Genomic DNA, 44,308 nt, shown 5'->3' with positions numbered 1-44,308 from the left:
TCAATCATTAAAAATAATTCTTTGCCATCCATTGGCTTCTCCTTAAAATGACATGCTGCCATTCGGCTTGCGCACGCACGAGGAAATGGGGAAGGAATTGACCCCGGGCCAGGCGGAAAGCGCACCTGCCAATTTTCGCCCCGGCAAGCTTGCCTTGCGCGCAGCAGGGATTGCAGCCGTGCTGACGGCGATCTGGGTGCTCAATTGGGAAATGGGCTGGATCACCCGTGAGAGCTTCGATTTCATGCTGCCACCCAGCCAGAGAGGCTAGGGCGCAGACGCTTCTGTCAACTTGCGCGCAGCCGTTCCAGTGCTTGCGCCATCGCCACATACAGCTTACCGACTTCCGAACCGAGCAGCGTCACCGCCAGCGCATTGCCATCGCGAGTCGAAAGGAGCGTGCGCAGCATTGCTTCGAAATCGTGAATGTAGCGGTTCACATTGTCGCGGAAATCGTCGTCATCGTCGTACAATTCCGCGATCTCGCGGGCTTGGCGGTTGTCGAGCAGCCGCACCGCGCGGCGGGTGAACACGCCCCGGTCCCCGCGCAGATAGCTCGCCCATGCCGTGTCGGTCACTTCGGCGGACAATGACTTGGCGATATCGATCGCGTTCGAATTCAGGCTTTCCGTAATCAGCGCCACACGCCGCGCGAAATCGTGATCGACCTGCTCTTCGGCCCGTTCGCGCGCCACCGAAACGCGCGTTTCGAGGTTGCCAGCCAGTTCGTTCACAAGCGCAAGTTGGTCGCGCAACTGCTTTGCCGCATCGCGCGCGGCAGTGGCGGAGCGATCGGTAGCGCTACGTAGCGCTTCCAGTGCTTCGTCGGCCTGCGCCCGGATCGCAGCGGCAACCGCACCTCCGGCGTTCTCGCCGATCTTCTCGCCCAGATCCTGCCCGTCGCCGGCTGCATAGCGCTCCATTGCGCTGCGTGCCTTCTCGGCCGAGGATTCGAGTTGCTCGATTGCTTCGCGCACCTGGGTGGCGGTCGTTTCGGAGACTACGCCCGCCTCTTCGTCCAGCAGCGCCAGCGCGGTGCGCAGGCCCGCAATATTTTCCGTCATCGCATCGCGTGTCTGCGCCAGTCGATCGTCGATCCGGTCCGCAACACCGAAAATCTCTTCGCCCTTTTCGCGCGTTTCGATGACGTAGGCAGACAGGCGTTCGCTGCGTTCGGCGCCCTCGTCGATGGTCCGCCGCAGCTTTTCGCCGCCCTCGCGCAGGGCTTCCAGCCGTGCCTCTGCCGCTTCCATGGCGGCAGGCAGAACCTCGCGGCTGTGTGCCGCACCTGCCTGGATCAGTTCGAGCAGCCGCACGCCCGCTTCGGTCGCCTCGGAAAGGGTAGAGGAAAGCGCGGCAAGGTCGGTTGCACCACTATCGAGCCGCCCTTCGAGCGTATCGGTCGCCTCCAGCAAGGTATCGCGTGCTCCCGAGGCGCTTTCCGCAATTTCAGTGATACGCGCGCTGGCCACTGCCACCTGCTCTGCTGCCGTGTCGCTGGCCTCGGCAATATCGCGTACGATTGCCGCGTGGCTCGCGCGGCGTTCTTCCAATGCGCTATCGATCGCCTCGATCCGCGCTTCCAGGCTTTCAAGGGCCTGTTTCTCGATCTCTTCGAGGCGCGTACGGCGCGCATCGACCCAGCTGACGAACTCCTTGTCTCGCGCCTTCATCGATTCATCGATCCGCTCGGCCTCGTCGCGCAGCGAGGCGAGGCGCGCCTGCGCCGAACCCATGGCCTGCTCGTCGATAGTCTGGACCTCGGAAATCGCGACGCCCAGCCGCTCGCGCAGCTTCTCGATCCGGCCCTGCGCGGCAGCGAGCGCTTCGACCTCGCGCCCGTTTAGTTCGGCGCGGAAGCTTTCGCTCTGCTCGCGAAGGGCGCTGAAGCGGGCGTCGGCCATTGCTTCGAGTTCGGACACCCGGTCACCCAAGGTGGTAAGGGTTGTGTCCACCTGATGGCGGAAATGCTCCACATGGCGCTCGCCCGCCTCACCATATTCGTTGAGCCGCGACAGGCCATCGCCCAGTTTTTCCAGCGTAGTTTCTGCGCGTTCGCCTGCAGTACCCACTGCATTGGCAGCATCGCGCGAGGCATTGGTGATCACCGGCAAATCGTCGCGCAGGCGAGCCATATTGGCGAGCGCCGTTTCGGAAACACGGGCGATCCTCTCCACCTCTTCGCCGTTTTCGGCCACCAAAGCCTCGATCCGGTCGGCGTTCTGCGACAAGCGCGAGGCAGCGACCCGGCCATGCGACTCCAGCTCGCGCGTCTGGCGGGTGAGGAATTCGCGCGCGAGGCTGAGTTCGCGGTTGATGGCTGTCAGGCGGGTTTCCAGTTCTGCAATGTCACTGGCCGCAGCCTTCGCCGTTGCCCGGAACTGGGCGCTTTGGCGGCCGATACGCTGGCTGACCAGATGCCATGCGAACAGGATGAGCAGGGTCGGCACCGTCCAGGCGATGATCGCCTCGCTCCACCCGGAGAGTCCCATCGCCGTGAAACTCGCCACACCGCGGGCCATCACGAACAGCGTCGTCCAGCCGACCAGTGCCAGCACGGCAATGCCGGTCGCGATGGGGCTGGCGAAAACGGGCATATCCGTGCCGTCTTCGTCTGCATCGTAAAGTTCGTAGGTGGTCGGCTGCTCGTCCTGCGTATCTTCCGCGCGCGCAGGCGTACTGCTGCTTGCCACAGCGCCATCCTGCTCGACTGCCCTGATCGACGAACCCCCGCTCATGCTTCTTGGCCTACCATGTTTCCATCCCGGTTAAACCCCACGTTAACCGCTCCTTGCCTAGATGCTGCCCCATGGCTTTCGAAAATGCCGCCTTTGCCGCCACACTCGCCGCTGCCGCAGGAGACGATCCTGCGCTGATGACCGAGCTGCGCCGTGCGTTTCGCGAAAGCCTTGCCCAGCAGATCGATCTTCTGCGCCGCGCACGCTGCGATGGCAACTGGCTGATTGCAGCCCAGCGGATCAAGGGGCTGGCCGCCAGCTTTCATGCCGACGAGCTGATCCAGCTGGCGCAGGCCACCATCGACACTGCACCGGGCGATCCGGTCGCGCTGCGCGGGCTCGATGCGTTTCTGGCCGATTTCGACAACGCCCTGGCCGAATAGAGGCTGTTTTCGCCGGCTTGCAGGCTTGGCGATCCGCCCGGGCTGCCTAAATCGCACATCGCAAATCGATTCACATGCTTGCCCCGATGGGGCCTGCACTGCGGGACTGCCTGTGCTAGAATGCGCGGGCGTGATGGATCAGGGATAATCGCCCCTTAACGATAGCGGGCTATGCAAGGACGGTGACAGACAGGCCAATGACCAGCGTGCCGGAGGCGATCCCGGATACGATGAACGCCGACCAGCCGGTCGACGCGGCGCTGCGTGCCGAACTGGCGCGCGGCGACATGGCGCTGTCTACCCTCACGCCGGTGCTCACGCACTTCCTCAACACGCAGGACCGATCGCTGTTCAGCGATGCGATTGTCGCGCGGGTGCGCGGCATGCTGCGCAGCGCGGCTTACCGCCTGCTGCGCGTGGAGGCCGAAGAAATCGGCGCGAACGATGTTTTTTCCTATGCCGAAGGGCGCGCCGATGCGCTGGGCGAGGAACTGGCGCGGCACGCTGCGTTTCTGGGCCACTGCCATTCACTTGCCATCGAATGGCAGCTGGCGGAGCGGTTGCGCTCTCGCAACGGGATCGATCCCGTGCTCTCGCCCCTCCTGCAGTCGTTGATCGCGTCGGAGAACCCGGCCTTGTCCGATGCGGCGATGGGAACGCTGGCCGCGCAGGCGCGCTTCATCGAACAGCAGAAGCGGATGGAAATGCCGCTCGCCGAACTGCCCGAGGATCAGTTTGCCAATTTCATCTCGGTCTGGCGCCGCCAGCGCGAGGACCTGGGGGAGGATCTTGCCACGAGGGTGGAGGGGCGCATTCGCGAAATGCGCGCCGAGAACGAGGCGCGATTGTCGCTGCTCGAGCGTACCTTTACCGGACTGGCCGAACGCGCGGATGTGGCTCTTTCGCTGACCCATGCGGGTGCGGCACTCTTCCTTACGACGCTGGCGCACAAGGCGGGGCAGGAGCGCGATATCGTGGTCGTCTCGACCAATGACCGCCAATTGACGCGCTTTGCCCTGTCGCTTCGCGCCTCGGGCCTGAGCCCGGCAGAAGTACGGGCGCAGCTGCGGTGCCTGCATCCCGATGCAACAATGCCTGCGGCCATATCGCAGGTCAGCAAGGCCGATGCGCGCTCGCTGCTGTCATCCTCGCCCTTCGGGCATGCCGAGTAACAGGGGCCATGGAAGAACAATCCTATATTGCGCGTGGGCGCACCGATGCGCAGGATCGCCTTGTCGCGGCCGATGATCCGCTTGCGACACTTCAGCGGCGGTGCGGCGGGGAAATCCCCGGCACCATCGCGATCCCCGAATTGCGCGAACAGGTGCGCAAGGCGCGCCGCACCAACTTGCGGCTCGGGCGGACGATTCATGCTTTCGATGGCAGCGAGCGTATCAAGTCGTGGATGGAAATCGTTCCTGCCGATGAGCAATCCGACACCAATACCGGTTGCTCGATAGGGATCGTCACCTGGCAGGCGAGCGAACCGCCGGCGGAGCGCGACGACGATGCCGCCGCTCGCCGCGATGCGATTGACGACGCGCTCGCTGAACTGCACGCGCGTCTGGGCCCGGATCAAAGGGTCCTGACCGTGCATACCGAAGCCGAAGACCTACAGCCGCTCTACACCCGGATGAGCGAGAACCTGGGCAAGGTGTGGACCGATTTCGTCCATATCGAGGGCAGCCAGCATGCGCAGCCGCTGCATTGGCGGCTGCTCGACCAGGCGCGGGTGATGGTCGATGGCAGCCCCCGCAACTGGACCGCGCGGCTGATCCCGATCGGTGCGCCGACCCCCGGTTCGCAAGGGTTCGAGCTTTATCTCATCGCCAACCGCGCGTGGGTGCAGCGCACGCAGCGGCGCGACCGCCGGGCCGAGGATAGTGCCTCCATCGGGCGCGACCTCACACCGATCCTGCGCCAGCCGATTGCGCGGATCGTGGCCAATGCGGAAACGATCCGCTCTCGCCTCGCAGGGCCATTGGGCGACGAGTACAGCGATTATGCCCGCGATATCGTCAATGCGGGGCAGCACCTGCTCTCGCTAGTGGACGACCTGACCGATCTCGAAGTGGTCGAATCCGACAGCTTCCGCGCCGCGCCCGATCCGATCGACCTTGCCGACGTGGCACAGCGGGCTGCGGGTATCCTTGCGGTTCGCGCGCAGGAGAAGCGCATTACGATTGCCGCGCCGCCGACCGGTACAAGCCAGCCCGCAACGGCTGAATTCCGCCGCGTGCTGCAGGTCCTCCTCAATCTGATCGGCAATGCGATCCGCTATTCGCCCGAGGGGTCCACGATCACGGTTTCACTCGGCAGCGACGGTTCGCGCGCGCATGTATCAGTGCGCGACGAAGGGCCGGGGCTCGACGAGCAGGCGCAGCGGATCGTGTTCAACAAGTTCGAACGGCTTGGCCGCAGCGGCAGTGGTGGCTCCGGACTGGGCCTCTACATCTCGAAGCGACTTGCGCAGGCAATGGGCGGTGACCTGACCATCGACAGCACGCCAGGCGAGGGCGCGACGTTCACATTGAGCGTGCCCGCCGGGCATTGAAAAAAGGCCGCAGGTTTCCCCGCGGCCCCTCTTTTTCAGTCTTCCAGCTACGAACTAGCGCTGGCCAACGGGCACGTAGTCGCGCTCGGTCGGGCCGGTATAGAGCTGGCGCGGACGACCGATGACCTGTGCGGGATCGGAAATCATCTCGTTCCACTGCGCGACCCAGCCCACGGTACGGGCAAGCGCGAAGAGTGCGGTGAACATCGTGGTCGGGAAGCCGATCGCCGACAGGATGATGCCCGAATAGAAATCGACGTTGGGGAACAGCTTCTTCTCGACGAAATAATCGTCGTTCAGCGCCATTTCTTCCAGCTGCAACGCGGTTTCGAACACAGGGTCCTGCACCTTCAGCGCCTTGAACACCTCGCGCACGGTATCCTGCATCACGGTCGCGCGCGGATCGTAGTTCTTGTACACGCGGTGGCCGAAGCCCATCAGGCGGAACGGGTCGTTCTTGTCCTTCGCACGCTCGATATAGTGCGGGATCTTGTCGGGCGTACCGATCTCGCGCAGCATGTTCAGCGCAGCCTCGTTGGCGCCGCCGTGCGCCGGGCCCCACAGGCAGGCGATCCCTGCGGAGATACACGCGAACGGGTTCGCACCCGACGAACCGGCAAGCCGGACCGTGCTGGTGGATGCGTTCTGCTCGTGGTCGGCATGCAGGATGAAGATGCGGTCGAGCGCCTTTTCCACCTCGGGCACGACTTCGTAGGGTTCTGCCGGCACGCCGAAGGTCATGCGCAGGAAATTGCCGGTGTAGCTCAGCGAGTTGTCCGGCTGCATGAACGGCTGCCCGATGGCGTATTTGTAGGCCATCGCCGCAATCGTCGGCATCTTGGCGATGAGCCGGTGGCTGGAAATCTTGCGATGCTCCGGGTCGGCAATGTCGGTGCTGTCGTGGTAGAATGCCGACAGTGCGCCGACCACGCCGCACATGATCGCCATGGGGTGCGCATCGCGCCGGAACCCGCGATAGAAGGTCATCAGCTGCTCGTGCAGCATGGTGTGGCGGGTGATCGTGTAGGTGAAATCGTCGAGCTCGTCCTGCGAGGGCAGCTCGCCGTTCAGCAGGAGGTAGGACACTTCCATGAAGCTGGACTGTTCAGCCAACTGGCCGATGGGATAGCCACGGTGAAGCAGGACGCCCTCTTCACCGTCGATGAAGGTCAGTGCGCTTTCGCAGCTGGCTGTCGACTTGAAGCCGGGATCATAGGTGAACTTGCCGGTCGATCCGTAGAACTTGCGGATATCCATGACCTCGGGCCCGCAGGTCCCTTGCATCACGGGGAAATCGTGCGTGTTTCCGGCAATGTCGAGCTTCGCGGTATCGTCCGCCATGGGGGTCTCCTCAGTCTTGATTTTGCTTCGCCATCGCCGCTTGCGCTTCGATCCGCGCGAGCGACTCCTCTTTGCCGAGGAGGGCGAGAACGTCGAAAATTCCGGGGCTGGTCGTGGACCCCGTCAATGCTGCCCGAAGGGGCTGCGCGAGCTTTCCGAGACCAAGCTCGAGCCGCTCCGCAAGTGCCTTCGTAGTGTCTTCCAGCGCCTCTGTTGTCCAGTTGTTTTCAGCCAGCAGGGCAGCGTGGACAGGGGCAAGGCGTTCGCGGGCTTCGTCGTCGAGCAGTGCAGCCGCCTTGTCGGTCAGGTCGAGTGGACGTTTGGCTAAAAGAAACGCCGCATTTGCAGCGAGTTCGTGCGTAGCCCTCGCACGGGTTTTAAGCACGGGCATCGCCTGCGCAAGCAGGCTACGGTCGATGTCGCCATCGATCTTTGGGGCCAGGGCTTCGGCGACGATATCGGCCAGCCGCGCATCGTCCGCCTCGCGGATGTAGTGGCCGTTGAGGTTCTGCAGCTTCTTGATGTCGAAGCGCGCGGGGCTGCGGCCCACGCCGTCGAGATCGAACAGCTCGATTGCCTCTTTTCGAGTGATTTCCTCGCGGTCGCCATGCCCCCAGCCGAGCCGCAGCAGGTAGTTGAACAGCGCCTCGGGCAGGATGCCCAATTCGTCGCGATAGGCTTCGACGCCGACCGCGCCGTGCCGCTTGGAAAGCTTCGCACCGTCGCTGCCGTGGATCAGCGGGACATGGGCGTAGACCGGATCGGGCCACTTGCCTTCCACGGCGTTCATCGCGCGGTAAATCGGCAATTGGCGGAAGGCGTTGTTGAGATGGTCATCGCCGCGGATCACATGGGTCACACCCATGTCGTGGTCGTCGACTACAACCGCCAGCATGTAGGTCGGCGTGCCATCGGCGCGCAACAGTATGTAGTCGTCGATTTCTTCGTTCTTCACCGTCACGCGGCCCTGCACCGCGTCGTCGATGGCCGTTTCGCCATCCTTGGGCACCTTCAGGCGCACGGTGAAGGGCGCGCCTTCCTGCTCGGAACCCGGCTCCCGGTCGCGCCAGCGCCCGTCATACCGCATCGGCTGCTTGTTCGCGCGCTGCTCGGCACGCATCTGCTCCAGTTCCTCGGACGTGGCATAGCAGCGATAGGCATGCCCGTTTTCGAGCAGCTTCAGCGCAACTTCGGCGTGCCGCTCGGCGCGGTCGGACTGGAACATCGGGGGGGCGTCGAAATCGAGACCCAGCCAGTCGAGCCCCTCGATGATTTTGTCGATGGCGTCCTGCGTAGACCGCTTCTTGTCGGTATCCTCGATCCGCAAAAGGGTCTTGCCGCCGTGGTGGCGCGCATAAAGCCAGTTGAACAGCGCGGTGCGTGCGCCCCCGAGATGCAGGTATCCGGTCGGCGATGGAGCGAAGCGGGTGATGATCGTGCCGGTTTCGCTTGCCATCTAAGCGCGGTTCCTTTCCATTTCAGATCATGGCGATGCAGCCCCTGTCCGATCGAACGACCGGCCGCGACACTCGATCCGACAGTTCGGGCGAGGCGGGCGATGGTGCAGCGCAGCAGCGGCTTTGGCAGGTGCTACGGCACGTGTCCAGCCCGGTTTTCAGCGTGGCGCGCCGCGCCGACCGGGGGTTGGCCCATGCTGGGCTGGAACGCGGCCCGTGGCTGGTGATCGGAGTCATTGCAGGCATCGCGCTGTGGTTCGGGCTTGCCACTCCCGTCGCGTGGATTGGCGCAGTGGGAATCGCGCTGTTACTGGCGACTGCGGGGGCTTTTCTCCTGTGGCGCGAACGCGTGCCGGACCTGACGCTGGCGCTGCTCGGGATCGGCCTGGCCGTGGCATTCGGCATCCTGCTCATCTGGGCGCGCTCTGCCATGGTCGGGGCCCCGGCGATCGAATACCCGCAGATGGAAACGATGAATGCGCGCATCCTCGAACGCGAGGAGCAGCCCGCGCGCGAGCGGGTTCGGCTCGTGGTGGCGACGCGGGTCGGCGACAATGCAGAGGCGGTCAAGATGCGGATCAACGTGCCGCAGGATGCCGCTACGCCGGAGATGCAGCGTGGAGCTGTGGTTCGCGTGACCGCACGGCTGATGCCGCCTGCGCCGCCGCTCGTTCCGGGCGCCTACGATTTTGCACGAACGGCGTGGTTCCAGGGCCTGGCAGCGACCGGATCGGCAGTCGGGCCGGTGGAGGTGGTGGAGCCTGCACCGGCAGGGTGGGGCGGGATCGCGGCGGTGCAGCGCGATCTTTCGGCCCATGTCCGGTCGCACCTGGACGGCTCGGCAGGAAGCATCGCCGCGGCCTTTGCCAGCGGGGATCGCGGCGCGATTGCCGAAGCGGACGAGGATGCGATGCGCGATGCGGGCCTCACCCACCTGCTCTCGATCAGCGGGCTGCACGTGAGTGCGGTGATCGCGGCGGCGTATTTCTTGGCATTGAAGCTGCTCGCATTGTGGTCATGGCTGGCCTTGCGGGTGCGCCTGCCGGTGGTTGCGGCGGCGGTCGGCGCGCTGGCGGGTGTGGGTTACACGCTGCTGACCGGAGCGGAAGTGCCGACCGTGCGCAGCTGTGCGGCTGCCGTGCTGGTGCTGGTCGCGCTGGCACTCGGGCGAGAGCCGCTGACCTTCCGCCTGTTGGCAGTGGCGGCGGGTTTCGTGTTGCTGCTGTGGCCGGAGAGCGTTGCGGGGCCGAGCTTCCAGATGAGCTTTTCCGCCGTGCTGGCCATCGTCGCGCTTCACAACAGCGCGCCGGTGCGCGCCTTTCTCGCACCGCGAGAAGAGGCATGGTGGATGCGCCCGCTGCGCGGTGGGGCGATGCTGCTGGTCACCGGCTTGGTGATCGAGATTGCGCTGATGCCGATAGTGCTGTTCCATTTCCATCGCGCGGGGCTCTATGGCGCGCTTGCCAACATGGTCGGCATTCCGCTGGTGACCTTCATCTCCATGCCACTGATAGCGCTGGCACTGGTGGCAGACCTGGTGGGGCTGGGCGCGCCCGTCTGGTGGTTGGTGGGCAAGTCGCTCGACCTGCTGCTTGCCATTGCGCATTTCACCGCGAGCCGACCCGGTGCGGTCAAGCTGGCGCCGCATATGGGCGGGTTCGCGTTCTTCCTCTTCGTTGCCGGTGGATTGTGGCTGGCCTTGTGGGGCGGACGCGCCCGCTTCGCCGGTTTCGCACCGGTCGCGGTCGCGACCATGCTGACCATCGCAACGCCACGGCCCGATGTGCTGATATCGCGCGACGGGCGCCATGTCGGCATCGTCGAAGATGGCGAGCTGCTGACATTGCGGGAGAGCCGGTCCTCCTATGCGAGCGATACGCTGTCCGAACTGGGCGCGCTGGATGCTCCCCCCGTACCGCTGGCGAGCTGGCCGGGTGCCCAGTGCAGCGGCGAGTTCTGTGTCGCGACGATCCGGCGAGAAGGGCGGGCATATACCCTGCTGCTCGCGAAGGGGCGCGACTATGTGACCGAGCGGGACCTTGCCGCCGCTTGCGCACGGGTCGACATCGTGGTGGCGGACCGCTGGCTACCGCGCAGCTGCCGACCGCGCTGGCTCAAGGCCGACCGACGGATGCTGGAGCAGACCGGCGGGCTCGCGATCCGCCTGCCGGACCGCGAGGTGCAGACCGTCGCGCAGGGGCAGGGCGCGCATGGATGGTGGCACGGTGCCGGTGGTGTGAGGCGCGAACCCGAGCCCGCGCCCAAACCTGAGCCTCGCAAACCCGATCAGTGATAGCGGCGCAGCAGTCCTGCGAGCTTGCCCTGAACCTGCACGCTGCGCGCGTCGTAAACCTGCGGCTCGTAACTCGCATTGGCGGGATCGAGCCGGACCCTGCCGCCGCCATCGCGCCAGAGGTACTTTAGCGTTGCTTCGGCATTTTCGACCAGCGCGACCACGATATCGCCATCGCGGGCGGAATCCGCACGGCGGATCAGCGCATAATCGCCGTCGAAAATTCCCGCCTCGATCATTGAGTCGCCCGAAACTTCCAGCGCGAAGTGCTCGCCCGGGCCGAGCAGGGCTGCAGGCACGGGCAGGCTCTGGTGGTCTTCCAGCGCCTCTATCGGGGCACCGGCGGCGATACGCCCGTGTAGCGGAATATCGATCACGTCGTTCGCCGCTTCGGGCATGCGCGCAGGCACCTTGGCCGTTTGCGCCCCGATGTCGTTGGCAGGCTTCGGAGTAGCCCCCGCTACCGCGCTGTCGGGCATCTTGAGCACTTCCAGCGCCCGCGCCCGGTTGGGTAGGCGACGGATGAAGCCGCGTTCCTCCAGCGCAGAGATCAGCCGGTGCACGCCAGACTTGCTTTTGAGGTCGAGCGCATCCTTCATCTCCTCGAAAGAGGGCGAGATGCCGGTGTCTTCCAGTCGATCATGGATGAACCGGAGCAATTCATGCTGCTTCGCGGTCAACATAGAGCTTCTTCTCCGCACTGCCTGTTCGCACACACATGCGAACGAATGCGGAACAATTAGGCAACCCGATTTTGCAAGTCAAGCGATTGCGCCATTTTCGAGCGGATAACATGGAACAAACGTCCCCGCCGCCACCGCTCCGACATTCGCGGGCCGATCGACCAGCACCTGCGCGCGCGCCAGCGGCACAAGCGCAGAACTGTCCTGCACCTCGGCAGGACATACGCCATCGCTTCCAATTTCAGCACGCAGGAACTCGCGCCTCGTACCGCCAACCGGCAATGGTGCAGCGAGCGGCATCGGCACCGCCTGAGGCAGGCAGTGGATTGCGCCTGCCAGCCTGCGCAACGCCGGCACCATGAAGAAGAAGCCGGTGACGAAGCTCGACACCGGGCTGCCCGGAAGGCCCAGAACAACCGTGTCGCCCCCATTCCGCGAGGGGCGTGTTGCCACCAGCAGCGGCTTGCCCGGCTTGATCGCGATACGCCAGAAATCGAGCGTGAAACCAGCCGCCTCCAACGCCGGTTTCACAAGATCGTGCGGACCGACCGATGCGCCCCCCGAAACCACGATCATCGCATTGCCTTCGCTGGCTTCCTCTATCGCCCCGACGAGCGCCGCCATATTGTCGGATACCGGGCCAAACGGTTTCGCGAGGCCGCCAGCATTCTTCGCCATCGTCGCCAGCATGGCGCCGTTGACAGCCGGTATCTTGTGAGACCCGCAGGCTGCCGGATTCTCCGACAACTCGTCTCCGCACTCGATGATCGCGACGCGTGGCGAATCGTACGCAACCACGCTGTCGCAGCCGCCCGCTCGGGCGAGCGCGATCTGCGCGGGCCCCATTCGGGTACCCCGATCCAGCAAGGCATCGCCGCTCGCAAAGTCCAGCCCGGCCCGCCGGATGTAGTCTGTACGAGGCGGTTCAAGAGCATGCAGCGTGCCGTCCTCGACCCGCGCGTTTTCCTGGATGAGCACGGCGTCGGTGTTGAACGGCATTCTCGCGCCGGTGGAGATGCGGGTCGCCATCCCCTTGCTCAGCGCCTTGGGGAAGGGTGCGCCCGCACGCGATTCTCCTACCAACTCCCAGGGGCCCTCACTGGCAGTTGCATAGCCATCCATCGCGGACAGATCGGCAGGGGGCTGGGTACGCCGCGCTACGACCGGCTGGGCGAGATAGCGGCCTGCGCTGTCGTTCACCGCGATTGGGTTCGATGCACCCGGTTCGAGCATCGCGAGGAGTCGCGCCTGCGCCTCTTCCAGCTCAAGCGGCGCGCTCATGCCACCTCCCTCTCCGCATGCCAGTCGCCGGACTTGCCGCCGGTCTTGGACAGCAGGCGCACTCCACCGATCACCATGCCCTTATCTAGTGCCTTGGCCATGTCGTAGATAGTCAGCAAGGCAGTGCTGCACGCAAGCATGGCCTCCATCTCGACCCCCGTCTTGCCGGTGAGCGAGGCGGTGGCGGTGATACGCACTCCATCGTCCTCTACTGCGCAGTCCACGCTAACCGAATCGAGCGAAAGGGGATGACACAAGGGGATGAGCGTCGCAGTCTGCTTTGCGGCCATGATGCCTGCGATCCGTGCCGTGGCGAGCACGTCTCCCTTGGGCACGGACCCGTCGCGGATCGCGGCCAGCGCCGCCGGGTTCATGGATATGCGTCCCTCGGCGACCGCTATGCGCGTGGTTTCGACCTTGCCGCCGACATCGACCATGTGGGCCGCGCCGTGTTCGTCGAGATGCGTGAGGCCGCTCAAAGCCGGGCTCCAGTCGCTGCCCTGACACACCTGACACAGTGTCTTAAGGCGAAAAAACTGCCCGCCCGGATGCTGCCGGCAGACAGGGCGGACGCACCGGGTCGTGGTAGGGATCGAGCCATGAGGCGATCATGCCACGGAGTTGGCCTGTAGGACAGTCTCAGCGTGCGAGCAGGGTGCGCGTCGCGGCCTCCACGTCGGCCTTCCGCATCAGGCTTTCGCCAACCAGGAAGCCGTGCGCGCCCCCGCTTTCGAGCCGCGCGCAATCGGCAGCGGTGGCGATGCCGCTTTCGGAAATGACGAAGGCGCCTTGCGGGGCAAGCGGGATCAGCGCCTCGGTCGTGCCGATATCGGTTTCGAAACTGCGCAGGTCGCGGTTGTTTATACCGATCAGGCGCGATTTGAGTGTGTGGGCGCGCTCCATCTCGGCGGAGTCGTGGACTTCGACCAGCACGTCCATGCCCAGTTCGATCGCGGCGTCCTCGATCTCGGTCATCTGAGCGTCGGAGAGTGCGGCGACGATAATCAGGATCGCGTCGGCGCCCATTGCGCGGGCTTCGCCGCATTGCCACGGATCGACCATGAAATCCTTGCGCAAGGCGGGCAGGGCGCAGGCTTTGCGTGCATCGCTCAGGTAATCCGCGTGGCCCTGGAAGTACTTTTCGTCGGTAAGAACAGAGAGGCAGCTTGCGCCGGCGGCAGCGTAGGCGCGCGCGTGTTCGGCAGGCTGGAAATCCTCTCGGATCAAGCCTTTAGAGGGCGAAGCTTTCTTGATTTCTGCGATTAGCGCGCGGCGGCGATCGGAATGGGTCTTTCGCAACGCCGCCTCGAACCCGCGCGGCGGTGCCTGCGCCGTGATCCGCGCGATTAACTCGCTGACGGGCGTAGCGGACTGGCGCTCGAGCACCTCGTCGCGCTTCGTGGCGCAGATTTCTTCGAGCTTGTTCATTGGCAACCGCTCGCGAAAACCCATTCGCACTTCGACAAGCTCAGCACGAACGGGTTTGGTGAGGTCTGGCAGGGAGCCGTACGTCCTGAGCCTGTCGAAGGGCGTACGGTGGGGGAGAGACGATGAACCATCACCGCGCCATCTCGATCCACTTATCGAGCAGCCGCTGCGCACCCCCATTGTCGATCGCCTCGGCTGCGGTCGCCACGCCGGCCTTCCAGTCCTCGGTCTCGCCTGCTGCAATGAGCGCAGCGGCTGAATTGAACAGCACCGCATCGCGGTAGGGACCGGGCGTGCCCTGCAACAGCGCGCTCAAGGCCTTGGCGTTGTGCGCAGGGTCTCCGCCCCGGATCGCCTCCACCGGCGCATGCTCCAGCCCCGCCATCCCTGCATCGACGCGTTTCATCGCGAATTCGTGGCCGGTCACATCGGCCATCTCGTTCCCCGCGGCGAGGCTGAGTTCGTCGAGTCCCTCGTCGCCCGAGACGATCAACGTGCGTTCGGTGCCGAGGCGCGCAGCCGCCTCGCCATAGATCGACACATAGCCCGGCCGCGCGATGCCGATCAGCTGGCGCTTGACGCCGACCGGGTTGGACAGCGGGCCCATCAGGTTGAAGATCGTGCGGCGGCCCAGCGCTTTGCGGATGGGCTGGATGCGACGCATCGCGGGGTGGTGGTTGGGTGCGAACAGGAAGCAGATGCCGATCTCTGCCAGCGTCTTTTCCGCGGTGCGCCCGGCGGCTTCCATGTCGAGGCCGAGCACCTCCAGCGTGTCCGCCACGCCCGAGAGAGAGGAGATCGCGCGGTTGCCATGCCGCGCCACGGGCACGCCGCAGGCCGCGACCACCAGTCCTACGGCGGTCGAGACATTCAGCGTGTGGTGCCCGTCGCCGCCGGTGCCGCACACGTCGATCGCGTTGTCTGGGCCACTGACCGGGATGTAGCGCGCGCGCAGCGCCCGCGCCGCGCCCGCGATCTCGTCCGCGGTTTCGCTGCGTTCGGTCATCGCGAGCAGGAAGCGGGCGATTTCCTCGTCCGTTGCTTCCCCGTCGAGAATCCAGCCGAAGACCTCCTCTGCCTCGGCCTCGCTCATGTGCGGTACTGCGAGCGGGAGGGATTTCATGCTGCCTGCCTTTTGCGTGTCTCGATGCCGCAAATGGAAAGGAAATTGGCGAGCAGCGCGTGGCCATGCTGGGTCGCGATGCTCTCCGGGTGGAACTGCACGCCGTGGATCGGCAGCTCCTCGTGGCGAAATCCCATCACGCTGGTCCCGTCCAGCCCCGGCGTTTCGCTCGTCGCGTTGACGATCAGAGTGTCAGGCGTCCCTTCGACTACCAGCGAGTGATAGCGGGTGGCGGTGAAGGGCGAGGGGAGGTTGGCGAACACACCGCTCCCGTCATGCGTCACCGCGCTGGTCTTCCCGTGCATCAGCCCGCCCTGGACCACGCGCCCGCCGAAATGCTGGCCGATCGCCTGATGGCCAAGGCACACGCCTAGCAGCGGCAGCGCCGCATCGGCGCAGGCGGCGACCGTATCCAGCGTAATCCCCGCCTCGTTCGGCGTTTTGGGGCCGGGCGAGAGCAGAATGCCCTTCGCGCCGCTGTTTACGGCTTCCTTCGCGCTGATCGCATCGTTGCGCTCCACGCGCACCTCAGCGCCCAGTTCCTGCAGGTAATGGACGAGGTTGAAGGTGAAGCTGTCGTAATTGTCTATGACGAGGATGTCGGTCATGTCTCGCCCGCCAGCTTGTCCGTCGCGCGGACGAGGCCATCGATGATGCCGGGTTCCCCGGCCGAATGGCCCGCATCGTGGACGATCCACAGCTCGGCCTCAGGCCATGCCTTCTTCAACTCCCACGCGGAGGTCGGCGGGGTGCAAATGTCGTGACGGCCCTGCACGATGATACCGGGGATACCCTCCAGCTTGCCGACATCGCGCAGCAGCTGTGCCTCTTCGAGGAAGAAATCCTCCAGGAAAAAGCGCGCACAGATGCGGGCGAAGGGCACCGCCTTGGCCGGATCGGCAAAGCTGCCCAGCAGTTCTTCGTTCGGCAGCAGTGTCGCGACATTGCCTTCCCACAGCGACCATTGCTTGGCGGCGGCGAGGCGGGTTTCCTCGTCGTCGCTGGTCAGGCGCGCATGGTAGGCCTGCACCAGATTATCGCGCTCGTCTTCGGGGATCAGGCCGGTGAACTCGTCCCACTGTTCGGCCATGATCTCGCTCGCCCCATAGGTGTAGAGCCAGTCCTTCTCCTTCTGCCGACCCAGGAACACCCCGCGCAGCACGATCTCGCTGGTCCGCTCGGGATATTTCTGCGCGTAGGCGAGCGCGAGCGTCGCGCCCCAGCTGCCGCCGAAAACCTGCCATTTCTCGAACCCGCACATTTCGCGCAGGCGCTCCATATCCGCGACGATGCGCCATGTGTCGTTGTGCTCGATCTCCGCGAAGGGCAGCGATTTGCCGCACCCACGCTGGTCGAACAGCAGCACGTCGTACTTCTCCGGGTCCCACTGGCGGCGATGCGAAGGCGACATGCCGCCGCCCGGCCCGCCATGCAGGAACACCGCAGGCTTGGCGCCCGGGGTCCCGACACGTTCGTAATAGAGCGAATGCCCTTCGCCGACATCGAACATGCCGCTCTCGTAAGGTTCGATCTCGGGATAGAGGGTGCGCTCGTACTGCATGATCATTCCTTGGTTTCGACGACCACCAGCGGGCCAAGGTCGGCGCGGGTGTCCATCCGGCCACGCGCAGGGTCCCACAGGCTGGATACCGTCCCGTCGAGATAGAGTGCGTTGGGCGTTTCCGCCACGTCGCGGAAGAAGCGCGCGAACTGCCCGAAGCTGACCGGGCTGGCGGTGATCGCAAAATGCGCCTTGCCGCCCGCATCGATCCCCACGCCGTTGCGGATGCGGCGCGAGGGGCCGTCTTCCGAAATTTCGGGGTGCAGCTTCCCGTCGATCACCAGCATCGGGCCGCTCTGCGTGCCGAAATCGGGGCGGTCGCCCACGGTGCTGTAGAAATCGTCGGTCGTCTTGATCCGCCACGTGCCGCCGGTGCCGTAGAACACGCCGTTGGGCTTCAGGTGGAAATTGCCCGAGCCATCATTGCGGTTGAGCTCCTTCAGCCGCTCCCGGTTCTCGACATAATAGCCGATCGGATTGCCCGCACCGTCATACATGCCTGCATTCATGGCAAAGGCGATGGTCGGCGCATCCTCGGCGCGCGATGTGGAGAATTTGGCGAGGCTGCGGAACGGCGGGCCCAGCACCATGCGCACACGATGCTGCGCGGGGTCGGCGACGCAATGCATGAACATCGTGCCTTCGAAGCGAACCGGCTTGCACGCCGAGCTTTCGGGATCGGTAGCCTTTTCCGGCTCGCTTTCGGGTTCTTGCTCGGGCGCCGGTTCTTCCGCAGCGTCGGAGCGGGCGATTTCCTTGCCTTTTTCCCCGCTGATATCGGTGCGGATCACCGGGTCCCCGGCCTGCGGTTGGTCGCAGGCCGACAGCATGAGCGAGAGCAGGCCGAGGGCAGAGAGGATCGATGCTCTGTTCACTGGGCGAACCCCGCTTCACTGGCTTGGTTCACAGCTTCGCGCGCGGCGGCGAACAGGGCGCCTGCCTTGGCCTCGCATTCGCGCTGTTCGGCAGCCGGATCGCTGTCTGCCACGATCCCTGCTCCGGCGGTGACGTGCAGCGTGCCGTCTTTCACCAGACCCGTACGCAGCACGATGCACGAATCGAAACTGCCGTCGGGCGCAAAATAGCCCACGCCGCCCGCATAGGGCCCGCGCTTTTCGCTCTCCAGCTCGGCAATGATTTCGCACGCGCGCAGCTTGGGCGCACCGCTGACCGTGCCTGCGGGGAAGCCCGCGAATAGCGCGTCGAGCGCATCCTTACCGGCATCGAGGCGACCCTGAACATTGCTGACGATGTGCATGACGTGGCTATAGCGTTCCACCATGAAGCTGTCGGTCACTTCGACGGTTCCTGCCTCGGCCACTCGGCCGACATCGTTGCGACCCAGATCGAGCAGCATGAGGTGCTCGGCGCATTCCTTCGGATCGGCGAGCAGTTCGATTTCTGCCGCACGGTCCGCCTCGGGCGTGGCGCCGCGCGGTCGTGTCCCGGCGATGGGTCGCACGGTGACCTTGCCATCGCGCAGGCGGACGAGGATTTCGGGGCTGGAGCCGACGATGCCCGCCTCGGGCAGGTCGAGCAGGTAGAGGAAGGGGGACGGGTTGACCCGCCGTAACGCACGATACAGCGCCATCGCAGGGAGCGTGAAGGGCGTGGTGAAGCGCTGGGCCAGCACCACCTGAAAGATATCGCCCGCAACGATATAGTCCTGCGCGGCGGCAACGCGCGCGGCATAGTCGTCAGCAGCCACGGTAGAGTGAGGCGCGATGAGGGGATTGTCGACGCGGGCCGATGAATCGCGCGATCCAGCAGCCATCGGCACGGGGGAGGCGAGCTTGCGCAGCGCCTCGTCGATCCGTTCTTCGGCTGAGTACAGCGCTGCATCGACCGTGCCTTTGCCCGGCCAGACCGGTGCAATCAGGTACACCTCGTCGGTTAGTGCGTCGAACACCAGGATCAGGCCGGGGCGGACGAAGACCATGTCCGGCAGCCCGAGCGGGTCCTCGGTCGCGCGCGGCAGTTTTTCGACCAGCGCAATCGTGTCGTATCCGAAATAGCCGACGAGGCAGGCGAGTGCGGGCGGCAGGATGTCGGGAACCGGCATGGCGATTTCTGCGAGCAGCGTGCGAAGTGCAGCGAGCCCGTCCCCATCGGTTGGTTCGAACGCCTCGCGATCGGTCCGCCACGTCCGGTTGATCGAAGCAGCATCGCCATCGGCGCGCAGCACCAGATCGGGGTCGATACCAAGCAGGCTGTAACGCCCGCGGATTTCGCCCCCTTCGACCGATTCGAGCAGGAAGTCCCCGCGCGCCTCATCCATCAGCGCGCACGCCGCGCCCACCGGCGTCAGCGTATCGGCGACATGCCGCTGCCAGACGAGTGCGGGCCTGCCTTGCGACAGCCGTTCGCGCGCCGCGTCGAGATTGTGGAGCACGCCTTAGCGGGTCGCGCCGGTCAGCTCGCGCCGGACCGCGTCGACCGCTTCGGGATTGCGTTCGATCCCCACGTCGTTGCGGATTGCAACGCGCAGCTGGTCGCCGAATTCGCGGCTGAGGATATTGGCATAGCCATCGCGGGCTTGCGCGAAGAGCGGATCGTCCTCGTCCACTTCGCCGGCGGTAATCTCGTCCAGTTCGACCAGGAAGAAGCCTGCATTGCTGGGCGCTTCCAGGCGCTTGGCCGTGCCCTCGGTCATGGCGAACATCAGCGCGACCGGCGGGTTGGAGCGTTGCTGCTGCAACAGTTGCTCACGCGTCACGTTGAGCGGCTGGCTCGGCGGAAGGCGGGTTTCTTCCGCGCGGATGGCTGCGGCGAGCGAGCTGCCCCCGGCCACGCGCTTGAGGATGCGGTCGGCAGCCTTCTTTGCCTCCTTCGCGCCCTCGGCCATCTTCCATGCGAGGCTCACCTCGTCGCGGATCTGCGCGAGCGGCGGCGGGGCGGAAGGAGAAATGGAGGCGGCTTCGAACAGCACAAAGGTTTCGCCCACTTCGACTTCGGCGATCTGCGGGTTGCCTTCATCCATCTGGAACAGCGTAGCGACCAGCGGCATGACGACCTCGGGCGCACGCTCGCCCTGTTCGCCTTCGAAAACCGCGCCCGAAGCAAGCAGGGGCTCGGTGGTTTCGATGTCGAGCTTCAGCGCGTCGGCCACCTGTTTGAACGATTCGCCACCATTGAGGCGGGTTTCGATCTCGGCCGCGAACTCGTTCAGCGCGCGGCGCTGCTTTTCGGCGCGCAGGGCCTGTTCGATCTCGGGCCGCGCTTGTGCCAGGGATTGCGCGGCGATCCGGGTCACATCGTCGATGCGCACCACGTGGTAGCCAAGCGGGCTGCGCGCGACTGCGGCCACGCCGCCTTCACTGGCCGAGAACACGGCGTTTGCGACCGCGCTGTTGACCTGCTGTGCGTAATCCTCGCGCCGGATCGGGCCGATTTGCGAGGTTTCGAGGCCAGCATCGCTGGCGACCGACGCCATCGAAGCTCCACCCGCGATCCGTTCGCGGAAACTGTCGGCGGCCTGCTTGGTCGGCACGATCAGCTGGGTGAAGGTGCGCTCTTCGCTGGCACGATACATGTCTGCATTCTGTTCGTAGCGCTGGCGGATTTCGGCCGCTGTCGGCTCGATGCTCTCGCTCATCGCTTCGGCGCCGAACACCGCGTAGCGTGCGGTGCGCCGTTCGGGACGGGTGAAATCGCTGCGATTGGCGCGGTAGAAGGCCTGCAATTGCTTGTCGGTCGGATCGTTCTCGGGGAGGAACGCCTCGGACGGAATGAGAGCGATCGAGCCTTCGCGCCGCTCTTTGAGCTGGCTGACATAGCGGCGCAGCATATTGTCGGGCATTTTCGCGCCGAACACCGCCGGGATCAGCACCTGCCTCGCGATCAGCCCGTCGGTCAGGTCTTCGCGCACGATCTTGTCCGTCAGGCCCTGCGAGCGCAGCGCGTTGCGATACATTTCCTCGCTGAAATTGCCATCGGCCCCGCGAAACGCAGAAATCATGCGGATTTCGCTGTTGATCAGGTTTTCGCCCGCGCGCAGCCCCAGCATTCGCCCGAATTCGGAAACCGATACGCGATCCAGCAGCGTGTCGAACACCTGGGCCAGCCCGCCATCGCTGAGGAACTGCTCCATCGTCAGCGTCGGGTCGTTGCCCTGGACTTCACGGAAGGAATTGTTCGCGGATTCGCGCAATTCGGCGGTGGTCACGCTTTCATCGCCCACCACCGCGACGCTGTTGGTCCCGGACAATCCGCCGAAAGTCCCCGTGCTGGAAACATCCATGCTGGCAAAGGCGAGCGCAATCAGGCCCAGAAACGCGAGCGTCAGGCCGAGGCCGAGCTTCGACTGGAAGAAAGAACGGAAGGAATTGATCATGAAACTGGCAGGCCTTGGCGAATCGGGGGCAGTGCGACGGGGTGGGGCATGTGCATGGGCTGGACCATGCAAGACCCGAACGCGAGCTTTAAATCGGCGATCCTGTCGCTGCAAGGCCACGCGCTACGCGTTTTGACGGGGGTGTATTCACAGAGGGTTTTGACTGTGCGTGCGACCTTCGCTACCGAGCCGCTCTTGCGTTGGCGCCATTGCCCGACGCGGATCATATTTCGATAAAATAACAGGAATTTCCCCGAAATGGCGAGCCGCCCTTTCATCGTTGGCAACTGGAAAATGCACGGCACGCGCGCGATGCTGTCCGAAGCGCGCGCGATTGACCGCGCTGCGCAACGTCTGATGCAGGTCGAGATTGCTCTCGCCCCGCCGTTCACCCTCATTCACCCGGTCCGCCGCGAGGCCGAGCAGATCGGTGTCGGTGCGCAGGATTGCCATCCCGCCGATGGCGGCGCGTTTACCGGCGACATCTCCGCAGCGATGGTAGCCGATGCGGGCGCCGGCTTCGTCATCCTGGGCCACAGCGAACGGCGCGAAGGCCATGGCGAGAAGGACAAGTTGATCGCGGAGAAGGGCGCAGCCGCGCTCGATGCCGGGCTCAAGATCATCCTTTGCTGCGGCGAACCGTTGGACAAGCGCGAATCGGGCAAGGCGGCCGAATACGTGCTGCGCCAGCTCAAGGCATCGCTCCCCGCCGATATCGAAGACCCGGTAGAGCGGCTGACCATCGCCTATGAACCGATCTGGGCGATCGGCAGCGGCAAGGCCGCAAGCGTTGACGATATCGTAGAGATGCACACCGCCATCCGCGAATTCCTGGTCAAGACCTATGGCGAGGAAGCCGGCGCCGAGGTGCGGATCATCTATGGTGGCTCCGTCAATGCGGAGAACGCCGCCGAGATCATGGCGGGCGACGAAGTCAACGGCGCCCTGGTGGGCGGGGCGAGCCTGTCTGCCGAAAGCTTCATGAATATCGTGCTGGCGGTGCAGGAAGTCATCGCCAACCAGTAGCGTGAGGCTGGGCCTGCTTGCGCCGCAATCGGGCAATGCCTAGCTTCATACCGAACCGATCCTTCGAAAGCAGTCCTAACGATGTTTCTTTTCCTCACCGTGGTCCAGGCGCTGGTCGCCGCAGCCCTCGTCGGCGTCATCCTGATGCAGCGCTCCGAAGGGGGCGGCCTCGGCATTGGTGGCGGTGGCTCGCCCGGCGGGATGATGAGCGCGCGCGGTGCAGCCGATTTCCTGACGCGCGCGACCCGCTGGCTGGCGGTGGCCTTCGTGGTGCTGTCGATCGCACTGGCCGCGATGGCGGTGGACATGTCGGGTGGCGATGCCATCGAATCGACGCTCGATCGCACGGTGACGCCGGCTGCGCCCGCCGATCCGCTGGCCGAAGGCGGACCGCTCGACAGTGAAGGCCTCGATGGCGATCCGCCGGTGGATTCGGTGCCCGAAGGTGATGCCGATCCGCTCGGCAGCGCGACCGAATAATCATTTCGTCTCATTTGTGGTGAGTAGCCGAGCGGTTTTTGCTCGCGACGGCTTGCGCTCGCCCGTCTTTCACCCGTAAGGCCCAACTCCCATGGCGCGGTATATTTTCATCACCGGCGGCGTGGTTTCCTCGCTCGGCAAAGGTCTCATGGCGGCATCGCTCGGCGCGTTGTTGCAGGCGCGTGGCTATAAGGTCCGCATTCGCAAGTTCGACCCCTATCTGAACGTCGATCCGGGGACGATGAGCCCCTACCAGCACGGAGAGGTCTACGTGACCGACGACGGGGCGGAGACGGACCTCGACCTCGGCCATTACGAACGCTTTACCGGCGTTTCCGCGCATCAGGGCGACAACATCACCTCGGGCCGCGTCTATCAGGACATCATCGCGAAGGAGCGTCGCGGCGATTATCTGGGCGCGACAGTGCAGGTCGTTCCGCAAGTCACCGACGCGATCAAGGCCTTCGCGCTGGCCGACCAGGGCGACCATGATTTCATCCTGTGCGAAATCGGCGGCACTGTCGGCGACATCGAATCGCTGCCCTTCATGGAAGCGATTCGCCAGCTGCGGAACGAGCTGGAGCCGATGCAGACGCTCAGCGTCCATGTGACGCTGGTGCCCTACATCGCCGCCGCGGGAGAGCTGAAGACCAAGCCGACGCAGCACTCGGTACGCGAACTCGCCAGCCTGGGCATCAAGCCCGACGTGCTGCTGTGTCGCGCCGAGCATCCGATCCCGGACAGTGAGCGGCAGAAGATCGCCAATTTCTGTAACGTGCGGCAGCAGGCGGTCATTCCCGCGCTCGACGCCAAGTCGATCTATGCGGTGCCGCTGCAATACCACCGCGAGGGGCTCGACGCAGAAGTCCTGCGCGGTTTCGGGATCACCGATGCGCCCGAGCCCGATCTTTCCCCATGGCGCGAGGTGACCGATCGCTATTTCAATCCCGAAGGCGAAGTCACGATCGGCGTGGTCGGCAAGTATGTCGGGCTGAAGGACGCCTACAAGAGCCTCAACGAAGCGCTCGTCCATGGCGGGATGGCCAACAAGGCCAAGGTCCATGTCAAATGGATCGATGCGGAGATTTTCGAACGCGATCCGGCCGAAATCGTCGCCGAGCTGGAGCCACTGCATGGCATCCTTGTGCCCGGCGGATTCGGCGAACGTGGCAGCGAGGGCAAGATCGCCAGCGTACGCTTCGCGCGCGAGCGCAAGGTGCCGTTTTTCGGCATCTGCCTCGGCATGCAGATGGCCTGTATCGAAAGCGCGCGTGCAGCCGGCGTGGAAGGCGCATCGTCAACCGAGTTCGGGGAAACGGGTGAGCCGGTGGTCGGCATCATCACCGAATGGATGACGAAGGAAGGGCTGGAAACGCGCGCTGCCGATGGCGATCTTGGCGGCACGATGCGGCTTGGCGCCTATGAAGCGAAGCTGGCAGGCAACAGCCGCGTATCGTCGATCTATGGCGGCGCGACCGAGATTTCGGAGCGCCATCGCCATCGCTATGAAGTGAACGGCGCCTATCGCGAGAGATTGGAAGGCGATGGACTGGTATTTTCCGGCATGTCACCCGATGGGCTGCTTCCCGAAATAGTCGAAAGACCGGACCATCCGTGGTTCGTGGGCGTGCAGTTTCACCCGGAATTGAAAAGTCGTCCGTTCGATCCGCACCCTCTGTTTTCCGGATTCGTAGCAGCTGCACTCAGGCAGTCGCGCTTGGTCTAAGTGACGGAAAGTAAAACCTAATCCAGATTAGGTTTGTCATGATTCCAACACCCCTTTATTTTAGCCATGATTTGCGTCATAGGCGCACCTCGCGTTGTGGGGGCAACGTTTCTTTGGGGGTTCCCTTTTGAAGAGCTTGTCCCGGGTTTGATCGTCTTCTGCGACCCGGACGGACAGACTCGGTCAAGGCGGCATATGCCGTGGGGCGGTTCCTTCAGGGGCCGCCCCAAAATTTGCAGGTCATGGAGAGTCAAAGAGAAACCCGCCCCGTCACCTTGCGTACGGAGCGGGCCTGTTAGTCAGTGCGCAAAGGGAGAGCGCAGCTGGCTGTCGGTTGGCGGTCAGGCCGCGTTACGGTCTGCACCCGAATCATCGGCGCTGTCATGATCGCCGGACTCAACCACGTTCAACGCAGGGGCTTGTTGCCCGTTGATCGCGATCTTCTTCGGCTTCATCGCCTCGGGCACTTCGCGCAGCAGGTCGATCACCAGCAGGCCGTCGGCCAGGTCGGCGTTGGCTACGCGCACATGGTCGGCCAGTTCGAAGCGGCGTTCGAACCCGCGATTGGCGATGCCGACATGCAGCATTTCGCTGTCCGCACCGCGTGCTTCGTCCTGCTTGCGACCGGTGATGGTCAGCAGGTTCTGCTGTGCGGTGATATCAATATCCTGCGGGCGGAACCCGGCCAGCGCCAGCGTGATGCGGAATTCATCGTCGCCGCGCTTCTCGATATTGAAAGGGGGGTAGTTGTCGCCGGAATTGCGGACCGAGCTTTCCAGCAGGTCGAACAGGTGGTCGAAACCAACCGTGCTGCGGCGATAGGGTGTAAAATCGATACGTGCCATTGAAACAAATCCTCCATTGAGCGATTCTGTTAGTCACAAGCTGTCCGGATCGACCCGTTATGGCATCGCCGGACGCAACCGATGTAGGGTGGGCAAAGGCCTGTACAAGACCCTTCATCAAGACCCGGATTTTCAAGGAAAGCATCTTGGCCCAACAAGTCGACATCTACACCAAGTTCGGTTGCGGATACTGCTACCGAGCGAAAAGCCTGCTCGAGAAGAAGGGTGTCGAATTCAACGAATATGACATCACGATGGGGGGCGAAAAGCGGGACGAAATGCGCGAACGTGCTCCCAATGCCAGCACGGTGCCGCAGATCTTTATTGGCGATACCCATGTCGGCGGATCGGACGAGCTGCATGCGCTGGAGCGCGAGGGCAGGCTAGACGCGCTACTGGCAGGCTGAGCAGCCTTGGCCACGACCCGCATCGCCGTGTTCCAGATGACCTCGGGCGTAGACCCGCAGGTGAACTGCAACGCGATCATCGCTGCCATGGCCGACGCGCGCGAGGGCGGGGCGGATATGCTGTTCGCGCCCGAAATGGCGCTGCTGCTGGACAGGGACCGCCAGCGCGCTGCCGCCAGTATCGACGATGAAGGCTACCCCGGACTGGTGGACAGGATCGCCGAGGCTGCGAAAGACAACGCGCTCTGGCTGAGTTTCGGCCTGCCTGTGCGGGTGGAGGGCGGAAAACTAGCCAACCGTTCGCTCCTGATCGACGATACCGGCAAGATCGTGTCGCAATACGACAAGCTGCACATGTTCGATGTCGATCTCGACAGTGGTGAAACTTGGCGGGAATCGAACGCCTACCGTCCTGGCGACAGCGTGTCGGTGACACAAACCCCGGTCGGCAGGCTGGGGCTGACCATCTGCTACGATATCCGCTTTCCTGCCCTGTTCGAGACGTTGGGGCGGGCCCTGTGCGATTGTATCGCCATCCCCGCCGCCTTCACCGTGCCCACGGGCACCGCGCACTGGCACACGCTGGTGCGCGCGCGCGCGATCGAAGCCAGCGCTTTCGTGGTGGCGACGGCGCAGGTGGGCGAGCATGCCGACGGGCGAACGACTTACGGCCACTCCCTGGTGGTCGATCCGTGGGGCGAAGTGCTGCTGGATATGGGCGGCGGCGAGGCTGGGCTTGGTTTTGCCGAAATCGACGTGCAGCGGATCGCGCAGGCGCGCGCGCAGGTGCCAAGCCTTGCCAATCGGCGCGCTATTCCCGATCGACCCTCCGCATGATCGTTTTCGACCTCGCTTGCGACAGGGGCCACCGGTTCGAGGCCTGGTTCCGCTCGTCCTCCGCTTTCGACGAGCAGGGCCGGAAGGGCCTGTTGATGTGCCCGAGCTGCGGATCGAACGAGGTTGCCAAGGCGCCGATGGCGCCGGCCGTGCCTGCCAAGGGTAATGCCCGGGTGGACAGGCCTGCCGAACAAGCAGCAAGTCCCGATGCGCCGAGCCAGGGCGGGGCACTGCCTCCGGCCGTGCGGCAGGCGATGGAGAAACTCGCCAAGCTGCAGGCGGATACGATCAAGGACAGCACTTATGTTGGCGACAAGTTCGCCGACGAAAGCCGCGCGATGCATTATGGCGAGAAGGATACCGCGCTGATCCACGGCAAGGCGAATGCGAAGGAAGCCCGCGAACTAATCGAGGAAGGCATCACCATCGCGCCGCTACTGGTGCCTTTCACTCCGCCCGAAGACGCCAATTGAGTTCGGCGAACTGAACGCATTGCGGCATTCGCACATCGTCGATAAACCCCTGCCCGGCGCGCCCGTAGCTCAGTCGGATAGAGCACCAGATTCCTAATCTGGGGGCCACAGGTTCGAATCCTGTCGGGCGCACCAACACCGATTTTGCGGGGTTGGTGGGTCATCACAGGTTCGAACTTCGGATCGGGCGCCGCAGGCGCGCTGATGGGGCGAGCGTGGCGAGGCCCTATCCTGTCGGGCGCACCAAATCAGGGCACCTTCGACGGGACATTCTCGCAGTTTGATCGGATCGCTATAAGCGGAGCCGAAATCGGGGGCTTACATGACGCACATTTTGACACGGGGCCTGTCGTGGCTCGCTTTCCTGCTGGCCATTGGCGCCACCATCGCCGCCTTTACCGGCATGACGCTCGCCCGGGTGGACCGGATCGGTAAGCTGGAAGGCTTCGGCTACCTCTACCAGTCCGCGCCGGTCGCGGCGGCAGCGCTGGTCATCGCAATTATCGCGCTGCTGCTGAACTGGCGTGCGGGCTGGCCGGCCCGGCGCGTGGCGACCATTGGTTTCCTGTTTGCGCTGGGTTTCGTAGGATCGCTGGCAGTCACGGTACTCTCCGCGCGCGATGCCCCGATGATCCACGATGCAACCACCGATCTTGCCGATGTACCGCAGTTCGAAGCGATCACCTTGCCGGAAGACAACCTGCGCGGGCTTGAGAACGAGGCCGAGTGGGTTGCATTGCACGAAGAGGGCTATCCCGACCTGCGCAGCGTCGTGATCGATCGCACGGTCGAGCAGACGATCCTCGATGCCGAGCAGTTGGCGAAGGACCGCGGGTGGACGATCCGCGCGGTTGCACCCGAGGAAGGGCGCCTCGAAGCCACGGCCTATGCCTCGTATATCCGGTTCGAAGACGAAGTGGTGATCCGCGCGCGGCCCGACGGTGCGGACCGGACGCTCGTCGACATGCGTTCAGTCAGCCGCGTGGGCCATGGCGATCTGGGTGTGAATGCGCAGCGGATCCGCGACTTCCTGGAGGATCTGGCGGCGATCAGGTAGCGCCTAGCTCTCAACCGCTTCGCCCGGATCGCGGCCCATCGGCACCCGCTCCTTGAAGGTATGGGTGATGTAAGGGAAGGGAATCTCGATCCCCGCATCGTCCAGCGCGCGCTTGATCGCGCGGATGACCCGGTCCTTGCTTTCCCACATGTCGCGCGGTTTCGATCCGGCCCACCAGCGGACCTTGAAGTCGACCGAGCTGGAATTGAACTCGACCGCGAACACGTCGATCCCCTTGTCGGCGAGCACGGTATCGACGCCTTTCACAGCATTGAGGATCACGTCCGCAGCCTCGTCCAGATCGGTGTCGTAGGAAACACCCGCGATTACTTCGTGGCGGCGTACATTGTCGTCGGTCAGGATTTCGACCGGGTTCTTGAACAGGATCGAGTTGGGGACCAGCGTCACTTCACCCGATAGCTTGCGGACATGCGTTTCGCGCAGGGTGATATGTTCCACCTTGCCGATGATGCCCTCGCACTCGATCACGTCACCGATGCGCATTTTCTCGCGCAGCATGATGAGCACGCCGGCGAGGAAGTTTTCGAATATGTCCTGGAAGGCGAAGCCGATCGCGACTGCGCCGATGCCGAGCCCCGCGATCAGGCTGGCGGGTGTCATGCCCGGCATAACCACGATCAGAGCGATCATGAGCCCGATAATCCAGATCGCGAGCTTCACGACCGTATCGATCAGGTTCTTGAGGCTGGGGCGCAGCGGTGTCTTGCCCGTCAGCACGTCGGCGATCCGCACCGCGAAGCGGGCGGCGATCCAGGTGACCGCCAGGATGAGCAGCGCGATGACGAAATTGGGGAGGGCGCGAATGAGCGCTTCCGCCATATCGACCAGCTGGTCCTGCAATGTACCCAGCGTATTGACGGTCTGGTCGTAGGTCTCGCCGGAAGGCGTGGTCGTCGGTGTGCTCATGGAAATCCCCGTTTTGCGCCACTAACGGCGGGAAAACGGGGACGGTTCCGAACCTCAGGGCAAATCCGCTTCCGCGTCCTGGGCCTTCGCATGTTCTTCGCGCGCGATTTCGTGCAGCCAGGCGGCATGCTGCGGAGCCTTCTTGGTCTCGCTCCATTCGTCGAGCATCGGCATCGCCACGCGCTTCAACTCCGCATATTGCTCGTCCGTGCCGATATCGGCGGCAAGCTCTACGCGGTGGCCGTTGGGATCGAAGAAATAGATCGATTTGAAAATGCCGTGGTGCGTCGGGCCGAGCACATCGATGCCGAGGCCTTCGATATGCGCTTTGGCGGCGAGTAGCGCGTCTTCATCGGCGACCTTGAAGGCAAGATGCTGGACCCAGAGCGGCGTGTTCTCGTCACGGCCCATGTCCTTCTGGTTGGGTAGCTCAAAGAAGGCGAGGATATTGCCGTTACCCGCGTCGAGGAAGACGTGCATGTACGGATCGTACTCGCCCGTGGAGGGGACGTGATCCTCGCTGAAGGCGCTCGTATATTCCATGCCGAGCACTTTTTCGTACCACTCGACCGTCTCTTTCGCGTCCTTGCAGCGATAGGCGGCGTGGTGGACGCCGCCGAGTGAAATGGGGTGGGATTGGTCTGCGGCCATCTAGAACTCCGTTCGTGCTGAGCTTGTCGAAGCGCGACTGGGAATGCGGGACGTTCGCCCTTCGACAGGCTCAGGACGAACGGCTGCTATTGTCTGCTGCTATTCCGCCGGTTCCCTCGCGGGCGCATCGAGCACGCCGCGACGGATCTGGTCGCGCTCCATGCTTTCGAACAGCGCCTTGAAGTTGCCTTCGCCAAAGCCCTCGTCACCCTTGCGCTGGATGAATTCGAAGAACACCGGGCCGACCTGCGCTTCGGCAAAAATCTGCAACAGAAGGCGGGGGCTGCCACCTTCGGTCGTGCCGTCGAGCAGGATGCCGCGCGCTTTCAGTTCGTCCACCGGCTCGCCGTGGTCCGGCAGGCGCTCGGGCAGCATTTCGTAATACGTCTCAGGCGGCGCGGTCATGAAGGGCACGCCGAATTCCTTGAGCTTGTCCCATGCCGCGATCAGGTCGTCGCAGATCAGCGCGATATGCTGGATGCCTTCGCCGTTGAAGTCCTTCAGGTACTCCTCGATCTGGCCCTTTCCGCCGTCGCCTTCTTCATTGAGCGGGATGCGGATCTTGCCGTCGGGCGCGGTCATCGCCTTCGAGGTCAGGCCGGTATATTCGCCCTTGATGTCGAAGAAGCGGATCTCGCGGAAGTTGAACAGCCGCTCGTACCAGTCGGCCCAATAGGCCATGCGCCCGTTATAGACATTGTGCGTGAGGTGATCGATCCGGTCGAACCCGGCGCCTTCGGGGAATTTCTCGACCCCATCCAGATACTCGAAGTCGATGTCGTAGATCGAAAGGCCCTCCTGCCCTTCGTCGGCATAGCGATCGATCAGGTAGATCAGCGCGCCGCCAATGCCCTTGATGGCAGGGATGGAGAGTTCCATCGGGCCGGTCTGCGTGTCGACCGGCTCTGCGCCCGCATCCATCAGCTTCGCCCATGCTTCGGCCGCGTCCTTCACGCGAAAGCCCATGCCGCAGGCACTCGGCCCGTGTTCGCGCGCGAAGTACCACGCCGCGCTCATCGGCTCGTAATTGGTGACAAGGTTGATGTTGCCCTGCCGCCAGAGCTGCACGTCCTTGGAACGGTGCGTGGCGACGTGGGTGAAGCCCATCGACTGGAACACCGGCTCCAGCACGCCCTTTTCGGGTGCGCAGAATTCGACGAACTCGAATCCGTCGAGGCCAGTCGGGTTCTCGAAAAGGTCGGCCATTTCGGCATCCTCCGTATCAGTATGATCTGTCGTGGCGGGCTGCAGCAATGCATTGCGGGGGGAGGCGCGCCCGGATGGCGCCGCGCTAGGTCTGCGAGGCCTGCCTGTCAATCGTGGGAACGGCTGCGGCGGCTCCTCGGTTCCGCATTCCGGCATGGCCGATGGCGAATGCTGCGGACGCTACGATATTGGGGCTTGCCACCCAGACTCCCTTGTGATTCAAGGGGCTCCATGAATATCGGCAAGCAAGCCCTCGTCACGCAGGGCATGGTCAAACAGCATAAGGCCGCCCGTCGGGAGCGTTTGACGCAGGGTCTGGCGCTGGCGGCGCTCTTGCTGATGGGCGGGATGGCGATTGCCGGGCCGAGCGGGATTTTCGCGTGGAGCGATGCGTCGAGTGCACTGTCGCAGCGGGAAGAGCGGATCGCGAAGCTGCAGGCGCAGCGCGACGATCTGAAGCAGCGCGTCGACGCTCTCGATCCCGACAATGCGGACCCGGACATGGTGGTGGAGATGATGCGGCGGAACCTGAACGTCGTCCACCCGGACGAAGTGATCCTGCCCAAGCCCAAGGCCGATACCCAGGACTAGGTCCCGGATGCGCCCGGCATGAGTGCGGGCCATGCATTCGATTTCAGGAACATCGCAACCATTGCAAGCTGGCGGACGTTACGTCATGGGCGTTGGCGCAACTGATCGCCAAGCTGCGAAGGAGTGTCACTTGGCCAAGAAACCCGCCGCGAAGAAACCCGCTGCCAAGGCAAGCAAGACGGTAGACAGCAATGATCCGGATTTCGTCCTGCATTCGCTGCAGGAAGAATTCGAGAAGAAGAAGCTGTTCGACGCGAGCGACGATCAGATGCTGCGTTTCTACGAGCAGATGCTGCTGATCCGCCGGTTCGAGGAACGCGCGGGCCAGCTTTACGGCCTCGGCCTGATCGGCGGGTTCTGCCACCTCTATATCGGGCAGGAAGCGGTCGCCATCGGGCTCCAGTCCGCGCTCGATAACGACAAGGATAGCGTGATTACTGGCTATCGCGATCATGGTCACATGCTCGCCTATGGGATCGATCCCAAGGTCATCATGGCCGAGCTGACCGGGCGCCAGGCGGGTATCTCCAAGGGCAAGGGCGGCTCGATGCACATGTTCAGCACCGAACATAAGTTTTACGGCGGGCACGGCATCGTTGGCGCGCAGGTGCCGCTGGGCGCAGGCCTCGCCTTTGCGCACAAGTACAACGAGGATGGCGGCATGTGCCTCGCCTATTTCGGCGACGGTGCGGCGAACCAGGGCCAAGTGTACGAGGCGTTCAACATGGCTGCGCTGTGGAACCTGCCGATTTGCTTCGTGGTGGAAGACAACCAGTACGCGATGGGCACCGCGACCAAGCGTTCGTCCGCCGAAACGCGGTTCTATCGTCGCGGTACGAGCTTCCGCATTCCGGGCATGGAAGTGAACGGGATGGACGTGCTGGAAGTTCGCCAAGCTGCCGAGGTCGCGTTCAAGCATGTGCGAGAGGGCAACGGCCCGGTGCTGATGGAGTGCAATACCTATCGCTATCGCGGGCATTCCATGTCCGACCCTGCAAAGTACCGCACTCGCGAGGAAGTGCAGGACCAGAAGGACCACCACGACCCGATCGAGCGGATCAAGAAGCAACTGATCGAGAAGGGCAAGAGCGAGGACGAGCTAAAGGACATCGACAAGGGCATCCGCTCGACGGTTTCCGAGGCCGCCGACTTCGCCGAAAACTCGCCCGAGCCGGACGCGAGCGAACTTTATACCGACGTCCTCGTGGAGGAGTATTGATCCATGGCGACCGAACTGAAGATGCCCGCGCTCTCTCCGACGATGGAAGAGGGCACGCTCGCCAAGTGGCTCAAGTCAGAAGGTGACAAAATCGAGATTGGCGACATCATCGCCGAGATCGAGACCGACAAGGCGACGATGGAGTTCGAAGCGGTCGATGAGGGCACGCTGGCGAAGATCATGGTCGAAGAGGGCACCGAAGGCGTCGCGGTCGGCACCGTGATCGGCATGCTCGCGGGTGAAGGCGAGGATGCTGGCGATATCGAAGCGCCTGCGGCCAAAGCCGACGAGAAAGAAGACGTCGAAGGCGAGGGCAAGGATGTCGGGCGCGACGAGTCCGAAGCCGAGATCACCACCGCTCCCGAGAAGCCCGCGCGTGCCGCTGTTAGCGATCCTTCGATCCCCGAGGGTACCAACATGGTCTCGACCAGCGTGCGCGAAGCATTGCGCGATGCCATGGCCGAAGAAATGCGCCGGGACGAGCGCGTGTTCGTGATGGGCGAGGAAGTCGCCGAATACCAAGGCGCCTACAAGGTCACGCAGGGGCTGCTGGATGAGTTCGGCGCCAAGCGCGTGGTCGATACGCCGATCACCGAATATGGCTTTGCCGGCCTCGGCACCGGCGCTGCCATGGGTGGCTTGCGGCCCATCGTCGAGTTCATGACGTTCAACGTCGCGATGCAGGCGATCGACCACATCATCAAGTCCGCCGCGAAGACCACCTACAGGTCGGGCGGGCAGATGCGCTGCCCGATCGTGTTTCGTGGCCCCAACGGCGCGGCCAGCCGCGTCGGCGCGCAGCACAGCCAGAACTACGGCCCGTGGTACGCCAGCGTGCCGGGCCTGATCGTGATCGCACCGTACGATTCAGCCGACGCCAAGGGGCTGATGAAGGCCGCGATCCGCAGCGAAGACCCGGTCGTCTTCCTCGAGAACGAACTGGTTTACGGGCGCAGCTTCGATGTGCCCGAGCTGGACGATTACGTGCTGCCGATCGGCAAGGCGCGGGTCGTGCGCGAGGGCAGCGATGTCACCATCGTCAGCTATTCGATCGCAGTCGGGTTGGCGCTCGAAGCCGCGGAGAAGCTGGCCGAGGACGGGATCGACGCCGAGGTGATCGACCTGCGCACCTTGCGCCCGCTCGACAAGGAAACCGTGCTCGAAAGCCTCAAGAAGACCAATCGCATGGTGGTCGCCGAAGAGGGCTGGGCAACCTGCTCAATCGCCAGCGAGATCGTTTCGATCTGCATGGAGGAAGGCTTCGACCATCTCGATGCGCCCGTCACCCGTGTTGCCAATGCCGACGTGCCGCTGCCCTATGCGGCAAACCTGGAGGCTATGGCGCTGATCGATACCGCAAGCATTGTCGAAGCGGTCAGGAAGGTCTGCTACGTCGAGGACTAGGAGTTAGGGCTAAGGGGCGCCGGTTTAGCGCCGTTTGCCCGGATACTAGTAAGTTACTACGCCTAAGTGTGGCAGTGGTAACCATCTTTCTTAGTCGTATGACAAACCCCGGCGGCGGCATTGTCGTTGTAGGGATTCTCCGGCGTTGGTTCCGGCGTCGTGGTGTCGCAGGTTGGATCGGTTGCGCCGTCATCCGCGACACCCGCACTCAGATTTCTGTCATCGCGGATCGGGAACGCCGCCTCGTGCTTGATGACCCTGTTGGAGATAAACATGTCCCCGAACAGGCCCTGATATTCGTAAAATACCTCGACATACATGACCGCATCGCCCTGTGGCGCGCGGATCTCGCGACCGTCCGGTCCCATCCCGTCGAAGCTGGGATCGAGCAGTTCGCTCTTTCCGCTCGCTCCGTAGTCCGATGAGTAATTCTTCATTCCGGTGCACCGTTGCCAGCGGATATATTGCAGGCTGGTGAGCGAAGTGACAGTTTCCAGGCTGGTGACAATGACCCGACCATTCTGGATGAGGTCGATCGACTCACCCTGCTTTTCCGCGCCGGAAAAGATGGAGTTGAGGTCCGAACGGTAGATCGTCTTGACCGAACTGCTGCTGCCGGTCTGCCCCATGCGCGCCGCGTTATCGGCAATCGTCAGCGATATCTGGCTGACATTCATGCTGGTCACAGCGTACCAAGCAACCTCGGTGCCGAACATCCCGAGCCCCAAGAACAGCGGCAGGCTGAGTGCAAATTCGATCAGCGCGAGACCACTGTTATCGCCGCGCAAACGGCGGGTAAACTTGCGCAGTTTGGGGAATTGCGGAAGCGCTACGGGCATGGTTTCGTCTCCGGTGTCGCCGCATCGCCCTGCTGACCAAAGGGCTGGTTCTTGAGCACGGTGCTCACGCTCATCGAGTTTTCCTGGCTCATTCCGATCAGGCCGTAGAGCGGGAACAAACGGTCGTATGTTACGGTGACGGTGTACATCACGATGTCGCGCGGGCCGCCGAAGCCTGTGGCGCCGACATCGCTATCCCATGTATTGTTGCCGTTCTCGTCTTCGAAGGTTTCGCCGCTATCGCAAACGCCATTGGCCGTGCCGCTTTCATTGATCGTTTCTGCACGTTCGACGTCGGTGAAATCGTAATAGCTCTTGCGCTCGAAATCGACGTCCGCGCTCTTCGCGACCTTTTGCACGATCGTCTCAACCTGATTGTCGATCGTGGTCTCGGAAGCTTCGCCGCTCTCAAGCGTGGAATCACGTGCTGCTTCGTGGATCGCCCCGTTCAGGACCGCGCGCAGATACACCGAATGGCCAAGATCGAACGCCCCCATGAGCAGGATCATGAAGGTCGGCGCGATGATCGCGAATTCGACCAGCGTCGCACCAGCCTGATCGCGGCGAAGCGTATCGATAAGACGGACAAGGCGGCGCATCAGTCGGTCAGCCTCAGATCGGCGATCTGTTCCGCGATGGACTGGAAAGCAGTGTTGAGGCCCGCAGAATTGTTGGCGGTAAAGCTGCTGTTCGGGCTCGCGCAAGTGCTCATGTCGGTGGTGAGCGTGGTGTTGAAGGCAACCACCCACAGCCGGATGCCCTTGGCCTTGATGGCCTTGCACAGCTCTTTGTAACGCGTCGTGTGCCTTGCTGTCTGTGCGGTTTCGATCGCGTTCCCGTCGGTCGAATTGGACATGCCCGTGATCCGGCCGTCATGCCGCTCTAGCCCATAGGCATTGTAATAATTGTTGCCGGCGGACAGCTGCCCGTCGGTCATGAACACGATGTGGCGGCCAACATACTGGTTGTTGGTCGGCGCTTGCAGGACATTGCTGGAGAAGATGCCCTCTTCCGAGCTGACCCGTGCGCCCCAGAGCAAGCCGATATCGTGATAGGTACCGCCATCCGGGGAGAGGTTGGTGGTATAGGCCTGGAAGCTCGACAGGGTCGAATACTCCGTCAGCAGCTTGCTCTGGTAAGGGCAGCTGACCTGCGGCGAGGACCCGCTCGATGTCTGCGTGGTGTTGTAGCTGCGATAATAGCTGATCTCGGGCCAGTAGGGCCGCCACTTGGTGGCATTGTTGGTAGGCGCACTGTCGATATCGAGATCGTACAGCCCGGTGGGACTGAACGTCTTTGATGTGGAATTGAAGCTGATCGAATCCGACGCGACGGTATCGCGCTCCATGATGCAGCCACCCCATTTGTAGGTGTTGTTCGTCACCCCGGTGGGGTCGGTGGTCCACGCGAAGGTCTTGTAGGTCGATGTGGGGTGCGCCACCTGCTTGTATTGCGTTTCCCACGTGGTCGACGCGGGCTTGTTTTCGTCCCAGATGCACCCCTTGTACGAATTGTCGTAGCGACCATAAACGCGGTAACCCGGCCAGCTGCCGTAGTAGTTGCCGCAGTTCCATGTGTAGGCGCTGCTCTGGCTGCGATAGTACTCGACAGTCTGGGCAGGTGTGGTGACCTGCACCCGCTTGCGCGACTGATAATTGACACTGTCTGCGATGTAGTTCTGCGGCAGCAACGCGCCGACATTGACCGTGCCGGTATAGGGCACAAAGGCATAGCGAATGCGTGCGCCGCTATTCGCTGCGGCGGACTTAAGGGTTGAGTAGAAACCGTCCATCGCGGATTTGAGAGCGCTCATCCGCGACGTCGTGGACAGGGTACCGTAACTGCGGCCCTGCTGACTGCCGTAGTAGTAGTAATACGAGTTGCATTCGCTGTCGTTCGCATCGCTCGGGCACGCCATCGAGCCGGTTGTGTCGAGCACGAAGGTAACGTCGGAATTGGCAACATCGAACTTGGCCTCGCACGACACATTCACGTCGAACTCGTCGATCGTGAAAAAGCCCATGATCACTGTCGGCACATCGACCGAGGCTACACCGCGGACATTGCTGGTGCCGCTCGGATTGGTGGGAACGAAGCTGAGGTTCTCGGACCCCAGATAATTGTCGGCGTAGTTGACCTCGAAATAGTCGACTGCGGAGTTGTACGCATCGGTCGTCCAGCCGCCGTCGGCCATTTCCTTGCGACCCGCCAGAACGCCCGCATCGCAAGCCTGCTGCAGACGCGACTGGACCATGTAGGCGCGGCTCATGTCGACCCCGCTCCCGATCATGGCGACCAGCGGAACCATTGCGGCTGCGACGATGGCAAGCGTATTGCCCGCGATATCGTGGCGCAGGCGCATCAGAAATTTCATGTCTGCCCCTCGATCGTCATACCCGTGTCCGAACGTCACCCGTCTTGCGCAGGGCAAGCCACCCCGCATCGCCCGCCCGCTTAGCGCACGGGTGGTTAGACTGCCTTGACCGATCAGGGTTGAAGCGAGGTTAATATCCGCGCATGCGAACGCGCGTGGTAGGCTCAAAGAATCCCCAGATGCAGTTGTTCGAGCCGGACCCGGCGATCAGGCTGGCGTTGGCCTATGCCCGTGCGAGCGACCGCCCGGTATTCGAGGATCTGTTCGCACTCGACCGGAGGTTGGCCGATGCGGTGCGACAGGCGAGTGAGCCGATCATCGCGCAGCTGAAGCTGGCGTGGTGGCGCGATCGGTTCGCACAGTCGCCGACGGAATGGCCCAAGGGCGAGCCATTGCTGGAGCGGCTGGCCCAGTGGCACGATGCACGGGATGCGGATGTCTCGCGGTTTGGCGCGCTGGTTGACGGGTGGGAAGCCTTGCTGGCCGACAGGCCATTTGCCAGCGAGACGATCGCGGCCTTCGCACAAGGCCGCGCGGAAGCGTGGTCGGCGGTGGCACTGGCGCTGGACGAAGCGCCTCACCTCGCAATGCGACCCGCCTTGCTGTCCGCCCATGCGGACCTGGCTCAGTTCGGTTCTTCGGCAGAGGAAGCGCTGGGAATCCGCAATGCTGCACAGGATGCGCTTCGTTCGTCTGCAAATTGGATGCCGCGGGCCTTGCGCCCGTTCGCAGTGCTTGGCGTATTGGGAGAGCGTAGCCTGCGTTCCGAGGGTGCGCAGCTTTCGACCGTCGGCGATTTTTTCGCGGGTGTGCGTGCCGGTATGCTAGGCCGGTAGGAGATTAAGTGGGGAGCGGCATGGATCGGATGATCTTGGGCACGGTGCTGGGGCTGGTATTGGCGGGCATCGGCATATTCTGGTGGCAGGGACGAGCACAGGTCGAAGAGGCTGCGCCGCCGCCCATGCCGGAAGAGGCCGACCCACCGGCGGAACCCGAAATCCCGCAAGCCGATGTCGCCGACATGACAGGGCCGAAGCCGCCCGAAGCGACCGAGCTGACGCGCGAACAGCGCCGCTTCTTTCGCTACGATCGCAACCGAGACCTCAAGATCACGCGCAACGAGATGCTCTCGACGCGGACCAACGCATTCCGCAAGCTCGACAAGGATGGCAACAACCTGCTCACCTTCGAAGAGTGGGCGGTGACCACAGCGACCAAATTCGATGGTGCAGACGCGGACGGCAACCGGGTTCTGAGCCAAGCGGAATTCGCGACCACCGCGCCCAAGCGGCGCGCCAAGCCGCGCTGTAATTGCTAGGCAAGCACGCGCTCACGCGATGCCAGCCAATCTCCCAGATCCGCCTTGGCGCGGCTGGTGTAGGCTTCCTTGCGCTGCTTCTTCTTCACCTCGTGAAGTGGGGGGAAGAGCCCGAAATTGACGTTCATCGGCTGGAAGGTCTCGGCCTCCGCATCGCCGGTAACATGGCTTAGCAACGCACCAAGCGCTGTCGTGGGCGGGGGAGGAGACCAGTCCTCGCCGCGAAACTCTGCCGCCGCCATCAGTCCGGCCATCAGGCCGATGGCCGCGCTCTCGACATAGCCCTCGCATCCGGTGATCTGCCCGGCGAAGCGGATATGCTCGGCTTTCCTCAGTCGCAGCTGCCGGTCGAGCACCAGTGGCGAGTTGATGAAGGTGTTGCGATGCAGCCCGCCCAGCCGTGCGAACTCGGCGTTCTCAAGCCCCGGTATCGTGCGGAACAGCTCTACCTGCGCCCCGTATTTCAGCTTGGTCTGGAAGCCGACCATGTTCCACAGCGTGCCCAGCTTGTTGTCCTGCCGGAGCTGGACGACCGCGTAGGGCCAGCGTCCCTGCGGATGCTCTTCCGACGTGTCGTAGGGATTATCGAGCCCGACGCCCTTCATTGGGCCGTAGCGCAGCGTCTCGATGCCACGCTCGGCCATCACTTCGATCGGCATGCAACCATCGAAATAGGGGGTGTCGGCCTCCCACTCCTTGAACTCGGTCTTTTCGCCATCAACCAGCGCCTGCACGAAGGTCTCGTACTGCTCCTTCGTCATCGGGCAGTTGATGTAGTCACCGTCTTCGTTGCTGGTTTCGGTCCGCTTGTTCCAGCGGGACTGGACCCAGCATTTGCTCATGTCGATGGAGTCGCGGTGGACGATGGGCGCGATGGCATCGAAGAAGGCCAGCCGATCCTCGCCCGTTGCCGCGACGATGCTTTCCGCGAGTGTCTGAGCAGTGAGCGGCCCGGTCGAAACGATGGTGAGCCCGGCTTCGGGCAGGGTGTCCACCCTTTCGCGCACGATCTCGATGTTCGGGTGGTTGGTGAGGGTGCGCTCCACCTCTTCGGAGAACACGTCGCGGTCCACCGCCATTGCGCTGCCCGCCGGCACGCGGGCCTTCTCGCCTGCCGCCATCACGATGGAGTCCAGCCGCCGCATCTCGTCATGCAGCAGGCCCACCGCGTTCTTGTCGCTGTCGTCGGAGCGGAAGGAGTTGGAGCAGACCAGTTCGGCGAGGCCATCGGTCTGGTGCGCAGGCGTTGTCTCTCCACTCCCGCGCATCTCCGACAGGCGCACTTTCACTCCGGCTTGGGCTAGCTGCCATGCGGCTTCGGACCCGGCGAGACCGCCGCCGATGATGTGAACGTCATGTGCCATGCCCGCGCACCTAGGGGTTAGCGCGGTGGTTCGCAATTAGCCGACGACCCGGCCCGCACCCTTTGCGATCTCGGGCATAGCCTTGTCCAGCCGCCGCGCAAGCTCGGGTAGTCGCTTCACCGGCACGCCGGGAAACAGGTGATGTTCGAGGTGGAAGAACATATTGTAGCTGACGAAGTTCACCAGTGCGTTGCGCTGCGTTCGCGCGACCATCGCATGCCCGTCGCCGGCCCTATGCGTGATCCACACCGCGAACAGCGCCGTGAGGCTCTGCGCCACCAGCATCGCGGCGAGGTGGAACCAGAGGAAATCGAGCGCGAAGACTATCGCCAGAAGCGGCAGCAACCAGTTGAGCGCGAGATCGGTCAGCATCCGCCGTCGCCAGAATTTTCCGCCGCGCTTCCATGTTTCCAGATGGCATTCCACCGGGAATTTCGGCCCGTAGGCGAGCACCTGCCAAAGGCTCATGTGCCCGCACTTGCCCTCGATATCCTGCGGCGTATCGAGGTGTTTGTGATGGCGCAGGTGGTTGAACGCGACCGAGTGGTTCGATCCGATCATCACCACGCTGAGCGCATGCATCACATTGTGATGGCCGCGAGCTGTAAAGCCGAGATTGTGATGGATTGCCTCGTGGTTTAACCTCAGCGCGACGAGGAAGAACATAAACGAGCAGCCGAGCGCGAGGGGCCACAGCCCAAGCCACGCGAATAGCCAACTTGCACCGAGCCATGGGAGGGGGAGGGTGCATTCGCGGCAGCCCTCGCAACGACTCATCGGAACAAGATCGCGCCATCGGACACGTGCGAGCAGCTTTGCAGAAATTCGGGCAGTGGCCATCGCGTAACCCCCTCTTTCTTGCTAGGTATTCTATCAGTACCTTGGGCAAGGCCAAGCGCATTGCACCGCACCTGCGTTGCGCTTGTCGCAACACTCCATGTGAGAGGACCACACTATCTCCCGCCGCCGCGCACTTCTCCAACACCGCCCCTGGTTGGCCCTCAGTCTGCTGGCGGGTATCGCCTACCCGTTGCTTAGCGATACAGCGCTGGGCGGCCTGTGGCTGATGGCGATCAAGGCCTCCGCGGTCGGCCTACTTGCAGTGTATGCAGCGCACCGGACCAAGGGGCTGCGGTCGGGCATGTTTGTATTCGCACTGGCGTTGTCGGCGCTGGGTGACGCGCTGATCGAGTTATCGCTCGTCGCTGGTGGTGCGGCCTTTCTCGCCAGCCACCTCGTCGCCATCCTGTTCTATCGCGGTTACTTGCGGCCCGAACCCAGCGTCGCCCGAAAATGGGGCACGATCCTGCTGTTCCTCGCCGTCCCGCTGGGATGTTACATCCTGAGCGGCGACTGGACGATCGCGCTCTACGGCACAGCCCTTGGCGGAATGGCCATGGCGGCATGGCTCAGCCTTTTCCCGCAATGGCGGGTGGGGCTGGGCGCATTGTTGTTCGTCTTTTCCGACTGGCTGATCTTCAGCCGTTTCGGCCCGTACGATCTGGCGCCGCTGCCCGATCTGCTCGTCTGGCCGACCTATTACCTCGGCCAGCTGCTCATCGCGACCGGGGTAGTGCAGACCTTGCGGCGTTTCAGGCGGTAGCCACTAGATATCCGTGGGCGGCGGATCGTCCCGGTCGAGCGTGGTGTGCGGGGTTGTTGTCTGGTCCTCGCGCGCCATGCGTTCGTCCATGATCGCCGCTTCGGCGTCGTTTTCAGGCTCCGCATCCTCATCGATCCGCGCGGCGCCCACGATGTGTTCGCCCTTGGCGACATCGAACACCTTCACGCCCGACGATCCGCGCCCGTAGACCGACCAGCCCTTGTGGTTCTCGAACCCGCCGGGAACGAGATGCCTGAAGTCTATCGGTAGGCGGATCAGCTTGGCCTGATCGGTCACCAGCATCAGCTGCATGCCGTGGCGCACGGGGAAGCTGGCGACCACGGGGCCGTTGCGATCGGCTTTGCTCGGCTCGCCGATATTGGCGATGCCCTGTCCACCGCGCCCGATGGTGCGGTATTCGTAGGCCGAGGAAATCTTGCCGTAGCCATTGGCGGTGAGGGTGAGGATGAACTCCTCATTCTCCTCCATGTCCTGCGCCAGCTCGGCGGGCAGGGTGTGCTCGGCTCCGTTGTTCTTCCACACCGCCGCGCGCAGATAAGCCTCGCGCGTTTCCATGTCGTGGGTCAGCGGGTCGAGCACCGCGAGCGAGACCACCTTCTCGCCCGGTTTCAGTTTCATGCCGCGCACGCCGATACCGGTACGGCTCTTGGTTTCGCGCGCATCGGTGGCGGAGAAGCGGATCGCCTTGCCTGCGTCGGACGCGAGGAAGATTTCCTGCTCCTCGTTCAGCAGGCGCACGCCGATCAGGCGGTCGCCGCTGCCCTCGACGAAGCCCATCGCGTACTTCCCGTTGGAAGGCACGTTGGTAAAGGCATCCATCGAATTGCGGCGGACCATGCCCTGCTCGGTCGCGAAGACGATGTTGAGTTCGCTCCACTCGGTCTCGTCCTGCGGCAGTGGGAGGACGTTGGTGACGCGCTCGTCCTCGCCCAGCGGCAGCAGGTTGACCATTGGGCGGCCCTTGGTCTGCGGCCCGCCTTCGGGCAGTTTCCAGACCTTGAGGCGGTAGACCCGGCCCGCATTGGTGAAGAACAGCACCGGATTGTGGGTGCTGGTGACGAACATCTCGACCACCGCATCCTCGTCCTTGGTGGCCATCGAGCTGCGGCCTTTGCCGCCGCGCGCCTGGGCCCTGAAGGCCTGCAGCGGCGTGCGCTTGATGTAACCGCCATGGGTGACGGTGACGACCATGTCTTCCTGTTCGATCAGGTCTTCGTCTTCGAGACCGTCCCACGCCGGTGCGATTTCGGAGATGCGGGGCGTCGCGTATTGTTCGCGGATCGCTTCCAGCTCTTCGCGCATGACCTGGTAGAGCTTGCGCCGGTCGGCGAGGATCGAGAGGTATTCCTCGATCGCCAGCGCCAGTTCCTTCAGCTCGTCGCCGATTTCGTCGCGGCCCAGCGCGGTCAGGCGATGCAGCCGCAGTTCAAGGATCGCCTTCACCTGCCGTTCGGAGAGGCGATAGGTACCGCCTTCCTGCTCGGAAGACAGATCGATCGCCTCGACCAGTTCGATATACTGAGCGATGTCGCCAATCGGCCATTCCTTGGCGAGCAGCTTCCCGCGCGCTTCGGCAGGGTTCGACGCACCGCGGATCATCGCGACCACCTCGTCGAGGTTGCTCACCGCGACCACGAGGCCGAGCAAGATATGCGCCCGGTCGCGGGCCTTGTTCAGCTCGTACTTGGTGCGACGGGTGATGACCTGTTCGCGGAACTGGATGAAGGCCTGGATGATATCGCGCAGCGACAGGACTTCAGGGCGTCCACCACGGATCGCCAGCATGTTCGCCGGGAAACTCGCCTGCGCAGGGCTGTAGCGCCACAGCTGGTTGAGCACGACCTCGGGCGAGGCGTCTCGCTTCAGGTCCACGACCACGCGCACGCCTTCGCGAGAGGACTCGTCGCGAATGTCGGAGATGCCCTCGATCCGCTTGTCCTTCGCGGCTTCGGCGATCTTTTCGACCAGCATGTTCTTGCCGACCTGGAAGGGGATCGAGGTGAGCACGATGCTCTGCCGGTCGTTCCGCCCGGTCTCGATCTCGTGCCGCGCGCGCATCATGATCGAACCGCGCCCGGTGAGGTAGGCGGATCGAGCACCCGACTGGCCGAGGATCAGCGGTGCCGTGGGGAAATCGGGGCCGGGGATGTACTCGATCAGCTCTTCGGAGGTGATCGCGGGGTTGGCGATGAAGGCAAGGCACCCGTCGATCACTTCGCCCAGATTGTGGGGCGGGATATTGGTCGCCATGCCCACAGCGATGCCGCCAGCGCCGTTCACCAGCAGGTTGGGGAAGCCCGCCGGAAGCACCGTGGGTTCCTGCGTCGAACCGTCGTAGTTGTCGGCGAAATCGACCGTGTCCTTGTCGAGATCGTCGAGAAGGGCATTGGCAACCTTGGCCAGCCGCGCTTCGGTATAGCGCATAGAGGCCGGCGGATCGGGGTCCATGCTGCCGAAATTGCCCTGGCCATCGACCAGGGGAACCCGCATGGACCAGTCCTGCGTCATGCGCGCCAGCGCATCGTAAATCGCGCTGTCGCCGTGCGGGTGGTAGTTACCCATCACGGCACCGACAATGTTCGCAGACTTCTTGTAAGGCTTGTCCGGCGTGTTGCCATTGACCTGCATGGCATAGAGAATCCGGCGGTGAACCGGCTTCAGGCCATCGCGCACATCGGGCAGCGCACGGCTGACAATGACGCTCATCGCATAGTCGAGATAGGAGCGTTTCAGCTCGTCCTCGATATCAACAGGATCAATCCCGT

The 44,308-nt window shown here is 63.5% G+C and carries 41 protein-coding genes and 1 tRNA gene; 19 read left to right on the top strand and 23 right to left on the bottom strand.

All coding sequences use genetic code 11. The features are described 5' to 3' along the window. Nucleotides 1–52 precede the first annotated feature (52 nt). Nucleotides 53–271, top strand: a complete 219-nt coding sequence (locus tag ACEQXE_RS08790) for a DUF1467 family protein (protein WP_370178513.1) — start codon at nucleotides 53–55, stop codon at nucleotides 269–271. A gap of 16 nt (nucleotides 272–287) precedes the next feature. Here ACEQXE_RS08790 and ACEQXE_RS08785 read toward each other — a convergent pair whose 3' ends face one another. After that, nucleotides 288–2,738 carry an ATPase gene (locus ACEQXE_RS08785; protein ID WP_370178512.1) on the bottom strand — a complete coding sequence of 817 codons (2,451 nt, stop codon included), beginning with the start codon at nucleotides 2,736–2,738 and terminating at the stop codon, nucleotides 288–290. 71 nt (nucleotides 2,739–2,809) lie between these two features. Between ACEQXE_RS08785 and ACEQXE_RS08780 the strand changes: the two genes are divergently transcribed. From ACEQXE_RS08780 to ACEQXE_RS08770, 3 genes are all read left to right on the top strand, one after another. After that, complete coding sequence (locus tag ACEQXE_RS08780) at nucleotides 2,810–3,121, top strand: Hpt domain-containing protein (protein WP_370178510.1); 312 nt, start codon at nucleotides 2,810–2,812, stop codon at nucleotides 3,119–3,121. Nucleotides 3,122–3,318: 197 nt separating this feature from the next. Continuing rightward, complete coding sequence (locus ACEQXE_RS08775; protein ID WP_370178509.1) at nucleotides 3,319–4,293, top strand: hypothetical protein; 975 nt, start codon at nucleotides 3,319–3,321, stop codon at nucleotides 4,291–4,293. 8 nt (nucleotides 4,294–4,301) lie between these two features. Next, entirely contained in the window at nucleotides 4,302–5,675 is a 1,374-nt protein-coding gene (locus ACEQXE_RS08770) for a sensor histidine kinase (protein WP_370178508.1), read from the top strand. 54 nt (nucleotides 5,676–5,729) lie between these two features. On the opposite strand, the gene ACEQXE_RS08765 is transcribed toward ACEQXE_RS08770, so the two are convergent. Both ACEQXE_RS08765 and gltX read right to left on the bottom strand, forming a co-directional pair. Beyond that, on the bottom strand, nucleotides 5,730–7,016 hold the full coding sequence (locus ACEQXE_RS08765; protein WP_370178507.1) for a citrate synthase: 1,287 nt from the start codon (nucleotides 7,014–7,016) through the stop codon (nucleotides 5,730–5,732). Between the two features lie 10 nt (nucleotides 7,017–7,026). Beyond that, a complete protein-coding gene (gltX, locus tag ACEQXE_RS08760; RefSeq protein WP_370178506.1) occupies nucleotides 7,027–8,472 on the bottom strand; it encodes a glutamate--tRNA ligase in 1,446 nt (481 codons plus the stop codon). 29 nt (nucleotides 8,473–8,501) lie between these two features. On the opposite strand from gltX, the gene ACEQXE_RS08755 reads away from it, so the two are divergent. Beyond that, the gene (locus ACEQXE_RS08755; protein ID WP_370178505.1) at nucleotides 8,502–10,766 is read left to right on the top strand and encodes a ComEC/Rec2 family competence protein; all 2,265 of its coding nucleotides are present in this window, start codon (nucleotides 8,502–8,504) and stop codon (nucleotides 10,764–10,766) included. On the opposite strand, the gene lexA is transcribed toward ACEQXE_RS08755, so the two are convergent. The 10 genes from lexA to ACEQXE_RS08705 form a co-directional block, all read right to left on the bottom strand. Continuing rightward, entirely contained in the window at nucleotides 10,760–11,449 is a 690-nt protein-coding gene (gene lexA, locus ACEQXE_RS08750; RefSeq protein ID WP_370178504.1) for a transcriptional repressor LexA, read from the bottom strand. The two genes, ACEQXE_RS08755 and lexA, sit on opposite strands and share 7 nt — an antisense overlap. Before the next feature lie 78 nt (nucleotides 11,450–11,527). Continuing rightward, entirely contained in the window at nucleotides 11,528–12,730 is a 1,203-nt protein-coding gene (locus ACEQXE_RS08745) for a molybdopterin molybdotransferase MoeA (RefSeq protein ID WP_370178503.1), read from the bottom strand. Then, on the bottom strand, nucleotides 12,727–13,209 hold the full coding sequence (moaC, locus tag ACEQXE_RS08740; RefSeq protein ID WP_370178502.1) for a cyclic pyranopterin monophosphate synthase MoaC: 483 nt from the start codon (nucleotides 13,207–13,209) through the stop codon (nucleotides 12,727–12,729). Before moaC ends, ACEQXE_RS08745 begins: the two co-directional genes overlap by 4 nt. Before the next feature lie 160 nt (nucleotides 13,210–13,369). Continuing rightward, on the bottom strand, nucleotides 13,370–14,158 hold the full coding sequence (trpC, locus tag ACEQXE_RS08735; RefSeq protein ID WP_370178501.1) for an indole-3-glycerol phosphate synthase TrpC: 789 nt from the start codon (nucleotides 14,156–14,158) through the stop codon (nucleotides 13,370–13,372). Between the two features lie 130 nt (nucleotides 14,159–14,288). Continuing rightward, nucleotides 14,289–15,281, bottom strand: a complete 993-nt coding sequence (trpD, locus tag ACEQXE_RS08730; RefSeq protein WP_370178500.1) for an anthranilate phosphoribosyltransferase — start codon at nucleotides 15,279–15,281, stop codon at nucleotides 14,289–14,291. Next, nucleotides 15,278–15,889 (bottom strand): aminodeoxychorismate/anthranilate synthase component II, encoded by a 612-nt coding sequence (locus ACEQXE_RS08725; protein WP_370178499.1) that lies wholly within the window; start codon nucleotides 15,887–15,889, stop codon nucleotides 15,278–15,280. Before ACEQXE_RS08725 ends, trpD begins: the two co-directional genes overlap by 4 nt. Beyond that, nucleotides 15,886–16,848 (bottom strand): prolyl aminopeptidase, encoded by a 963-nt coding sequence (gene pip, locus ACEQXE_RS08720; RefSeq protein ID WP_370178498.1) that lies wholly within the window; start codon nucleotides 16,846–16,848, stop codon nucleotides 15,886–15,888. Before pip ends, ACEQXE_RS08725 begins: the two co-directional genes overlap by 4 nt. Beyond that, nucleotides 16,845–17,717: a phosphodiester glycosidase family protein gene (locus ACEQXE_RS08715; RefSeq protein WP_370178497.1), complete on the bottom strand. Its 873-nt coding sequence runs from the start codon at nucleotides 17,715–17,717 to the stop codon at nucleotides 16,845–16,847. Before ACEQXE_RS08715 ends, pip begins: the two co-directional genes overlap by 4 nt. Continuing rightward, on the bottom strand, nucleotides 17,714–19,234 hold the full coding sequence (gene trpE, locus ACEQXE_RS08710; protein WP_370178496.1) for an anthranilate synthase component I: 1,521 nt from the start codon (nucleotides 19,232–19,234) through the stop codon (nucleotides 17,714–17,716). Before trpE ends, ACEQXE_RS08715 begins: the two co-directional genes overlap by 4 nt. Before the next feature lie 3 nt (nucleotides 19,235–19,237). Beyond that, the gene (locus ACEQXE_RS08705) at nucleotides 19,238–21,175 is read right to left on the bottom strand and encodes a peptidyl-prolyl cis-trans isomerase (RefSeq protein WP_370178495.1); all 1,938 of its coding nucleotides are present in this window, start codon (nucleotides 21,173–21,175) and stop codon (nucleotides 19,238–19,240) included. Nucleotides 21,176–21,433: 258 nt separating this feature from the next. Here ACEQXE_RS08705 and tpiA point away from each other — a divergent pair, with 258 nt between their 5' ends. The 3 genes from tpiA (at nucleotide 21,434) to ACEQXE_RS08690 (ending at nucleotide 24,407) form a co-directional block, all read left to right on the top strand. Continuing rightward, nucleotides 21,434–22,201 (top strand): triose-phosphate isomerase, encoded by a 768-nt coding sequence (gene tpiA, locus ACEQXE_RS08700; RefSeq protein WP_370178494.1) that lies wholly within the window; start codon nucleotides 21,434–21,436, stop codon nucleotides 22,199–22,201. An 81-nt stretch (nucleotides 22,202–22,282) separates the two neighbouring features. Then, entirely contained in the window at nucleotides 22,283–22,681 is a 399-nt protein-coding gene (gene secG / locus ACEQXE_RS08695; protein WP_370178493.1) for a preprotein translocase subunit SecG, read from the top strand. A gap of 91 nt (nucleotides 22,682–22,772) precedes the next feature. Next, the gene (locus ACEQXE_RS08690) at nucleotides 22,773–24,407 is read left to right on the top strand and encodes a CTP synthase (RefSeq protein ID WP_370178492.1); all 1,635 of its coding nucleotides are present in this window, start codon (nucleotides 22,773–22,775) and stop codon (nucleotides 24,405–24,407) included. A gap of 341 nt (nucleotides 24,408–24,748) precedes the next feature. Here ACEQXE_RS08690 and ACEQXE_RS08685 read toward each other — a convergent pair whose 3' ends face one another. Continuing rightward, nucleotides 24,749–25,252 carry an Hsp20 family protein gene (locus ACEQXE_RS08685; RefSeq protein ID WP_370178491.1) on the bottom strand — a complete coding sequence of 168 codons (504 nt, stop codon included), beginning with the start codon at nucleotides 25,250–25,252 and terminating at the stop codon, nucleotides 24,749–24,751. A gap of 146 nt (nucleotides 25,253–25,398) precedes the next feature. Here ACEQXE_RS08685 and grxC point away from each other — a divergent pair, with 146 nt between their 5' ends. From grxC to ACEQXE_RS08660, 5 genes are all read left to right on the top strand, one after another. Then, nucleotides 25,399–25,659 carry a glutaredoxin 3 gene (grxC, locus tag ACEQXE_RS08680; RefSeq protein WP_370178490.1) on the top strand — a complete coding sequence of 87 codons (261 nt, stop codon included), beginning with the start codon at nucleotides 25,399–25,401 and terminating at the stop codon, nucleotides 25,657–25,659. A 36-nt stretch (nucleotides 25,660–25,695) separates the two neighbouring features. Next, the gene (locus ACEQXE_RS08675) at nucleotides 25,696–26,496 is read left to right on the top strand and encodes a carbon-nitrogen hydrolase family protein (RefSeq protein ID WP_370178517.1); all 801 of its coding nucleotides are present in this window, start codon (nucleotides 25,696–25,698) and stop codon (nucleotides 26,494–26,496) included. Beyond that, nucleotides 26,493–26,969: a DUF1178 family protein gene (locus ACEQXE_RS08670; protein WP_370178489.1), complete on the top strand. Its 477-nt coding sequence runs from the start codon at nucleotides 26,493–26,495 to the stop codon at nucleotides 26,967–26,969. The genes ACEQXE_RS08675 and ACEQXE_RS08670 overlap by 4 nt, the downstream gene beginning before the upstream one ends. Nucleotides 26,970–27,027: 58 nt before the next feature. Next, a tRNA-Arg gene (locus ACEQXE_RS08665) sits at nucleotides 27,028–27,104 on the top strand. 187 nt (nucleotides 27,105–27,291) lie between these two features. Next, entirely contained in the window at nucleotides 27,292–28,026 is a 735-nt protein-coding gene (locus tag ACEQXE_RS08660; protein WP_370178488.1) for a DUF1499 domain-containing protein, read from the top strand. Between the two features lie 3 nt (nucleotides 28,027–28,029). Here ACEQXE_RS08660 and ACEQXE_RS08655 read toward each other — a convergent pair whose 3' ends face one another. The 3 genes from ACEQXE_RS08655 to hppD all read right to left on the bottom strand — a co-directional run bounded on the left by ACEQXE_RS08655 (nucleotide 28,030) and on the right by hppD (nucleotide 30,810). Continuing rightward, a complete protein-coding gene (locus ACEQXE_RS08655; protein WP_370178487.1) occupies nucleotides 28,030–28,953 on the bottom strand; it encodes a mechanosensitive ion channel family protein in 924 nt (307 codons plus the stop codon). 54 nt (nucleotides 28,954–29,007) lie between these two features. Further along, nucleotides 29,008–29,604: a VOC family protein gene (locus ACEQXE_RS08650; RefSeq protein ID WP_370178486.1), complete on the bottom strand. Its 597-nt coding sequence runs from the start codon at nucleotides 29,602–29,604 to the stop codon at nucleotides 29,008–29,010. A 99-nt stretch (nucleotides 29,605–29,703) separates the two neighbouring features. Then, a complete protein-coding gene (hppD, locus tag ACEQXE_RS08645; RefSeq protein ID WP_370178485.1) occupies nucleotides 29,704–30,810 on the bottom strand; it encodes a 4-hydroxyphenylpyruvate dioxygenase in 1,107 nt (368 codons plus the stop codon). A gap of 231 nt (nucleotides 30,811–31,041) precedes the next feature. Between hppD and ACEQXE_RS08640 the strand changes: the two genes are divergently transcribed. The 3 genes from ACEQXE_RS08640 to ACEQXE_RS08630 all read left to right on the top strand — a co-directional run bounded on the left by ACEQXE_RS08640 (nucleotide 31,042) and on the right by ACEQXE_RS08630 (nucleotide 34,024). Further along, complete coding sequence (locus ACEQXE_RS08640) at nucleotides 31,042–31,401, top strand: septum formation initiator family protein (RefSeq protein ID WP_370178484.1); 360 nt, start codon at nucleotides 31,042–31,044, stop codon at nucleotides 31,399–31,401. 130 nt (nucleotides 31,402–31,531) lie between these two features. Next, nucleotides 31,532–32,620 carry a pyruvate dehydrogenase (acetyl-transferring) E1 component subunit alpha gene (gene pdhA, locus ACEQXE_RS08635; protein WP_370178483.1) on the top strand — a complete coding sequence of 363 codons (1,089 nt, stop codon included), beginning with the start codon at nucleotides 31,532–31,534 and terminating at the stop codon, nucleotides 32,618–32,620. Nucleotides 32,621–32,623: 3 nt separating this feature from the next. Continuing rightward, nucleotides 32,624–34,024 carry a pyruvate dehydrogenase complex E1 component subunit beta gene (locus tag ACEQXE_RS08630; protein WP_370178482.1) on the top strand — a complete coding sequence of 467 codons (1,401 nt, stop codon included), beginning with the start codon at nucleotides 32,624–32,626 and terminating at the stop codon, nucleotides 34,022–34,024. 62 nt (nucleotides 34,025–34,086) lie between these two features. On the opposite strand, the gene ACEQXE_RS08625 is transcribed toward ACEQXE_RS08630, so the two are convergent. From ACEQXE_RS08625 to ACEQXE_RS08615, 3 genes are read right to left on the bottom strand one after another with little or no spacing between them, the layout of a single operon-like run. Beyond that, nucleotides 34,087–34,863, bottom strand: a complete 777-nt coding sequence (locus ACEQXE_RS08625) for a TadE/TadG family type IV pilus assembly protein (protein WP_370178481.1) — start codon at nucleotides 34,861–34,863, stop codon at nucleotides 34,087–34,089. After that, nucleotides 34,854–35,462 carry a TadE/TadG family type IV pilus assembly protein gene (locus ACEQXE_RS08620; protein ID WP_370178480.1) on the bottom strand — a complete coding sequence of 203 codons (609 nt, stop codon included), beginning with the start codon at nucleotides 35,460–35,462 and terminating at the stop codon, nucleotides 34,854–34,856. The genes ACEQXE_RS08625 and ACEQXE_RS08620 overlap by 10 nt, the downstream gene beginning before the upstream one ends. Next, the gene (locus ACEQXE_RS08615; protein WP_370178479.1) at nucleotides 35,462–37,237 is read right to left on the bottom strand and encodes a TadE/TadG family type IV pilus assembly protein; all 1,776 of its coding nucleotides are present in this window, start codon (nucleotides 37,235–37,237) and stop codon (nucleotides 35,462–35,464) included. Before ACEQXE_RS08615 ends, ACEQXE_RS08620 begins: the two co-directional genes overlap by 1 nt. A 179-nt stretch (nucleotides 37,238–37,416) precedes the next feature. Here ACEQXE_RS08615 and ACEQXE_RS08610 point away from each other — a divergent pair, with 179 nt between their 5' ends. Together ACEQXE_RS08610 and ACEQXE_RS08605 are read left to right on the top strand one after the other, a co-directional pair. Continuing rightward, entirely contained in the window at nucleotides 37,417–38,073 is a 657-nt protein-coding gene (locus tag ACEQXE_RS08610; RefSeq protein ID WP_370178478.1) for a squalene/phytoene synthase family protein, read from the top strand. Nucleotides 38,074–38,093: 20 nt separating this feature from the next. Continuing rightward, a complete protein-coding gene (locus ACEQXE_RS08605; RefSeq protein ID WP_370178477.1) occupies nucleotides 38,094–38,555 on the top strand; it encodes a hypothetical protein in 462 nt (153 codons plus the stop codon). Here ACEQXE_RS08605 and trmFO read toward each other — a convergent pair. Both trmFO and ACEQXE_RS08595 read right to left on the bottom strand, forming a co-directional pair. Next, nucleotides 38,552–39,919 carry a methylenetetrahydrofolate--tRNA-(uracil(54)-C(5))-methyltransferase (FADH(2)-oxidizing) TrmFO gene (trmFO, locus tag ACEQXE_RS08600; RefSeq protein WP_370178476.1) on the bottom strand — a complete coding sequence of 456 codons (1,368 nt, stop codon included), beginning with the start codon at nucleotides 39,917–39,919 and terminating at the stop codon, nucleotides 38,552–38,554. The genes ACEQXE_RS08605 and trmFO overlap by 4 nt on opposite strands. A gap of 36 nt (nucleotides 39,920–39,955) precedes the next feature. Next, nucleotides 39,956–40,696: a fatty acid desaturase gene (locus ACEQXE_RS08595; RefSeq protein ID WP_370178515.1), complete on the bottom strand. Its 741-nt coding sequence runs from the start codon at nucleotides 40,694–40,696 to the stop codon at nucleotides 39,956–39,958. A gap of 253 nt (nucleotides 40,697–40,949) precedes the next feature. Here ACEQXE_RS08595 and ACEQXE_RS08590 point away from each other — a divergent pair, with 253 nt between their 5' ends. Next, on the top strand, nucleotides 40,950–41,522 hold the full coding sequence (locus tag ACEQXE_RS08590) for a lysoplasmalogenase family protein (RefSeq protein WP_370178475.1): 573 nt from the start codon (nucleotides 40,950–40,952) through the stop codon (nucleotides 41,520–41,522). A 3-nt stretch (nucleotides 41,523–41,525) separates the two neighbouring features. Here ACEQXE_RS08590 and gyrA read toward each other — a convergent pair whose 3' ends face one another. After that, complete coding sequence (gyrA, locus tag ACEQXE_RS08585) at nucleotides 41,526–44,303, bottom strand: DNA gyrase subunit A (protein ID WP_370178514.1); 2,778 nt, start codon at nucleotides 44,301–44,303, stop codon at nucleotides 41,526–41,528. Between the last annotated feature and the right edge of the window lie 5 nt (nucleotides 44,304–44,308).

The sequence above is a fragment of the Alteriqipengyuania sp. genome (assembly GCF_964222115.1).
Classification (GTDB): domain Bacteria; phylum Pseudomonadota; class Alphaproteobacteria; order Sphingomonadales; family Sphingomonadaceae; genus Alteriqipengyuania.
The sequence above is the reverse complement of the archived record's forward strand: the minus strand, read 5'-3'. Positions and strand labels throughout refer to the sequence as shown.

What these genes read in the sequence shown, in the direction of transcription:
- ACEQXE_RS08790 (WP_370178513.1), top strand. Translation starts at nt 53, where the DNA reads ATGCTGCCATTCGGCTTGCGCACGCACGAGGAAATGGGGAAGGAATTG.
- ACEQXE_RS08785 (WP_370178512.1), bottom strand. Translation starts at nt 2,738, where the DNA reads ATGAGCGGGGGTTCGTCGATCAGGGCAGTCGAGCAGGATGGCGCTGTG.
- ACEQXE_RS08780 (WP_370178510.1), top strand. Translation starts at nt 2,810, where the DNA reads ATGGCTTTCGAAAATGCCGCCTTTGCCGCCACACTCGCCGCTGCCGCA.
- ACEQXE_RS08775 (WP_370178509.1), top strand. Translation starts at nt 3,319, where the DNA reads ATGACCAGCGTGCCGGAGGCGATCCCGGATACGATGAACGCCGACCAG.
- ACEQXE_RS08770 (WP_370178508.1), top strand. Translation starts at nt 4,302, where the DNA reads ATGGAAGAACAATCCTATATTGCGCGTGGGCGCACCGATGCGCAGGAT.
- ACEQXE_RS08765 (WP_370178507.1), bottom strand. Translation starts at nt 7,016, where the DNA reads ATGGCGGACGATACCGCGAAGCTCGACATTGCCGGAAACACGCACGAT.
- gltX (WP_370178506.1), bottom strand. Translation starts at nt 8,472, where the DNA reads ATGGCAAGCGAAACCGGCACGATCATCACCCGCTTCGCTCCATCGCCG.
- ACEQXE_RS08755 (WP_370178505.1), top strand. Translation starts at nt 8,502, where the DNA reads ATGGCGATGCAGCCCCTGTCCGATCGAACGACCGGCCGCGACACTCGA.
- lexA (WP_370178504.1), bottom strand. Translation starts at nt 11,449, where the DNA reads ATGTTGACCGCGAAGCAGCATGAATTGCTCCGGTTCATCCATGATCGA.
- ACEQXE_RS08745 (WP_370178503.1), bottom strand. Translation starts at nt 12,730, where the DNA reads ATGAGCGCGCCGCTTGAGCTGGAAGAGGCGCAGGCGCGACTCCTCGCG.
- trpC (WP_370178501.1), bottom strand. Translation starts at nt 14,158, where the DNA reads ATGAACAAGCTCGAAGAAATCTGCGCCACGAAGCGCGACGAGGTGCTC.
- trpD (WP_370178500.1), bottom strand. Translation starts at nt 15,281, where the DNA reads ATGAAATCCCTCCCGCTCGCAGTACCGCACATGAGCGAGGCCGAGGCA.
- ACEQXE_RS08725 (WP_370178499.1), bottom strand. Translation starts at nt 15,889, where the DNA reads ATGACCGACATCCTCGTCATAGACAATTACGACAGCTTCACCTTCAAC.
- pip (WP_370178498.1), bottom strand. Translation starts at nt 16,848, where the DNA reads ATGATCATGCAGTACGAGCGCACCCTCTATCCCGAGATCGAACCTTAC.
- ACEQXE_RS08705 (WP_370178495.1), bottom strand. Translation starts at nt 21,175, where the DNA reads ATGATCAATTCCTTCCGTTCTTTCTTCCAGTCGAAGCTCGGCCTCGGC.
- tpiA (WP_370178494.1), top strand. Translation starts at nt 21,434, where the DNA reads ATGGCGAGCCGCCCTTTCATCGTTGGCAACTGGAAAATGCACGGCACG.
- secG (WP_370178493.1), top strand. Translation starts at nt 22,283, where the DNA reads ATGTTTCTTTTCCTCACCGTGGTCCAGGCGCTGGTCGCCGCAGCCCTC.
- ACEQXE_RS08690 (WP_370178492.1), top strand. Translation starts at nt 22,773, where the DNA reads ATGGCGCGGTATATTTTCATCACCGGCGGCGTGGTTTCCTCGCTCGGC.
- ACEQXE_RS08685 (WP_370178491.1), bottom strand. Translation starts at nt 25,252, where the DNA reads ATGGCACGTATCGATTTTACACCCTATCGCCGCAGCACGGTTGGTTTC.
- ACEQXE_RS08675 (WP_370178517.1), top strand. Translation starts at nt 25,696, where the DNA reads ATGACCTCGGGCGTAGACCCGCAGGTGAACTGCAACGCGATCATCGCT.
- ACEQXE_RS08670 (WP_370178489.1), top strand. Translation starts at nt 26,493, where the DNA reads ATGATCGTTTTCGACCTCGCTTGCGACAGGGGCCACCGGTTCGAGGCC.
- ACEQXE_RS08660 (WP_370178488.1), top strand. Translation starts at nt 27,292, where the DNA reads ATGACGCACATTTTGACACGGGGCCTGTCGTGGCTCGCTTTCCTGCTG.
- ACEQXE_RS08655 (WP_370178487.1), bottom strand. Translation starts at nt 28,953, where the DNA reads ATGAGCACACCGACGACCACGCCTTCCGGCGAGACCTACGACCAGACC.
- ACEQXE_RS08650 (WP_370178486.1), bottom strand. Translation starts at nt 29,604, where the DNA reads ATGGCCGCAGACCAATCCCACCCCATTTCACTCGGCGGCGTCCACCAC.
- hppD (WP_370178485.1), bottom strand. Translation starts at nt 30,810, where the DNA reads ATGGCCGACCTTTTCGAGAACCCGACTGGCCTCGACGGATTCGAGTTC.
- ACEQXE_RS08640 (WP_370178484.1), top strand. Translation starts at nt 31,042, where the DNA reads ATGAATATCGGCAAGCAAGCCCTCGTCACGCAGGGCATGGTCAAACAG.
- ACEQXE_RS08630 (WP_370178482.1), top strand. Translation starts at nt 32,624, where the DNA reads ATGGCGACCGAACTGAAGATGCCCGCGCTCTCTCCGACGATGGAAGAG.
- ACEQXE_RS08625 (WP_370178481.1), bottom strand. Translation starts at nt 34,863, where the DNA reads ATGCCCGTAGCGCTTCCGCAATTCCCCAAACTGCGCAAGTTTACCCGC.
- ACEQXE_RS08620 (WP_370178480.1), bottom strand. Translation starts at nt 35,462, where the DNA reads ATGCGCCGCCTTGTCCGTCTTATCGATACGCTTCGCCGCGATCAGGCT.
- ACEQXE_RS08615 (WP_370178479.1), bottom strand. Translation starts at nt 37,237, where the DNA reads ATGAAATTTCTGATGCGCCTGCGCCACGATATCGCGGGCAATACGCTT.
- ACEQXE_RS08610 (WP_370178478.1), top strand. Translation starts at nt 37,417, where the DNA reads ATGCAGTTGTTCGAGCCGGACCCGGCGATCAGGCTGGCGTTGGCCTAT.
- ACEQXE_RS08605 (WP_370178477.1), top strand. Translation starts at nt 38,094, where the DNA reads ATGGATCGGATGATCTTGGGCACGGTGCTGGGGCTGGTATTGGCGGGC.
- trmFO (WP_370178476.1), bottom strand. Translation starts at nt 39,919, where the DNA reads ATGGCACATGACGTTCACATCATCGGCGGCGGTCTCGCCGGGTCCGAA.
- ACEQXE_RS08595 (WP_370178515.1), bottom strand. Translation starts at nt 40,696, where the DNA reads ATGAGTCGTTGCGAGGGCTGCCGCGAATGCACCCTCCCCCTCCCATGG.